50 protein-coding genes are annotated in these 57,251 nt (G+C 63.4%); 21 read left to right on the forward strand and 29 right to left on the reverse strand.

The features are described 5' to 3' along the window. Positions 1–152: 152 nt before the first annotated feature. Together NKI41_RS14415 and NKI41_RS14420 are read right to left on the reverse strand one after the other, a co-directional pair. On the reverse strand, positions 153–728 hold the full coding sequence (locus tag NKI41_RS14415; RefSeq protein ID WP_352683644.1) for a DUF308 domain-containing protein: 576 nt from the start codon (positions 726–728) through the stop codon (positions 153–155). 78 nt (positions 729–806) lie between these two features. Beyond that, positions 807–1,403 (reverse strand): TetR/AcrR family transcriptional regulator, encoded by a 597-nt coding sequence (locus NKI41_RS14420; RefSeq protein ID WP_352683646.1) that lies wholly within the window; start codon positions 1,401–1,403, stop codon positions 807–809. Between the two features lie 552 nt (positions 1,404–1,955). On the opposite strand from NKI41_RS14420, the gene NKI41_RS14425 reads away from it, so the two are divergent. Continuing rightward, on the forward strand, positions 1,956–2,174 hold the full coding sequence (locus NKI41_RS14425; RefSeq protein ID WP_352450887.1) for a hypothetical protein: 219 nt from the start codon (positions 1,956–1,958) through the stop codon (positions 2,172–2,174). Positions 2,175–2,196: 22 nt separating this feature from the next. Here NKI41_RS14425 and recQ read toward each other — a convergent pair whose 3' ends face one another. From recQ to uxaC, 9 genes are all read right to left on the reverse strand, one after another. Next, positions 2,197–4,032: a DNA helicase RecQ gene (gene recQ / locus NKI41_RS14430; protein WP_352540933.1), complete on the reverse strand. Its 1,836-nt coding sequence runs from the start codon at positions 4,030–4,032 to the stop codon at positions 2,197–2,199. 363 nt (positions 4,033–4,395) lie between these two features. After that, the gene (locus NKI41_RS14435) at positions 4,396–4,734 is read right to left on the reverse strand and encodes a cupin domain-containing protein (RefSeq protein WP_352540932.1); all 339 of its coding nucleotides are present in this window, start codon (positions 4,732–4,734) and stop codon (positions 4,396–4,398) included. A gap of 24 nt (positions 4,735–4,758) precedes the next feature. Beyond that, the gene (gene kduD / locus NKI41_RS14440) at positions 4,759–5,526 is read right to left on the reverse strand and encodes a 2-dehydro-3-deoxy-D-gluconate 5-dehydrogenase KduD (protein WP_352540931.1); all 768 of its coding nucleotides are present in this window, start codon (positions 5,524–5,526) and stop codon (positions 4,759–4,761) included. Then, positions 5,523–6,380: a 5-dehydro-4-deoxy-D-glucuronate isomerase gene (gene kduI, locus NKI41_RS14445; RefSeq protein WP_352540930.1), complete on the reverse strand. Its 858-nt coding sequence runs from the start codon at positions 6,378–6,380 to the stop codon at positions 5,523–5,525. The genes kduD and kduI overlap by 4 nt, the downstream gene beginning before the upstream one ends. A gap of 28 nt (positions 6,381–6,408) precedes the next feature. Next, positions 6,409–7,185, reverse strand: a complete 777-nt coding sequence (locus tag NKI41_RS14450) for a FadR/GntR family transcriptional regulator (RefSeq protein ID WP_352540929.1) — start codon at positions 7,183–7,185, stop codon at positions 6,409–6,411. A gap of 12 nt (positions 7,186–7,197) precedes the next feature. Continuing rightward, entirely contained in the window at positions 7,198–8,478 is a 1,281-nt protein-coding gene (locus NKI41_RS14455) for a TRAP transporter large permease (protein ID WP_292656436.1), read from the reverse strand. A gap of 4 nt (positions 8,479–8,482) precedes the next feature. After that, positions 8,483–9,010: a TRAP transporter small permease gene (locus NKI41_RS14460; protein ID WP_023719697.1), complete on the reverse strand. Its 528-nt coding sequence runs from the start codon at positions 9,008–9,010 to the stop codon at positions 8,483–8,485. Positions 9,011–9,113: 103 nt separating this feature from the next. Further along, on the reverse strand, positions 9,114–10,091 hold the full coding sequence (locus NKI41_RS14465) for a TRAP transporter substrate-binding protein (RefSeq protein WP_352540928.1): 978 nt from the start codon (positions 10,089–10,091) through the stop codon (positions 9,114–9,116). A 38-nt stretch (positions 10,092–10,129) separates the two neighbouring features. Continuing rightward, the gene (uxaC, locus tag NKI41_RS14470; RefSeq protein ID WP_352683650.1) at positions 10,130–11,539 is read right to left on the reverse strand and encodes a glucuronate isomerase; all 1,410 of its coding nucleotides are present in this window, start codon (positions 11,537–11,539) and stop codon (positions 10,130–10,132) included. 175 nt (positions 11,540–11,714) lie between these two features. Between uxaC and NKI41_RS14475 the strand changes: the two genes are divergently transcribed. Beyond that, positions 11,715–13,265, forward strand: a complete 1,551-nt coding sequence (locus NKI41_RS14475) for a mannitol dehydrogenase family protein (RefSeq protein ID WP_352683652.1) — start codon at positions 11,715–11,717, stop codon at positions 13,263–13,265. Further along, the gene (uxuA, locus tag NKI41_RS14480; protein WP_352683654.1) at positions 13,262–14,440 is read left to right on the forward strand and encodes a mannonate dehydratase; all 1,179 of its coding nucleotides are present in this window, start codon (positions 13,262–13,264) and stop codon (positions 14,438–14,440) included. The genes NKI41_RS14475 and uxuA overlap by 4 nt, the downstream gene beginning before the upstream one ends. A gap of 168 nt (positions 14,441–14,608) precedes the next feature. Here the strand turns inward: uxuA and NKI41_RS14485 are convergent, their stop codons facing one another. The 6 genes from NKI41_RS14485 to NKI41_RS14510 all read right to left on the reverse strand — a co-directional run bounded on the left by NKI41_RS14485 (position 14,609) and on the right by NKI41_RS14510 (position 20,413). Continuing rightward, positions 14,609–15,016 carry a F0F1 ATP synthase subunit epsilon gene (locus tag NKI41_RS14485; protein WP_023678096.1) on the reverse strand — a complete coding sequence of 136 codons (408 nt, stop codon included), beginning with the start codon at positions 15,014–15,016 and terminating at the stop codon, positions 14,609–14,611. A 119-nt stretch (positions 15,017–15,135) separates the two neighbouring features. Next, a complete protein-coding gene (gene atpD, locus NKI41_RS14490) occupies positions 15,136–16,701 on the reverse strand; it encodes a F0F1 ATP synthase subunit beta (RefSeq protein WP_352683656.1) in 1,566 nt (521 codons plus the stop codon). Positions 16,702–16,768: 67 nt separating this feature from the next. Next, complete coding sequence (locus NKI41_RS14495) at positions 16,769–17,653, reverse strand: F0F1 ATP synthase subunit gamma (RefSeq protein ID WP_352471280.1); 885 nt, start codon at positions 17,651–17,653, stop codon at positions 16,769–16,771. Between the two features lie 28 nt (positions 17,654–17,681). Next, positions 17,682–19,211, reverse strand: coding sequence for a F0F1 ATP synthase subunit alpha (gene atpA / locus NKI41_RS14500; protein ID WP_352489181.1), 1,530 nt, complete (start codon positions 19,209–19,211; stop codon positions 17,682–17,684). Then, positions 19,211–19,771 carry a F0F1 ATP synthase subunit delta gene (locus tag NKI41_RS14505; protein WP_352540923.1) on the reverse strand — a complete coding sequence of 187 codons (561 nt, stop codon included), beginning with the start codon at positions 19,769–19,771 and terminating at the stop codon, positions 19,211–19,213. Before NKI41_RS14505 ends, atpA begins: the two co-directional genes overlap by 1 nt. 246 nt (positions 19,772–20,017) lie before the next feature. Beyond that, positions 20,018–20,413, reverse strand: a complete 396-nt coding sequence (locus NKI41_RS14510) for an AGROH133_08824 family phage infection protein (RefSeq protein ID WP_352500793.1) — start codon at positions 20,411–20,413, stop codon at positions 20,018–20,020. Positions 20,414–20,623: 210 nt separating this feature from the next. Here NKI41_RS14510 and NKI41_RS14515 point away from each other — a divergent pair, with 210 nt between their 5' ends. Next, complete coding sequence (locus NKI41_RS14515; RefSeq protein WP_254018681.1) at positions 20,624–20,869, forward strand: type II toxin-antitoxin system Phd/YefM family antitoxin; 246 nt, start codon at positions 20,624–20,626, stop codon at positions 20,867–20,869. Then, positions 20,866–21,321 (forward strand): type II toxin-antitoxin system VapC family toxin, encoded by a 456-nt coding sequence (locus NKI41_RS14520; RefSeq protein ID WP_352471284.1) that lies wholly within the window; start codon positions 20,866–20,868, stop codon positions 21,319–21,321. Before NKI41_RS14515 ends, NKI41_RS14520 begins: the two co-directional genes overlap by 4 nt. A 9-nt stretch (positions 21,322–21,330) precedes the next feature. On the opposite strand, the gene NKI41_RS14525 is transcribed toward NKI41_RS14520, so the two are convergent. Continuing rightward, entirely contained in the window at positions 21,331–23,514 is a 2,184-nt protein-coding gene (locus NKI41_RS14525) for a primosomal protein N' (RefSeq protein WP_352683658.1), read from the reverse strand. Positions 23,515–23,604: 90 nt separating this feature from the next. Between NKI41_RS14525 and fsa the strand changes: the two genes are divergently transcribed. Continuing rightward, on the forward strand, positions 23,605–24,258 hold the full coding sequence (gene fsa, locus NKI41_RS14530; RefSeq protein WP_023678103.1) for a fructose-6-phosphate aldolase: 654 nt from the start codon (positions 23,605–23,607) through the stop codon (positions 24,256–24,258). A gap of 72 nt (positions 24,259–24,330) precedes the next feature. On the opposite strand, the gene NKI41_RS14535 is transcribed toward fsa, so the two are convergent. Further along, positions 24,331–24,912, reverse strand: coding sequence for an LPS assembly lipoprotein LptE (locus tag NKI41_RS14535; protein WP_352471286.1), 582 nt, complete (start codon positions 24,910–24,912; stop codon positions 24,331–24,333). After that, positions 24,899–27,523 (reverse strand): leucine--tRNA ligase, encoded by a 2,625-nt coding sequence (gene leuS, locus NKI41_RS14540; protein ID WP_352471287.1) that lies wholly within the window; start codon positions 27,521–27,523, stop codon positions 24,899–24,901. Before leuS ends, NKI41_RS14535 begins: the two co-directional genes overlap by 14 nt. A 146-nt stretch (positions 27,524–27,669) precedes the next feature. On the opposite strand from leuS, the gene NKI41_RS14545 reads away from it, so the two are divergent. Continuing rightward, positions 27,670–28,332: a YggS family pyridoxal phosphate-dependent enzyme gene (locus tag NKI41_RS14545; protein ID WP_352471288.1), complete on the forward strand. Its 663-nt coding sequence runs from the start codon at positions 27,670–27,672 to the stop codon at positions 28,330–28,332. Between the two features lie 109 nt (positions 28,333–28,441). Continuing rightward, positions 28,442–29,491, forward strand: a complete 1,050-nt coding sequence (locus NKI41_RS14550) for an aldo/keto reductase (RefSeq protein ID WP_352471289.1) — start codon at positions 28,442–28,444, stop codon at positions 29,489–29,491. A gap of 60 nt (positions 29,492–29,551) precedes the next feature. Here NKI41_RS14550 and NKI41_RS14555 read toward each other — a convergent pair whose 3' ends face one another. Continuing rightward, positions 29,552–30,460 (reverse strand): LysR family transcriptional regulator, encoded by a 909-nt coding sequence (locus NKI41_RS14555; protein WP_352500794.1) that lies wholly within the window; start codon positions 30,458–30,460, stop codon positions 29,552–29,554. Between the two features lie 137 nt (positions 30,461–30,597). On the opposite strand from NKI41_RS14555, the gene NKI41_RS14560 reads away from it, so the two are divergent. Further along, positions 30,598–31,779, forward strand: a complete 1,182-nt coding sequence (locus NKI41_RS14560; RefSeq protein WP_352683661.1) for an MFS transporter — start codon at positions 30,598–30,600, stop codon at positions 31,777–31,779. Positions 31,780–31,834: 55 nt separating this feature from the next. Continuing rightward, positions 31,835–32,869 (forward strand): aldo/keto reductase, encoded by a 1,035-nt coding sequence (locus NKI41_RS14565; RefSeq protein ID WP_352683663.1) that lies wholly within the window; start codon positions 31,835–31,837, stop codon positions 32,867–32,869. 45 nt (positions 32,870–32,914) lie between these two features. Here the strand turns inward: NKI41_RS14565 and NKI41_RS14570 are convergent, their stop codons facing one another. Then, positions 32,915–33,187, reverse strand: coding sequence for an usg protein (locus tag NKI41_RS14570; RefSeq protein ID WP_023678111.1), 273 nt, complete (start codon positions 33,185–33,187; stop codon positions 32,915–32,917). A 306-nt stretch (positions 33,188–33,493) separates the two neighbouring features. Here NKI41_RS14570 and acs point away from each other — a divergent pair, with 306 nt between their 5' ends. Then, entirely contained in the window at positions 33,494–35,449 is a 1,956-nt protein-coding gene (gene acs / locus NKI41_RS14575) for an acetate--CoA ligase (protein ID WP_352471293.1), read from the forward strand. Continuing rightward, positions 35,449–36,192: an MOSC domain-containing protein gene (locus NKI41_RS14580; RefSeq protein WP_352540914.1), complete on the forward strand. Its 744-nt coding sequence runs from the start codon at positions 35,449–35,451 to the stop codon at positions 36,190–36,192. Before acs ends, NKI41_RS14580 begins: the two co-directional genes overlap by 1 nt. Here the strand turns inward: NKI41_RS14580 and NKI41_RS14585 are convergent, their stop codons facing one another. From NKI41_RS14585 to NKI41_RS14595, 3 genes are all read right to left on the reverse strand, one after another. Continuing rightward, complete coding sequence (locus NKI41_RS14585) at positions 36,193–37,461, reverse strand: class I SAM-dependent methyltransferase (protein WP_352540913.1); 1,269 nt, start codon at positions 37,459–37,461, stop codon at positions 36,193–36,195. Positions 37,462–37,848: 387 nt separating this feature from the next. Next, entirely contained in the window at positions 37,849–39,210 is a 1,362-nt protein-coding gene (locus NKI41_RS14590) for a pilus assembly protein TadG-related protein (RefSeq protein WP_352683666.1), read from the reverse strand. A gap of 328 nt (positions 39,211–39,538) precedes the next feature. Beyond that, positions 39,539–40,408, reverse strand: coding sequence for a transglutaminase-like domain-containing protein (locus tag NKI41_RS14595; RefSeq protein WP_352451227.1), 870 nt, complete (start codon positions 40,406–40,408; stop codon positions 39,539–39,541). A 178-nt stretch (positions 40,409–40,586) separates the two neighbouring features. Between NKI41_RS14595 and NKI41_RS14600 the strand changes: the two genes are divergently transcribed. Further along, positions 40,587–41,258: an HAD-IA family hydrolase gene (locus NKI41_RS14600; protein WP_352451228.1), complete on the forward strand. Its 672-nt coding sequence runs from the start codon at positions 40,587–40,589 to the stop codon at positions 41,256–41,258. Positions 41,259–41,275: 17 nt separating this feature from the next. Here the strand turns inward: NKI41_RS14600 and NKI41_RS14605 are convergent, their stop codons facing one another. Beyond that, positions 41,276–41,488 carry a DUF1674 domain-containing protein gene (locus NKI41_RS14605; RefSeq protein ID WP_352451229.1) on the reverse strand — a complete coding sequence of 71 codons (213 nt, stop codon included), beginning with the start codon at positions 41,486–41,488 and terminating at the stop codon, positions 41,276–41,278. A 116-nt stretch (positions 41,489–41,604) separates the two neighbouring features. Between NKI41_RS14605 and htpX the strand changes: the two genes are divergently transcribed. The 5 genes from htpX (at position 41,605) to purH (ending at position 47,883) form a co-directional block, all read left to right on the forward strand. Then, positions 41,605–42,621: a zinc metalloprotease HtpX gene (htpX, locus tag NKI41_RS14610; protein ID WP_352683668.1), complete on the forward strand. Its 1,017-nt coding sequence runs from the start codon at positions 41,605–41,607 to the stop codon at positions 42,619–42,621. Beyond that, a complete protein-coding gene (locus NKI41_RS14615; RefSeq protein ID WP_352683671.1) occupies positions 42,618–42,944 on the forward strand; it encodes a hypothetical protein in 327 nt (108 codons plus the stop codon). The genes htpX and NKI41_RS14615 overlap by 4 nt, the downstream gene beginning before the upstream one ends. Further along, complete coding sequence (locus tag NKI41_RS14620; RefSeq protein ID WP_352683673.1) at positions 42,941–44,287, forward strand: RsmB/NOP family class I SAM-dependent RNA methyltransferase; 1,347 nt, start codon at positions 42,941–42,943, stop codon at positions 44,285–44,287. Before NKI41_RS14615 ends, NKI41_RS14620 begins: the two co-directional genes overlap by 4 nt. Before the next feature lie 146 nt (positions 44,288–44,433). Beyond that, a complete protein-coding gene (locus NKI41_RS14625; protein WP_352474667.1) occupies positions 44,434–46,182 on the forward strand; it encodes a heparinase II/III family protein in 1,749 nt (582 codons plus the stop codon). Positions 46,183–46,266: 84 nt separating this feature from the next. Then, positions 46,267–47,883 (forward strand): bifunctional phosphoribosylaminoimidazolecarboxamide formyltransferase/IMP cyclohydrolase, encoded by a 1,617-nt coding sequence (gene purH, locus NKI41_RS14630; RefSeq protein ID WP_352683675.1) that lies wholly within the window; start codon positions 46,267–46,269, stop codon positions 47,881–47,883. A gap of 37 nt (positions 47,884–47,920) precedes the next feature. Here purH and NKI41_RS14635 read toward each other — a convergent pair whose 3' ends face one another. Both NKI41_RS14635 and NKI41_RS14640 read right to left on the reverse strand, forming a co-directional pair. Continuing rightward, positions 47,921–49,297, reverse strand: a complete 1,377-nt coding sequence (locus tag NKI41_RS14635; RefSeq protein ID WP_352683677.1) for an MFS transporter — start codon at positions 49,295–49,297, stop codon at positions 47,921–47,923. A gap of 189 nt (positions 49,298–49,486) precedes the next feature. Next, positions 49,487–54,307: an NAD-glutamate dehydrogenase gene (locus NKI41_RS14640; protein ID WP_352683679.1), complete on the reverse strand. Its 4,821-nt coding sequence runs from the start codon at positions 54,305–54,307 to the stop codon at positions 49,487–49,489. Positions 54,308–54,437: 130 nt separating this feature from the next. Between NKI41_RS14640 and NKI41_RS14645 the strand changes: the two genes are divergently transcribed. Together NKI41_RS14645 and NKI41_RS14650 are read left to right on the forward strand one after the other, a co-directional pair. Further along, entirely contained in the window at positions 54,438–55,001 is a 564-nt protein-coding gene (locus NKI41_RS14645) for a peroxidase-related enzyme (RefSeq protein ID WP_352683681.1), read from the forward strand. Between the two features lie 137 nt (positions 55,002–55,138). Further along, on the forward strand, positions 55,139–55,462 hold the full coding sequence (locus tag NKI41_RS14650; protein ID WP_023678126.1) for a YciI family protein: 324 nt from the start codon (positions 55,139–55,141) through the stop codon (positions 55,460–55,462). A gap of 10 nt (positions 55,463–55,472) precedes the next feature. Here NKI41_RS14650 and NKI41_RS14655 read toward each other — a convergent pair whose 3' ends face one another. Beyond that, on the reverse strand, positions 55,473–56,087 hold the full coding sequence (locus tag NKI41_RS14655) for a LysE family translocator (RefSeq protein ID WP_352540903.1): 615 nt from the start codon (positions 56,085–56,087) through the stop codon (positions 55,473–55,475). Positions 56,088–56,480: 393 nt separating this feature from the next. Between NKI41_RS14655 and NKI41_RS14660 the strand changes: the two genes are divergently transcribed. Then, entirely contained in the window at positions 56,481–57,107 is a 627-nt protein-coding gene (locus tag NKI41_RS14660; protein WP_352540902.1) for a DUF1062 domain-containing protein, read from the forward strand. Positions 57,108–57,251 lie beyond the last annotated feature (144 nt).

A 57,251-nucleotide genomic window follows, 5' to 3' on the forward strand; every position in this document is an offset into this window, starting at 1 on the left:
CCACGGCATCAACACCTCCGGCCAAAAGCCAAAAGTGTTACCCATGTGTCCGGTACAAAACGTCACCTATGTCTCAGGCCGCGCAATGGTCCATTCCGGACCCATAGGTAACAGCATCTCTCATCGCGCCGGTAATGGCTTAAGATGGCACGCTATGCAGCTTTCCGCCGCAATTGGCTCACGCTCAGCCACACCGCCGAAACCAGGAAATACAGGGCGCCTACTGCGGCATAGCCGGCCACGTTGGTGATCGATGGCGGCATCGGCATCCGCGTCTGCGCGATGAAAGACGTGCCTGCCAGTGCCGATTGCCCTCCGCTCAGGATCATCGCCCACTGCGCACCAGAGCTCTTCCAACGGCGGACAGCGGTGCCGAGTTGAAGCAGGCCGGACAGGATCGCCCATAGGCCGAACACGCCGAGCACCCAATTCATGCTCATCGTCAGCGCAACAATGACCGCGAGCGTTGTCGCCACACTGACCACGACGTTGATGGCCTGGGTGCGATTCTGTCCCAATCCTCCGCTGCGCGATGCGTCGACAAAATTGGCCAGGGCATCCCATGCAGGATAAGCCACGAGCAAAACCGCCGCGACCACCCCGGAATGCTGCCCCACCGTAAAGGCAGCCGCCACCCAGACAGCCGAGAACGCCGTCCGAGCGAAGTAATAGAGCTTGAGCCATTGTTCCTGGCTGGCGCGGAAAAGATTGTTACTGTAAGCCGTCATTGGATAAACCTTTCGACTAGTAGGTAGGGACTCTCGACGAACGTCGCGGAGTGATTGCTAATTATGGTTAGTTGAGATCTAGGCTGGTATCCGGGGGGAAGCGCGGAGCCGCTCCAGGAGCGGGCCCGTCACGACGGCGAATATCTTCGGATCGCCATAGGCCCGGGCTGAGAGCATCGCGCCGTGAACGGTCGCCATGAACGCTTCAGCCTCGGCACGAGGGGTACTCATCAGTCGAAATTGGCCGTGCCGCGCACCGCGCTCCATCACGGATGTCAGCCAAGTCGACAACGAGCGGAAATGCGCCCGGACCTCAAGGCTAACTTCCTCGGGCAGCACGGGGAGCTCGCTTGCCAACAGCGCGCAGATACAAAACGGGGCGCTGGCGTTCGCGATGCAGGCTTCCCAATACCCGGCATAGGTCCGCAACTGTTCGAGCGGATCGGATTCGTGAAGTTCGACATTTGCCATCCCCGCTTCAGTTTCTTCGCGATACCGCGCAACCAGCGTCCGAACCAGATCGACCTTGCTTGGGAAATGGTGATGGATGCTCGCCTTACGGATCCCGACCACTTCAGCAATGTCGGCATAACTGAAACCGTTGTAGCCGCCAGCGACGATCAGTGAACGTGCACAAGCCAGGATGTCGTCAGAGGTGGTAGACAAGTTGCTCATGGTTTTACCTACCTTCTGGTAGGATGGCAGTCAAGCCTTATTGCAACGCGAGCGACAAACAGAGAGCAGTAGCGTGGAATTAGGTAGCTATGGCGTAGACGTAGGTCCCATCTTCGTCGTTCACGGCCCTCCAATTCAGAAAGCTCCGGGTGTTTGTCGATCGAGGTAGCCATCCCACTTCGAGGACGAGGCAACACCCTCCGGCCGACCGGACCACCCCAATCGCCGTGCGGCACTGTCCAAGGCGGGCACTTTTTCCCGGAAGAGCACCCCGACAAGACGGCAGCGGCTCTCTCGGAATTCTTTGACGACAAACAGGTCGGTCAGCACAGAGTATTGTAGAGGTCACATGCTTCAGTTACGCGGAACCTCGGGAGCGCTTCGCGGCCTGAGATCGAGAACCCTCCGAAAATCCGCCCGTCCGGCATCAACGTGCTTGATAAGGGAATGAAGGCGATCTCCACGGCCACGCCTCTGATATGCAGCCTCATGTTTGTCGGAAGTTGCGCATCGCCTTTGCCGGCATCCTTTGATGCTGCGAAATACGACAAGATGAGTTGCGTCGAGCTCAACGTGGCGATAGGCGCGGTCGCCGACGAAATGTCGGCGACAGCCATCGCTCGTGGCAAAGTCGTCCACACCAACATTCCGGGCTGGCTGTTGGGAGGGCAGCGTGTCGCCTCGACCGTGGCTGCCCGCCAGAGTGCGAAGATCGAGCGCTTGCGGCAGCAGGAGGCTGCGATTGCCGCGGCGAGACGAAGCCGGTGCTGATTGCGTCACTGAAGTGGGTCTTTCAGCCCGCCACCCCGGATTGATGCGCAGCGATCGCGCCGAGGAATATCTCGCCGAAATCCTTGAGCTTGGCGGCGCCGACGCCGTTGACCGCGGCGAAGGCGTCCAGATCACGCGGGCAGCGTTCGGCCATATCGATCAGTGTACGATCCGAAAAGATCACGAAGGCCGGCACCTGGCGTTCCCGGGCAAGACGCAGCCGTACAGCCTTGAGCGCCGCCAGCAGCGCCGAATCCAGACCTTCCGTGCCTGCTGCGGTATCCTCAGGACGTATCTTGCCTCGCGATGACTGGCGCGCGTCCAAGCGATACCGGAATGAAGCCTCGCCCCGAGCCAGCGCACGGCCCTTCTCGGCAATGGCGAGGCCGCCATGGCCGGCTGAGTCCAATGTCAGGAACCCTCCCGCGACGAGTTGGCGGAGCAGCGACAGCAAGAGATTCTTCTTATGCGCCACACCGGTGCCGAAGCTGGCAAGCCTGTGGTGGTTCCTGTCCAGGACCTTCTCGGTCTCATGGCCGAGCAGGACATCGACGACATGGGCGGCGCCGAAGCGCTCGCCGGTCTGTGCGATCGCCGCCAGGATGAGCCGTGCCTCCGCCTCACCATCCGCATGCGGCGCCTGGTCGAGGCAGTTGTCGCAATTGCCGCAAGGCGAAGCACTTTCGCCGAAATAGCCAAGCAGGATCTGACGGCGGCACTGCGTCGTCTCGCAATAACCGATCAGCGTTTCGAGCCGGCCATGCGCGCGCCTTTTGTGCTCAGCCGGTGCGTCCTCGTCTTCGATGAAAAGCCGGCGCATGCGGATATCGCCGAGACCGAACAGCATATGTGCCTCGGCCGCCCGCCCGTCGCGCCCCGCGCGCCCGATTTCCTGGTAATAAGCCTCCAAGCTGCCCGGCAGGTCGGTGTGGAAGACATAGGCGACGTCCGGCTTGTCGATCCCCATGCCGAAGGCGATGGTCGCCACCATCACCACGCCGGACAAGGTCATGAAAGCGTTTTGATTCGCTTCACGCGCGTCCTTGCTCATGCCGGCATGATAGGCGAGCGCGCGTACGCCGCTGCGCTCGAGGAACGCCGCCATCTCTTCGGTCTTTTTGCGCGACAGGCAATAGACGATCCCGCTGCGGCCCACATGGCGCTGCACGAAGTTTAGCAATTGGCGCTTGCTGTCCTGCTTGGGCTCAATGCTTAGCTTGATGTTCGGCCGGTCGAAGCCGAGCACCACGGTATCGACGCGCCCGTCGAACAGCTGCGCGGCAATGTCGGTGCGCGTCGTCTCGTCCGCCGTCGCCGTCAGCGCAATGATCGGCACTTTCGGGAAGATATCACGTAGTCTCGACAATTCTTCGTATTCGCGCCGGAACGCCGGTCCCCATTGCGAGATGCAATGCGCCTCGTCGATGGCGATCAGCCGGACATCGAGCTTGGTCAACGCCTCGAGCATTCGCACCGTCATTAGCCGCTCCGGTGCAAGATAGAGCAGGCGCGTCTGGCCTGCCGCGACACGGCGCCATGCAGCGACATTGGCATCGCGGTCGAGCGAGGAATTGATCGTATCGGCCGCCACGCCGGCAAGGCGCAATGCGGCGACCTGATCCTGCATCAGGGCCACCAGCGGCGAAACGACAATGGTGAGCCCGCCCAGCACCAGCGCCGGGACCTGGTAGCAGAGCGATTTGCCGGCGCCGGTCGGCATGACGGCCAGCACATGATGCCCGGCCAGCAGCGCCTCCATCACGGCCGCCTGGCCGAGACGAAAGTCATCGAAGCCGAATACATCCCTGAGGACGCGCCTCTTGGAATCCTCTGTCGGGATGCTCGCTGCAACCTGCATTACAGAACTTTCGGGGATACGACCTGCCGAAATTCCCCGGCGAATCGCCAGGTGATTGCCTGGACAGCAGATTCGAACATTTATCGACCCCTCTGGTCCTGTCCGCGGCACCGCCTGAGGCGAACTTCTCTCTCATTGGCCGATATCAGACCGTCGTTCCAGCCCCTATTCGCTTTGGCTGTGAATATCGCAACGCCTCGGAGCGGTTAATCCTATCTTCACCATCATTCGGCAGGTTCAGGTTCTGCGGTGATGTTTTGAGTACCGCGGCGCCACAAGCGCCCAGGCAACACGCCCGCGTCTCTCCGGAGGCGCGGGTTTTTTCGTTCCGAGAGCCGGCTGCCTGAACTTCGGGCCCGCAGCTCAGTCGAGGAAATCGGCGCGGTGCGGCGTGAAGCTGTCGACCAGTCGTCCCGCCTCCAGCGCCCTGACACCATGGACCAGATTGGACGGAACGATGAAACTGCTTCCCGTCTCCAGGATTTCGGTCCTGCCGTCGATGGTGACTTCGAAGCGGCCTTCGGCGACGTAGCTTGCCTGGACATGCGGGTGCGAGTGCAGCGCGCCGACGCCGCCCTTGTCGAAACCGAACTCGACCATCATCAGTTCGTCGGTGTGCAGGAGCACGCGCCGGCGGTTGCCGTCGGGCGTCGGCGTCCACGCACCCTCGCCGGCATGCGAGAAGATTTTGGTTCCGGTCATCGTCAGACTCTCACCTTTTGTTGTTCATCGCGCCAGCCAGCCGCCGTCCACCGGCACCACCGCGCCGTGCATGTAGTTGGACGCTGGCGCCAGCAGGAAGACGGCTGCGTCGCCGATGTCTTCCGGCGCGCCCCAGCGGCCGGCCGGAATCCGCGCCAGGATCGAGGCGCTGCGGTCGGGATCGGTGCGCAGCGCCTCGGTGTTGTTGGTCTCGATATAGCCCGGCGCAATGCCGTTGACGTTGATGCCCTTTGCCGCCCATTCACATGCCAGCAGGCGGGTGATGCCGAGCACGCCATGTTTGGAGGCGGTGTAGGAGGCGACGCGAATGCCGCCCTGAAAGCTCAGCACCGAAGCGATGTTGACGATCTTCCCACGCCGTCCAGATTCGGCAAGCACGCGCCTGGCAAAGCGCTGGCTGAGGAAGAACACCGTCTTCAAATTGACGCCCATGACGTCGTCCCAGTCGGCTTCGGTGAGGTCGACCGCGTCGGCACGCCGGATGATGCCGGCATTGTTGACCAGGCCATCGAGCGGTCCGGTGCCGTCCCAGACGCGGTCAAGCATCGCCTGGGCAGTTGCATCATCACCAAGATCGCAGAGGACCGCCTCGAAGCGGCCGCCGGCCGCCGCAATCTTCTCCGCCGTCTCGTCCATCGCCGACCGGCCGACGCCGACGACCGCGCCGCCGGCGCGCGCGATCGACACGGCGATGCCCTGGCCGATGCCGGTATTGGCGCCGGTAACGAGGATGCGCTTGCCGGCAAGGCTGAAGGCCGAGAGATCGCTCACTTGAGCTCCTCCATCGCCACCAGGTCGACATCGGTATAGTCGACATTGTCGCCGGCCATCGCCCAGATGAAGGCGTAGTTCGAGGTGCCGGCGCCCGAATGGATCGACCATCCCGGCGACAGCACCGCCTCCTCGTTGCGCATGACGAGATGGCGCGTTTCGTCCGGTTCGCCCATGAAGTGAAACACTCGCGCCGCCTCCGGCAGGTCGAAATAGAGATAGGCCTCCATGCGCCGGTCATGCACATGGCATGGCATGGTGTTCCAGACCGAACCGGGGGCAAGCTGCGTCATGCCGACGACAAGCTGACAGGTCTTTACGCCATCGGCATGGATGAACTGGAAGATCGAGCGCTCGTTGGAAGTCGCTTGGCTGCCGAGATCGAGCCGCTTGGCATCGCCGATGCGGATCAGCCGGTTGGGGTGGCTCTGATGCGCCGGCGCGCTCAGCAGGTAGAACTTAGCCGGCGCTGCCGGATTGGTCGCGGCAAACGATACCTCATCGGTGCCCATGCCGAGATAAAGCATGTCGCGCGCCTGCAGCTCGAAGGATTGACCGCCGGCTTTCACGACGCCCGCGCTGCCGATGTTGACGATGATCATCTCACGGCGGTCGAGAAAATTCTTGGTCCCGGTCGGCTTGATCGCCTGCAGCGGCAGGGGTGCGCCGGCGGGCATGGCGCCGCCGACGATCATGCGGTCGTAATGGGTGTAGGTCAGGCTGATGCTGCCGGGCCGGAACAGGCCTTCGATGAGAAAATTGTGACGCAGCTCGTCCGTCCCCATCGCCGCGGCAGAAACAGGGTCGACGGCGAAGCGGGAGGTGAAATCGGTATGATTGTCGGTGTGATTCATTGCTGTCCCATGGGGCTGCCTCAATTGCTTATTCAGTTCCCGCGGCCTTGACCGAGTCGGCATAAAAAACCTGGCGCGCGTGCAGGCGCTCGCGATAGCGCTGCTGGCTGGCACCGAGATGCGCGCGCATCGCCTCCCGGGCCGCCTCGGCATCGCCTGACGAGATCGCATTGAGGATCACCAGATGCTCACGCTGCAGGCCGCGCTGATAGGCGTCCGATTGGGCGATCTCGGTCGACCAGGGCGAGGTCACGTCGCAAGGGATGGCGCGGCGGCCGAGCACGTCGAGCATTTCGACATAGAATGGATTGTTGGTGGCGCTGGCGATTGCGCGGTGGAAGGCAAGGTCGGCCGGTCCTGTCGGCTCGCTGTTGAGGAGCAGCCGTTCGAATTCGAAGAAGGCTTCCTGGATCGCCGCTTCCTGCGCAGCGTTGCGGCGGATGGCGGCAAGCCCTGCGGATTCGATCTCGATTGCCAACCGGACTTCGAGCACGTTGAGGGCGATCGAATCCTTGCTGCCCATCTCCGCTGCCAGGGCACCGAACGCTGTCGAGATATGCTCGGTGACGAAGACGCCGGCGCCTTGGCGCGGCTCGACCAGGCCGTCCGCGGCAAGCTTGGCCAGCGCCTCGCGTATCACGGTGCGGCTGACCCCGAAGGTTTCAGTCAGCTGACCCTCGGTCGGCAGCTTTTGCCCGGGCTGGATCTCGCCCGCCTGCAGCTGTTTGCGGATCGCAGCGACAACGGTTTCCGAAAGCTTCGGTCTTCGTTCGACGCGGAGCCCGACTGCGGTGTCCGAGGCCATGTCGCGCACCCCCTATTTGAAGACGCTCGGCAGCCATAGCGAAATGGCCGGAATGTAAGTGACGAGCGCCAGCACCACGAGGCCTGCCGCATAGAACGGCCAGATCGAGCGCATCGATTCCCAGACGGATATCTTGCCCACTGCACACGCCACGAACTGCACCGCGCCTACCGGCGGCGTGTTCAGTCCGATGCCGAAATTGAGGATCATGATGACGCCGAAATGCACCGGATCGACGCCGTAGGCCTGCGCAACGGGCAGGAAGATCGGCGTGCAAATGATGATCGTCGGCCCCATGTCCATGAACGTGCCGAGGAACAGCATCAGGAGGTTGAGCAGGAGAAGCACAACCAGCGGATCGTCCGAGATCGCGTTCATGGAGGCTATCAACGCTGCCGGCACTTTCAGGAAGGCCATCAGCCACGAGAACGCCGCCGCCATGCCGATGATGAGCAGCACCATGGCCGTGGTGCGCACGGCGCCATGGGTAGCATGAACGAACCCTTCCCAGGTCATCTGCCGGTAGACGAAGACGGTCACGAGCAGCGCATAGATGACGGCGATACAGGAACTCTCGGTGGCGGTGAAGACGCCCGATCGCACGCCGCCGAAGATGATCGCGATCAACAGCAGGCCGGGCACGGCGACGGCGAAAAGATGCGCGACCGCGGTGAAGCCCGGAAACGCCTCGGTCGGATAGCCGCGGGAGCGCGCCACGATATAGGCGGTGACCATCAGCGACAGGGCCAGCAGCAGGCCCGGGATGATGCCGGCCGTGAACAAATCGGCGATGGAGATCTTTCCGCCTGCCGAGATCGAGTAGATGATCATGTTGTGCGACGGCGGCAGCAGCAGCGCGATCAGTGCCGCCATCGACGTGACGTTGACGGCGTAGTCCGCTCCATATCCACGCGCCTTCATCTGCGGGATCATCAGGCCGCCTACCGCCGCTGCCTCCGCCACCGCTGAGCCGGAAATGCCGCCGAACAGTGTAGCGGTTGCAATGTTGACCTGCCCGAGACCGCCGCGCAAATGGCCGACGAGCGAGCCGGCGAAGGCAACGATCTTGCTGGCGATGCCGCCGCGTACCATCAAGTCGCCGGCGTAGATGAAAAACGGAATGGCCAGCAGTGAAAAGACGCTCATGCCGGAATTCAGGCGCTGGAACACGATCAGCGGCGGCAGGCCCATATAGAGGACAGTGGCGAGGCTTGCGACGCCGAGGCAGAAAGCGATCGGCGTGCCGATAAGCATCAGCAGGGTGAAGACGCCGAAGAGAATCCACAGTTCCATGGCGTCAGACCTTCACGTTGGCGGTGTCGAGTTCGGCCGCGACTTCGGCCGGCGGCAGTTCATCGAGGGCATCGTCGATCGGCGCGCCGGAGAGGCGAAGCACAATGCGCTCCAGCGTGAAGAGCACGATGAGCGCGCCTCCCGCGACAAGCGGGACGTAGTCCCAGCCCCCCGATATGCCGAGCGACGGCAAGACAGAGCCCCAGGTCAATGCGACCAGCTGACTGCCGTACCAGATCATGCCGATGCCGAAGGCGAGCGCGACGAGGTCCGAAATCATCCGCAGCCAGCGCTTGCCGCCTTTCGGCAGCACGTAGAGCAGGACGTCAAAGCCGAGGTGATAGTTCTCGCGCACGCCGACGGCAGCGCCGAGGAAAATGAACCAGCTCATCAGCATCACCGAGCCCGGCTCGGTCCAGCTCGGCGAACGGTTCAGAACATAACGGCCGAATACCTGCCAGGCGACGAAGGCGGTCATCAGCACCAGCCCGATGCCGGCGATCGACAGCGCCGCCGTGCTGACGCGCGACATCACTTGCGCGACGCCGGACAGGAGCGGTGTTGGTTTTGGGCTGGAAGTCACCGGTTTTCTCCCCAGGAGGATGGCGGCACCGAATGTCCGCGCCGCCGCTTTATCACTGCACGGCCTTGATGGCTTCGACCATGGCCTTCAGCTTGTCGTCCTTGACGTGCTTCTCGTAGACCGGCCCCATCGCGTCGATGAAGGGCTGCTTGTCCGGCGTCGTGATCTGCGAACCGGCCGCCTCGACCTTGGCGCGCGATTCCTTGACCTTGGCGGTCCACAGCTCGCGCTGCTTGGCGACGCTCTCCTTCGCGGCCGCCTTGAAGATCGCCTGGTCTTCCGGCGTCAGCTTGTCCCAGCTCGACTTCGCCATGACGAAGGCTTCCGGCACCATCGTATGCTCGTCGAGCGAATAATACTTGGCGACTTCCGCATGCTTGGCGGTGTCGTAGCTCGGAAAATTGTTCTCCGCGCCGTCGATCACCCCGGTCTCGATCGCCGAATACACTTCGCCATACGGCATCGGCGTCGCGTTGGCGCCGAGTGCCGCCACCATGTCGACGAAGATGTCGGACTGGATGACGCGGAACTTCATCCCGGCCATGTCGGCTACGGTGTTGATCGGCTTCTTCGAATTGTAGAAGGAGCGCGACCCGCCGTCATAAAAGGCGAGCAGCACCAGCCCGACCTTGTCGAACGCCGCCGCGATCTGGTCGCCGATCGCCCCGTCCATGACCTTGTGCATATGCTCTTCCGAACGGAAGATGTAGGGCAGCGAGGGCACGGTGGTCTCGGGGATGAGCCCGTTGAACGGCGCCATCGAGACGCGGTTGAGATCGATCACGCCGGTGCGCACCTGCTCGATCGTGTCCTTTTCCTCGCCAAGTTGCGCGGAAGGATAGATCTCGACCACATAGCGGCCGGCCGTGCGCTCCTTCACCAGTTCGCCGAAATATTTGACCGCCTCGACCGTCGGATAGCCATCCGGGTGGGTGTCGGACGAGCGCAGGACCGTCTGGGCGCTTGCCGATCCGGCCAGCAGTGCGGCGGCAACTAGCGTAGCTCCCGCCAGTCTCGAAAAATGCAGCATTGGTTTCCTCCCTTTTTGAATGATGGCGGCAAGCGCCGTTAGAGCCGGTACGCCTTTTTCGCGAGCGCATAGGCAAGTTCCTGCGCCAGCTCGTGCGCCTCGTCTTCGCCGAGCCGATGCTCGGCGACGAGACGCGCCAGAAAAGCGCAATCGACCCGGCGCGCCACATCATGGCGGGCCGGTATGGATGGAAAGGCGCGGGTGTCGTCGTTGAAACCGACGGTGTTATAGAAACCGGCGGTTTCGGTGGTCATCTCACGGAACCTGCGCATGCCTTCGGGGCTGTCGTGGAACCACCAGGCCGGCCCGAGCTTCAATGCCGGGTAGACGCCGGCGAGCGGCGCCAGCTCGCGCGCATAGCTGGTCTCGTCGAGCGTGAAGAGGATGATGGTGAGGTCGCGCTCCAGCCCGACGCAGTCGAGCAGCGGCTTCAGCGCCGTCACATAGTCGGTTCGGGTCGGAATATCGAAGCCTTTGTCCCTGCCGAACTTGTGAAAGATAGAAGGCGAATGATTGCGCCAGGAGCCGGGATGGATCTGCAGGACCAGCCCGTCGTCGCGGCTCATCTTGGCCATCTCGGTCAGCATCTGGGCGCGGAACAGCTTTCGCTCGCGCTCGTCGTCCGAGCCCCGGCGGATGCGGTTGAACAGCTCCTGCGCGGCAGCATCCGAGAGATTGGCTGTTTCGGCCGTCGGATGGCCGTGATCGGAGGAAGTCGCGCCAAAGCTCTTGAAGAAGGCGCGCCGCTGGCGATGCGCATCGAGATAGCCGGCCCAATTGCCGGTGTTGCAGCCGGTGATCTCGCCAAGCCGGTCGAGATTGGCCGAGAACCCTTCGAAGTCGGGATCGACGATCGCATCCGGCCGATAGGCGGTGACGACGCGGCCGTCCCAGCCGCTGTCGCGGATCATCTGGTGCCATCTGAGATCGTCGAGCGCGCCTTCGGTCGTTGCGATGACTTCAATATTGAAGCGCTCGAACAGCGCTCGCGGGCGAAAATTCTCCCACTGCAGCAAGGTCGAGATCATGTCGTAATGGCGGTCGGCGGTTGCGGCCGTCAACGGCTCGTCGATGCCGAACAGATGGGCAAGCACATGGTCGAACCACAGCCGGGTCGGCGTACCCCGAAACAGGTAATAATGCTCGGCGAAGCACCGCCAGATCGTTCTGCCGTCGGTTTCAACCGGCGAGCCGTCAAGCGTCGGCACACCAAGCTCCTCAAGCCGAACGCCCTGGCTGAACAGCATGCGGAAAATGTAGTGGTCCGGCACGATCAGCAACTGCGCCGGATCGGGAAACGCCTCGTTGAGCGCATACCAGCGCGGATCGGTGTGGCCGTGCGGGCTGACGATCGGCAGGTCTTTGACCGCGGCATAGAGATCGCGGGCCAGCGAACGCGGGCGCGCCTCGGCGGCAAACAGCAAGTCCGGATCCGTCAATGCGGCCACGTGAATCCTCCCAATCCGGACATCGGTAGGGTCGCAAAGAAATAATGTCAACATACAAAAACTGGGTTGTTGTATGATGACTTTTCGTCGGCCATTGCCCATTGTGCGTGACGGCATCGGGTGTTACGCCGCCTGCCAGCAGTGACCCAACAATCTCGATCAGACACGTGGCGCAATGATCAGTAGACGCCTTTCCAACAGCACGCTGAAGGCACTGCCGGCTTCGGTCGCGGTCCCGCGCTACGCCCGCGGCGGCGTCGCACCTGGCATCGTCCATCTCGGCGTCGGTGCCTTCCATCGCGCCCACCAGGCGGCCTATGTCGACGACTGCCTGGCGGCGGGCGAGGCGGACTGGGGCATTGTCGGCGTGTCCTTGCGCAGTCCTGACACGCGCGACGCACTGGCGCCGCAGGATGGCCTCTATACGCTGGCGATCAGGAGCAGCATCGGCGAAGAGCTGCGCGTCATCGGTTCGATCCTGTCGCTGCTGGTGGCGCCGGAAGATCCGGCTGCGGTGCTCGCCGCCCTGACCGATCCGCGCACCCGCATCGTCACGCTGACGATCACCGAAAAGGCCTATTTGAGGGCAGCCGGCGGCGGCCTCGACAATACCCACCCCGAGATCGTCCATGATCTGGCCAACCCGCAAATGCCACGGACGGCGCATGGTTTCCTGACCGAGGCGCTGTCGCGCCGCCGTGCCGCAGGCATCCAGCCTTTCACCGTGCTCTGCTGCGACAACCTTCCGGCCAATGGCGCCACGCTGCACCGCCTGCTGGTCGAATTCGCCGCACTGCGCGATGCCAGGCTCGCCACTTCAGGCGATGCCAGGCTCGCCACTTCAGGCGATGCCAGGCTCGCCACTTCAGGCGATGCCAGGCTCGCCGCACACATCGCCGACGGCGTCGCCTTCCCGTCGAGCATGGTCGACCGCATCGTGCCGGCGACCACCGATGCCGACCGGGCGCGTATCGCCGTCGAGCTCGGCGTCGAGGATGCCTGGCCGGTGATGACCGAGCCGTTCTGCCAATGGGTGGTCGAGGATGATTTCCCGGCAGGCAGGCCGGCCTGGGAAAAGTTCGGCGTCACCATGGTCGGCGACGTCGGGCCCTTCGAGGACATGAAGCTGCGGCTGCTTAACGGTTCGCATTCGGCAATCGCCTATCTCGGCCTGCTCAGCGGCTACGACACGGTCGACCGCGCCTTTGCCGATCCGGCGATCCGGCAATTCGTCGACGGACTATGGGCCGAGGCCATCCCGACGCTGCCGCAGGACGCCGGGCTCGATACGGCCGGCTACACGGCCCAGCTCGCCGAACGCTATTCGAATACCGCGCTCGCCCATCGCACGGCGCAGATCGCCAATGACGGCAGCCAGAAGCTGCCGCAGCGCATCGTCGCCTCGGCCCTCGATCGACTGGGCGCCGGTGACCCGCCCGCGCATCTCATGCTGGTGGTGGCGGCCTGGATCGCCGCTTGCGAGGCGCGCGGCAAAACCTTGCCGGAAGCCCATTTTGCCGACCCGATCGACGCTCGGCTTACGGCGCTCGGCAGCCGGCCGGCTGATGAAACGGTGACAGCGATATTCGATCTCGCCGGCTTCGCCAAGGACCATGCCCACCGCATGACACTGATCGATCTGACGGCAGCCCATCTCGAGCGCCTGCGGCGGGGCGGCACTGCCGCAGCTTTGGCGGCGCTTGGCATAGGGAGTGAGAAGCCATGAGACAGACCTGGCGCTGGTTCGGGCCGGACGATCCGGTGACGCTTGCCCATGTCCGTCAGGCCGGCGCCGTCGGCATCGTCAGCGCGCTGCACCACCTCAACGACGGCCGCGCCTGGCCGGCAGACGAGATCGCCAGGCGCAAGGCCGAGATCGAGGCAGCAGGGCTGACCTGGGACGTGGTCGAGAGCATCGTCGTGCACGAGGACATCAAGACCCGCAGCGGCGACTGGCGCAGCCTGATCGACAATTACAAGGCCTCGATCCGCGCCGTCGCCGCCGCCGGTATCAACACCGTCTGCTATAATTTCATGGCGATCACCGACTGGACGCGGACGGACCTCGATTACCCGATGCCGCATGGCGGCACGGCGCTGCGCTTCGATGTCGTCGAGCTCTGCGCCTATGACGTCTTCATCCTTGAGCGAGAAGGGGCGGAGGCCGATCACCCACCGGCCCGTATCGAGGCCGCGCGTGCGCGGCTGCAAGGGATGAGCGACAGCGACAAGGCAAGGCTGGAGCGCAACCTGATCGGCTGGGTCCCGGCGCGCGAATTCATCTTCGATCGGGCAAGCTTCCGCCGCGCCCTCGACCTCTACAAGGACGTCTCCACCGAAGGCCTGCGCGAAAACCTGTTTGCCTTCCTGCGCGAGATCGTGCCGATCGCCGAAGAGGCCGGAGTCAGAATGGCGATCCACCCCGACGATCCGCCTTTTTCGTTGTTTGGCCTGCCGCGCATCGTTTCCAAGGCAGCCGATGCCCGCGCGCTGCTCGACGCGGTCGCTTCGCCGGCCAACGGGCTGACGCTGTGCACCGGCTCCTACGGTGCGGGCGCGCAGAACGATCTGCCGGCAATGGCAAAGGCCTTCGCCGAAAACTTCCATTTCGCCCATCTGCGCAACGTCACCAAGGAGCTCGACGGCTCCTTCCACGAAGCCGAGCACCTCGACGGCGACACCGACATGGTGGCGGTCGTGTTGGCGCTGCTTGGCGAAGAGCGGCGGCGCAAGGCGGCAGGCAGGGCGGACTGGCAGGTGCCGATGCGTCCCGACCATGGCCACGCCATCGTCGACGACATCGGCAAGAAGGTGAACCCCGGCTATTCCTGCATCGGACGGCTGAAGGGCCTCGCCGAACTGCGCGGCGTGATGCGCGCGGTGGAGACGCTGACGGTGTGACCAGCCCCCCTTCTCCCCTTGTGGGAGAAGGTGGCCGAGCGGAGCTCGGTCGGATGAGGGGTGCTCCAGGGATCGCCGCCGTCTCAGTTCTTCCAACACCCCTCAACCGTCTCGGCGCTGCGCGCCGATCCACCTTCCCCCACAAGGGGAGAAGGCAAGGGGCGCCTGTTAAGCCGGCAACAGCGCACCTTCAAGCGTCGTAAGCTGGTTGAGGAACTGCTCGGCCTTGCTGCGGGTCTGGTCGTCCTTGGCGTCGGCGGCGTCTTCCCTGGCCTCCTGGATGCGGCGGGCAAGGTCGGCGCGGTCGATGTCGCCGACGGCCACAGCCGATTCCGCCAGCAGCGTGCAGCCGGCCGGAACGATGTCGGCAAAGCCGCCGAACACCACGTAGCGCTCTTCCTTGCCTTGCGCGGTCTTTAGCGTGACGACGCCCGGCTTGATCGTCGTCATGACCGGCGCGTGATGCGCCATGACAGTCATTTCGCCCTCGGCGCCCGGAATGACGACGGATTCGACCTGCTCGGAAACCAAGAGGCGCTCCGGCGAGACCAGTTCGAATTTGAAAGCTTCAGGCATGATCAATTTAGCGACTGGTGAATGGTGAATGGTGAATAGTCAGAAAGAATGACCTTCACTCAGCCCCCGATTTCCTATCCGCTACTCCCCATTCACAATTCACTATCGACCATTCACCATCAGGCCGCTTCAGCGGCCAGGCGCTGTGCCTTCTCGACCGCTTCCTCGATGCCGCCGACCATGTAGAAGGCGGCCTCCGGCAGATGGTCGTAATCGCCGTTGCAAAGGCCCTTGAAGCCCTTGATGGTGTCGGCGAGGTCGACCAGCTTGCCCGGTGCGCCGGTGAACACTTCGGCGACGAAGAAGGGCTGCGACAGGAAGCGCTCGATCTTGCGGGCGCGGGCCACGGTCTGCTTATCCTCTTCCGACAGCTCGTCCATGCCCAGGATGGCGATGATGTCCTGCAGCGACTTGTAGCGCTGAAGGATCGACTGCACCTGGCGGGCGACCTGGTAATGCTCTTCGCCGACAACCATCGGGTCGAGCATGCGCGAGGTCGAATCGAGCGGATCGACCGCCGGATAGATGCCCTTTTCCGAAATCGCGCGGTTGAGCACGGTCGTCGCGTCGAGGTGGGCGAACGAGGTCGCCGGTGCAGGGTCGGTCAGGTCGTCGGCCGGCACATAGATCGCCTGCACCGAGGTGATCGAACCCTTGGTCGTCGTGGTGATACGCTCCTGCAGCGCACCCATGTCGGTGGCCAGCGTCGGCTGGTAGCCCACGGCCGAAGGAATGCGGCCGAGCAGCGCCGACACTTCCGAGCCCGCCTGCGTGAAACGGAAGATGTTGTCTACGAAGAACAGCACGTCCTGGCCCTGATCGCGGAAATATTCGGCAACCGTCAGCCCGGTCAGGCCGACGCGGGCGCGGGCGCCCGGCGGCTCGTTCATCTGGCCATAGACGAGCGCGGCCTTGGAGCCTTCGCCGCCGCCCTTCTTGTTGACGCCGGACTCGATGAACTCGTGATAGAGGTCGTTACCTTCGCGGGTGCGCTCGCCGACGCCGGCGAACACCGAGAAGCCGCCATGCGCCTTGGCGACGTTGTTGATCAGTTCCTGGATCAGCACCGTCTTGCCGACGCCGGCGCCGCCGAACAGGCCGATCTTGCCGCCGCGGGCATAGGGGGCCAGCAGGTCGAGCACCTTGATGCCGGTGACCAGGATCTGCGCTTCCGTCGACTGCTCGACATAGGTCGGCGCCGGCTGGTGAATCGAGCGCATCTCGATGCCGTCGACCGGGCCTGCCTCGTCGACCGGCTCGCCGATGACGTTGATGATGCGGCCGAGCATGCCCGGGCCGACCGGCACGGTGATCGGAGCGCCGGTATCATAGACGTCCTGGCCGCGGACCAGACCTTCGGTCGAGTCCATGGCGATGCAGCGCACGGTGTTTTCGCCCAGATGCTGGGCCACCTCTAGCACCAGGCGATTGCCGACGTTGATCGTCTCAAGCGCGTTCAGGATCGCCGGCAGATGTTCGCCGAACTGGACGTCGACAACGGCGCCGATGACCTGGCGAACCTTGCCTGCCAGGCCGGTTTTCTTGATGGTGGCGGCCGGCGCATTCACAGCGGCGGCCTTGGTTGCTGCCGCCTTCTTGGCCGGAGCGGCCTTTGCTGCCGCCGGAGCCTTCGCTGGTGCCGCGGCCTTCGGGGCTACCGTCTTCGGGGTCGCTGCTTTCGCCATCGTTCTTACCCTTTTCGTCTCTTTGTTTCTCACACGCTTGAGGTCGATGACCTCCTTGTGGGCGTGCCTAGAGCGCCTCGGCGCCCGAAATGATTTCGATCAATTCCTTGGTGATCTGCGCCTGCCGCTGGCGGTTGTAGGTGATCGACAATTTGTTGATCATGTCGCCGGCGTTGCGCGTCGCATTGTCCATGGCGCTCATCTTGGCGCCCATCTCGCCGGCAGCATTCTCGAGCAGCGCGCGAAAAACCTGCACGGAAATGTTGCGCGGGATGAGATCGGAGAGGATCTCGCCCGGCTCCGGCTCGTATTCGTAGACGGCGCTGCCGCCATCCCTCACTTCCGCGCCAGCCGCAGGCGCGCCCGCCGGGATAATTTGCTGCGCCGTCGGGATCTGGCTGATCACCGACTTGAACTGCGAATAGAACAGCGTGCAGATATCGAAGCCGCCTTCGTTGAACAGGTGGATCACCTTCTTGGCGATGGCATCGGCATTGACGAAGCCCAGCGTCTTGACCTCGCGCAGGTCGACACGCTCGATGATCAGCGCCCCGTAGTCGCGGCGCAATATGTCGAACCCCTTCTTGCCGACGCAGATGATCTTGACCTGCTTGCCGTCTGCCAGAAGCTTACGGATGTGGTCGCGGGCAAAGCGGGCGATCTGCGAATTGAAGCCGCCGCACAGACCGCGTTCGGCCGTGCAGACGACAAGCAGATGCACGTCGTCCTTGCCGGTGCCGGTCATCAGCGCCGGGGCATCGCCGCCGCCGCCGATCGCCTGGGTGATGTTGGCCAGCACCGCGCCCATGCGCTCCGAATAGGGACGCGCCGCTTCCGCCGCTTCCTGCGCGCGACGCAGCTTCGCCGCGGCGACCATCTGCATCGCCTTGGTGATCTTCTGCGTCGCCTTGACCGAGGCGATACGGTTACGAAGGTCTTTTAACGAAGGCATGCTTCAAACCTGATCCCGTCCGTCCTGCTCAAGCAAAGGTCTTGGCGAAGGCGTCGATTTCTGCCTTCAGCCTGGCGCGCAGATCGTCGGACAGCGCCTTCTCCTTGCGGATGCCGTCGAGCACGTCCTTGCCGGCCGAGCGCATATGCGACAACAGGCCATGCTCGAACTTGCCGACCTGGTTGATCGCCAGCTTGTCGAGATAGCCGTTGACGCCGGCGAAGATCACCGCGACCTGCTCCTCGACTTTGAGCGGCGAGAATTGCGGCTGCTTCAACAGCTCGGTCAGACGCGAGCCGCGGTTGAGCAGGCGTTGCGTGGCGGCATCGAGGTCGGAGCCGAACTGCGCGAAAGCAGCCATTTCGCGGTACTGCGCGAGCTCGCCCTTGATTGACCCGGCAACCTGCTTCATCGCCTTGATCTGCGCCGAGGAGCCGACGCGCGACACCGACAGGCCGACATTGACCGCCGGGCGCACGCCCTGGAAGAACAGATTGGTTTCCAGGAAGATCTGGCCGTCGGTGATCGAGATGACGTTGGTCGGGATATAGGCCGAAACGTCGTTGGCCTGCGTTTCGATGATCGGCAGCGCCGTCAGAGACCCGCCGCCGTTTTCGTCGTTGAGCTTGGCGGCGCGCTCGAGCAGGCGCGAGTGCAGGTAGAAGACGTCGCCGGGATAGGCCTCGCGGCCCGGAGGACGGCGCAGCAGCAGCGACATCTGGCGATAGGCGACGGCCTGCTTCGACAGATCGTCGTAGCTGATCAGCGCGTGCATGCCGTTGTCGCGGAAATATTCGCCCATGGTGCAGGCGGTGAACGGCGCCAGGAACTGCATCGGCGCCGGATCGGAGGCGGTCGCGGCGATGATGATCGAATAGTCGAGCGCGCCGCGCTCTTCCAGGACCTTGACGAACTGCGCCACGGTCGAGCGCTTCTGGCCGACGGCGACATAGACGCAGTACAGCTTTTCCTTCTCAGGGCCGTTGTCGTGCACCGATTTCTGGTTGAGCATGGTGTCGAGGATGATCGCGGTCTTGCCGGTCTGGCGGTCGCCGATGACCAGCTCGCGCTGGCCGCGGCCGACCGGGATCAGCGCGTCGATGGCCTTGAGGCCGGTCGACATTGGCTCGTTCACCGATTTGCGCGGGATGATGCCGGGCGCTTTGACGTCGACGCGCTTGCGTTCGGTGGCCTGGATCGGGCCTTTGCCGTCGATCGGGTTGCCGAGCGCGTCGACGACGCGGCCGAGCAGACCCATGCCGACGGGTGCATCGACGATGGCGCCGGTGCGCTTGACGGTGTCGCCTTCCTTGATGTCGCGGTCGGCGCCGAAGATGACAACGCCGACATTGTCGGCTTCGAGGTTGAGCGCCATGCCGCGGATGCCGCCGGGGAACTCGACCATCTCGCCGGCCTGGACATTGTCGAGGCCGTAGACGCGGGCGATACCGTCACCGACGGACAGCACCTGGCCGACTTCGGAGACCTCGGCCTCCTTGCCGAAATTCTTGATCTGGTCTTTCAGAATTGCGGAAATTTCCGCGGCGCGGATGTCCATCAGCCGACCTCTTTCAGTGCAAGCTTGAGCGAATTGAGTTTGGTTTTGAGCGACGTATCGATCTGGCGCGAGCCGATCTTGACCACCAGTCCGCCGAGCAGCGACGGATCGACGGTGACCGTGATCGCCACGTCTTTGCCGGCGACGCTTTTCAGCGCTGCTTTCAGCTCGGTTTCCTGGGCAGGCGTCAGCGCATGCGCCGAGGTGACCTCGGCAGCGGTCTCGCCGCGGTGTTCGGCGGCGATCCGGCGGAACGCCTTGATCATGCCGGGCACGGCGAACAGCCGGCGATTCTGGGCAACGACGCGCAGGAAATTGCCGGTGAGGCCGGTGATCCCTGCTCTGTCGGCGATCGCGGCGATCGCCTTGGCCTGGTCCTCGCTGGAGAAGACAGGGCTCCTGATCAGCCGCGAAAGGTCAGCGCTGCCTTCGAGCATCGTTTCGAACCTGTTGAGGTCGGCCTCGACGCTGGCGACCGAATTGGCCTGCAGCGCGAGTTCGAACAGCGAACCCGCATAGCGTTCTGCGACACCTGAGATTGGCGATGACGATTGGGCCACGGACCGTCTTTTCTCTTGTCTGACAGGCCGCAGATTGTTGGCGCGAGCAAAAACTCTGGCTAAATCTTTGACCTTACTGCATTTTTCCAAGCACGGAGGCGCGGCTTCCGCTATCCCCGGTCGAAAGTCGATTGCCGTCTAGCACAGGCATTTTCAGACCGCAATGCGTCGTCCGGCATGGTTTTCAGGCACTATTGTCGCATCCGCCGGGCGAGTTCAGCAACCAACCCCGGATTGATCCCTGATTCAGGGCAAAAAGCCGAAGGCGAAGGCAAGCGGCAGCGCCGCCAGCACCAGCTCGACGACGATGGAAGCCCAGTTGAACGGCGTGTTGGCGCCGTCCGACATCATCGATAGCAGCCGGCCGAAGGCGGTGAACAGCCAGGAGAAGCCGAGCGCCATATAGAGCAGCGGCTGCGCCAAGAGGATGCAGCACAGGCTGACACCGAGATAGAAGCCCGACATCCTGCCGCGACCTTCGGCGATCGCCGCCGCCTTCTCGGGCTTGACCTGCAGCCTGAGAATCCGGAAGGCCAGCCCTGGCGCCAGGAACAGCAGCAGCCCGAAAAGCAAGGTCACGACGGCGCTTGACCATGCCAGCCACTCGCCCTGGCTCATCGGCCATGGAAACGCAAATTCCATCCTTGTCCCCTCGTAAATGGATATTCAAAATTTTCGGGCATTCTAGCGAAGCAAGAGACATGCGCCAGATGGGCCGTCGCAATTTACGGGGCGTCAGCCCAACGCGAGCGCCGTTGTATCGACCGGGCTAACAGGACGTTACACAACGGGCTGTTTTTTTCTGCACAATTCCTATATTGTGACTACATGAGACCACAAGAGGTTCCGCGCATGAAGACGATGCAACTACGAGAGGCAAAGGCCAGCCTTTCCGCGCTCGTGGAGGCTGCTGAGAACGGTGAGCCCACGGTTATCACCAAGCACGGCAAGCCCGCAGTCATGGTGGTGCCAATCGGTGAGGGACGGAAACTTTATCCGCAGAACAGCCAAAAAGACTTCGTGGATTTCCTGCTTCAGTATCCAGGCGGCATCGAGCTTGAGCGAAACGAATCGCCGTCGCGGGAAGTGGAGTTTTGACCGGCTATCTGCTTGATACGTCTTTTCTCTCGGCATTTGCACCTGGTCGGCCTCTGCTTCCGGCACACGTGCAGAACTGGGTTGCCGAACAAGGAGAACGCGGCTCTTGGCAGCTCTCGTCGATCGTCATCTTGGAGGTGGAACGAGGAATCGCGAAACTGAAGCGGGCGGGCGGGCATATGAAGGCAGAGCGCATCAATGAGTGGTTCGAAAGGTTGCTTCTAGAGTTCAACCAGCGCATCCTTCCCATCGATTTAGCAATCGCGCGAGAAGCCGGAAAACTGGAAGACGCCACTATCGCCAGAGGCGCCAATCCGGGTCTGGCGGACGTTCTGATCGCAGCTACTGCCCGTTTGCACGGCCTGTCAGTTTTGACGGCCAACACCCGGCATTTTGCGATTCTCGACGTGCCTTACCTGAACCCATTCACCGAACGCGCCTCGAAAGGGTAATTCGACAGCTTACAAAAAGCTCTGCGGGTCGATGTCGACCTGGACGCGTACCGAACCCCGTATCTTCGGTCCCTCAGCCAGCATGGTGCGGATGAATCCTTGCATGTCGGCGCGCCGTTCGCCCTGGATCAGCAGGCGAAAGCGATGGCGCCCGCCGATCAATGATAGCGGCGCCTCGGCCGGGCCGAGCACGAACAGGTCGCTGGCCTGCGGCGCGGCTCGGCGCAGGCCGCGGGCGTGCCCTTCGGCTTCCGCCCGTGTCGCCGCGCTGACGATGACGCCGGCCAGCCGGCCGAAGGGCGGCAGCCCCGCCCGCTCGCGTTCGGCGATCTCACGTTCGTAGAAGGCCTCGGCATCGCCGGAGACGATCGCCCGCATTACGGGATGGTCGGGCTGGAAAGTCTGCAGCAGGCCAAGGCTCTTCTTGCCGGTGCGGCCGGCGCGGCCGGTCACCTGGCTGAGCAGTTGGAAGGTGCGCTCGGCGGCGCGCGGGTCGCCATTGGCAAGGCCGAGATCGGCATCGACCACACCGACCAGCGTCATGTTGGGGAAATTATGGCCCTTCGCGACGAGTTGCGTGCCGATGACGATGTCGGCCTCGCCATTGGCGATGGCTTCAAGCTCGAGCCGCAGCCGCCGCACGCCGCCCATCAGGTCGGACGACAAGACGATGGTGCGGGCATCGGGGAAATGCGCGACGACCTCCTCGGCGATGCGCTCGACGCCTGGCCCGCAGGCGACCAGATGATCGAGCGTGCCGCATTCCGGACAGGCTTCGGGCCGGCGTTCATTGTGCCCGCAGTGGTGGCAGACGAGCTGGCCGCGAAAGCGGTGCTCGACCAGCCAGGCCGAGCAGACCGGACAGCCGAAGCGGTGGCCGCAGACCCGGCAGAGCGTCAGCGGCGCATAACCGCGGCGGTTGAGGAACAGCAGCGACTGTTCCTGTTTTGCCAGTGTCTGCCGCATTTGTCCAAGCAACACCGGCGACAGGAAACCGCCGCGTGCCGGCGGCGCGCGGCGCATGTCGATCGTCTTGAGATCGGGAAGTGCCGCCTCGGCAAAGCGCGCCGAAAGCACCGCCCTGCTGTAGCGGCCCTGGCTGGCATTGACCCGGCTTTCGACCGACGGTGTCGCCGAAGCGAGCACGACCGGAAAGCCGCCGATATGGCCGCGCACCACGGCCATGTCGCGCGCGTTGTAAAAGACGCGATCCTCCTGCTTGTAGGCGGGATCGTGCTCTTCGTCGACGACGACCAGTCCAAGCTCCCTGAACGGCAGGAACAGCGCCGAGCGCGCGCCGGCGACGACCCGCGCGCCGCCTTCCGCTACCTGCCGCCAGACCTTTTCGCGCATCCTTGGCGGCAGGTCCGAGTGCCACTCCGCCGGCTTGGCGCCGAACCGCTCCTGGAAGCGTTCGAGGAAGGCATGGGTCAGCGCAATTTCCGGCAGCAGGATCAGCACCTGCTTGCCGCGATCGAGCGCGGCCGCGACCGCCTCGAAATAGACCTCCGTCTTGCCGGATCCGGTTACACCGTCGAGCAGGGTGACCCCGAATGTACCGGTCGCGACATTGGCGCGCAGCGTCTCGGCGGCATCGCTCTGGTCGGGCATCAGTGAAGGCACGGCGTAGCCGGGATCGGGTGCTGCGACCACCGGCCGCGGCGGGATCATCACCGTCTGGAATACGCCCTGCGCCCGCAGCCCGTCCACCACCGTCGACGACACGCCTGCCGCATGCGCCAGGCCGGATCGCGTCCAGGCAAGTCCGCCTTCGGCCGTCTCCAGCACGCGCGTCCTCGCCTCCGTCATCCGGTCGGGCTTGGCGAAGGTGCGCTGCAGCCCTTCGATCCACGGCTCCGGATCGAACGCCTCCGGCGCCCTGAGCAGCATGCGCGCCACCATGCCGGGCGGCGACAGCGTGTACTGCGCCACCCAATCGACAAAACGCCGCATCGCGCGGTCGATCGGCGGGCAGTCGAAAACCTGCTCGATCGGCCGCAATTTCTTCGCGTCGACCTTTTCGACGGCGCCGTCCCAGACGATGCCGGCGACCTGGCGGGGCCCAAGCGGAACGCGCACGATCGAGCCCGGCACCACGCGCATGCCAGCCGGCACGGCATAGGTGTAGGGGCGCTCGGCGGGCATCGGCACCAGCACCGGTGCGGCCGCGACAAAGGGCGAATCTTCGATCATGAGGCGTGACCTTGCCCCGACTTTGGTCTAGATCAAAGTCCGACCCCGAATGTGCATGACGTGCACATGAAAAATCTTCAGGAGACCGCCATGAAATTTTTTGTCGACACCGCCGATGTCAAGGAAATCCGCGAGCTGAACGATTTGGGGCTGCTCGACGGCGTAACCACCAATCCGTCGCTGATCCTGAAATCCGGCGGCAAGATCGCCGACGTCACAAGAGAGATCTGCGAGATCGTCAAGGGCCCAGTCTCGGCCGAAGTCGTCGCCACCGAATACAAGGACATGATGGCGGAGGCCAAGATCCTGGCCAGGATCGCCGACAATGTCTGCATCAAGGTGCCGCTGACGCTCGATGGCCTGAGAGCCTGCAAGGACATCCGGTCGGACGGCCGCATGGTCAACGTCACGCTGTGCTTCTCGGCCACCCAGGCGCTGCTCGCCGCCAAGGCCGGCGCCTCCTTCATCTCGCCCTTCGTCGGCCGCATCGACGACAGCGGCTGGGACGGCATGGAGCTGATTGCCGATATCCGCACCATCTACGACAATTATGACTTCCAGACCGAGATCCTGACCGCTTCTGTGCGCACCGTGAACCATGTCAAGCAGGCGGCGCTGATCGGTGCCGATGTCATCACCGCGCCGCCGGCGACGCTCAAGGCACTGGTCAAACACCCGCTGACCGACAAGGGCCTGGAACTGTTCCTCGCCGACTGGGCAAAGACCGGGCAGAAGATCGGCTGAAGCGACTATCCTACGAACAAAAAAAGGCCGAGCAATCGGCCTTTTTTTGCAGATTGCGCACTCCGGAAAGACCTAGCTTGCCGCCGGCTTGCCGTGCTTGATCAGATCCTGAGCGATCGACAGCCGCAGCACATCTGCCAGCTCGCGCGCCGCACGGTTCTCGGCGTCGATCTGGGCTCGGTATGACGCGAATTCCTGGCGCGGCCTGTCGTATGACGACGGAATCGAGCGCTTGCCCCTCGCTATGACCGTGCCCGTCTTGGCATCGCTGAGCACATAGTTGGCAGTCAGCGTCACAGTGCCGGCGGTCGGCTCGTCCTCGTCGGTCGTGACCTGCTCGATTGCCGCCGATTCGACGAGTTCGGAGACGCCGAGATCAAGCGAATAGACCGGCGAAGCCGGCTCGCCGGCGCCCTGGCCGAGCGCGAAGATCAAATTGTTGCGGACCTGCTGGGCGTAGCGGGTCTTGACCGGCTTGACCGAGATCGATGCCAGCTCGGCAGCGGCGCCGACCTGCGAGCCGGCGATCAGCGGCGCGCTCGAATAGAGCGGCCGCACCGTGCAGGCGGAAACCAGCGCCACCGAGGCGAGCAGCCCGTAAAGCACGACACGGCGCAGCGTCAGCTCCGCTTTTTTCGGATCAGGCAACGACATTGACGATCCTCTGCGGCACGATGATCACCTTGCGCGGCGCCTTACCTTCGAGCGCTTTCTGCACGAACTCGAGAGCCAGAACCGCTTTTTCGACCGCACCTTGGTCCGCGTCGCGGGCAATTGTCAAATCACCGCGCTTCTTGCCGTTGACCTGGACCGGCAGCACGATCTCGGCGTCGACGACAAGCGAGGCATCGTAGTCCGGCCAGGGCCGTTCGGCGACAAGGTCGGTGCCGCCGAGCGTCTGCCAGCACTCCTCGGCCAGATGCGGCATGACCGGCGCGATCAGGTGCACCAGGATCTCGACGGCCTCACGGCAGGCCGCTTGCAGGGCCGGACCGGCCTTGCCCTCTGCCGCCTCGTTGAGCGGTACGGTCAAGGCATTGGCGAGCTCATAGATGCGGGCGATGGCGCGGTTGAAGGCGAGCTTTTCGATATCCTCGCCGACCAACTTCAGGATCTTGTGCGCGGCCTTGGACACTGTCCCGGCCTCGCCGTCCTTCGCCGCCTCTGGCCGGACTCCGGCGAGCGATTCGGCAGCCGTCGACACCAGGCGCCAGATGCGCTGGATGAAGCGATGCGCGCCGGCCGCACCCTCGTCGGTCCATTCGACATCGCGCTCGGGCGGCGAGTCCGACAGCATGAACCAGCGCGCCGTATCGGCGCCGTAGCCGTCGGTGATCTCTTCCGGACTCACCGTATTCTTCTTCGACTTCGACATTTTTTCGAGCGGACCGATCACCGCCTCTTCGCCGGTGGCGATTTCGAAGGCGCGGCGCTTGCCGTCGGCGTCTTCCAGCCTGACCTCGCTTGGCGCAAGCCAGCGGCCGTTCGAGGCGCCGCCAACCCGATAGGTCTCGTGTACCACCATGCCTTGCGTGAACAGGCCCCTGAACGGCTCGGCGAGATCGACATGGCCGGTCTCGCGCATGGCGCGGGTGAAAAAGCGCGAATAGAGCAAATGCAGGATCGCATGCTCAATACCGCCAATATACTGGTCGACCGGCAGCCATTCAGTCGCGGCCTCGGGATCGGTCGGATCGTTTGCCCACGGCGCGGTGAAGCGCGCGAAATACCACGAAGAATCGACAAATGTGTCCATCGTGTCGGTTTCGCGCCGCGCATCCTTGCCGCAACGCGGGCATTTGACGTGCCGCCATGTCGGATGGCGATCGAGCGGATTGCCCGGCCGGTCGAACTCGATGTCGTCCGGCAGCTTGACCGGCAGGTCGGCTTTCGGCACCGGCACCACGCCGCAATCCTCGCAATGGATCATCGGGATCGGGCAGCCCCAATAGCGCTGGCGCGAAATGCCCCAGTCGCGCAGGCGGAAATTCACCTTGCGCTCGGCCATCGGCCGGTTGCCGATGGTCCTTTGTTCCAGCAGCTTCGCCACCTCGTCGAATGCCTGATCCGGCTTCATGCCGTCGAGGAAGCGCGAATTGATCATCGCGCCATCATCGACGTAAGCCTCGTCGATGACCTGGAAGCTTCCTTGATTCTCGCCTTCCGGCATCACCACCGGAATGACCGGAAGGCCGTATCTGTTGGCGAAGTCGAGGTCGCGCTGGTCATGTGCCGGGCAGCCGAAGATGGCGCCGGTGCCATAGTCCATCAGCACGAAATTGGCGACGTAGACGGGTAGCGTCCACCTCTCGTCGAACGGATGGACGACGCGAGTGCCGGTATCGAAACCCTTCTTCTCGGCCGTCTCCAAGGCCGCCGCCGAAGTGCCCATATGGCGGACTTCGTCGATGAACTTTGCCAGTGCCGGATTGTCTTCGGCGGCCTTTTTGGCCAGCGGATGGTCGGCCGCAATCGCCATGAAGGACGCGCCGAAGATCGTGTCGGGCCTTGTCGTATAGACTTCGAGCTCATGCTCGCCGGCGATTGGCTTGACCAGCGGCCAGCGGATCAGCAGCCCTTCTGAACGGCCGATCCAGTTCGCCTGCATCAGCTTCACTTTTTCCGGCCAGTCGTCGAGCTGATCGAGCGAATCCAGCAGATCCTGCGCATAATCGGTGATCTTGAAGAACCACTGCGTCAGCTCGCGCTGTTCCACCAGCGCGCCTGAGCGCCAGCCGCGTCCGTCGATGACCTGCTCGTTGGCAAGCACCGTCATGTCCTCCGGATCCCAGTTGACCTTGGAGGATTTGCGCGTCACCAGCCCCTTCTCGACGAAATCGAGGAACAGCATCTGCTGGCGGTGATAGTAGTCGACATCGCAGGTGGCGAACTCGCGCGCCCAATCGAGCGACAGGCCCATGACCTTGAGCTGCTCGCGCATGGCGGCGATGTTCTGATAGGTCCAGTCCTTGGGATGGACCTTGTTCTGCATCGCCGCGTTTTCGGCTGGCATGCCAAAGGCGTCCCAGCCCATCGGGTGCAGCACATTGAAACCCTTGGCCCGCTTGTAGCGCGCCACCACATCGCCCATCGTATAGTTGCGGGTATGGCCGATATGGATGCGCCCCGACGGATAGGGGAACATCTCCAGCACGTAGTATTTCGGGCGCGGGTCGTCATTGTCGGCTTCGAACAGCTTCTTGGCGTCCCAGGCCTTCTGCCATTTGGGCTCTGACGCGCGCGGATTGTATCGTTCGGTTGCCATCGGGTGTTTTTCACTTAAAAGCATGCGCGAGCCGCCGGACAATGCCCGGGCGGCTCAGGAAATGTCGTCGCGGTGTTCACCATGGATTGCCGGACCCGTCAACTGCGGCGATCCGGCGAAAAGCCAAACACAGGCAGGATATACGCATGGCGAGCGCCGCCGAACAGCTTTTCACGGTCAAGGCAAGGATCGCTGCCGCCGAGCGCGAGGCAGGCCGTGAGGCCGGAGCGGTGACGCTGGTCGCGGTCTCGAAAACCTTCGACGCCGCCGATATCCGCCCCGTCATCGAGGCCGGCCAGCGCGTCTTCGGCGAAAACCGCGTCCAGGAAGCACAAGCCAAATGGCCGGCACTGCGGACGGCGTTTCCCGACGTCGAGCTGCATCTGATCGGTCCGCTGCAATCGAACAAGGCCAAGGAAGCGGTGGCATTGTTCGACGTCATCGAAACCATCGACCGTGAAAAGATCGCCGCAGAGCTGGCCAAGGAAATCGCCAGGCAGGGCAGGACGCCAAGGCTCTATGTCCAGGTCAACACCGGCTCCGAGCCGCAAAAGGCCGGCATCGAGCCACGCGAGGCTGTCGCCTTCGTCGCCCGCTGCCGCTCGGTTCACGCCCTCGCCATCGAAGGGCTGATGTGCATTCCGCCGGCCGACGAGAACCCCGGTCCGCATTTCGCGCTGCTGGAAAAGCTTGGGCTCGAGGCCTGCGTCGACAAGCTCTCCATGGGCATGTCCGGCGACTACGAAACCGCGATCGCCTTCGGCGCGACCAGTGTCAGGGTTGGATCGGCGATTTTCGGCGCCAGATGAGGCGCAGCCGACCTTAGGCCACAGGCTGACATTGACTAAGCCAGCGTATAGAAACGGAACGTTTCGTTCCTATATGGGTCGAGTTATTCTCAACCCGTCTGGAGCCACCATGCGTTACAATCAACTTGGAAATACGGGGATGTTCGTCTCCGAACTTTGCCTCGGCACGATGACGTTCGGCGCGGCCGGCGAGAATGCCCAATGGGGCCTGATCGCCAGCCTCGACCAGAAGGGCGTCGACGAGATCGTTGCCCGCTCCCTCGCCGCCGGCGTCAATTTCTTCGACACGGCGGATGTCTATTCCTTCGGCGCCTCGGAACGGCTTCTCGGCCAGTCGCTCAGGAACCTTGGCGTCAACCGTCAGGACGTGATCATCGCCACCAAGGTTCATGGCGCCATGGGCGGCGGCCCGAACCAGCGCGGTTCCTCGCGCGGCCACATCATGGATTCGGTCGAGAGCAGCCTCGAGCGGCTACAGCTCGATCACATCGATCTCTACCAGCTGCACGGCACCGACACGGTGACGCCGATCGACGAAACGCTGCGGGCGCTCGACGACCTGGTTGCCGCCGGCAAGGTCCGCTATGTCGGCGTCTCGAACTGGCAGGCCTGGCGCATCGCCAAGGCGCTGGGTATTGCGGAGCGCAAAGGCTTTGCCCGCTTCGAGACCGTGCAGTCGTATTATTCGATCGCCGGCCGCGATCTCGAGCGCGAAATCGTGCCGCTGCTCAACGAGGAGAAACTCGGGCTGATGGTCTGGTCGCCGATGGCTGGCGGCCTGCTCTCCGGCAAATACGGACCGGGCGCCCCCGGCAATGGCGAGGGCCGTCGCGCCAGCTTCAATTTCCCGCCGGTCAATGAGGACCGTGCCTGGGCAGCGGTCGCTGTCATGCGCGAGATCGCCGTCAAGCACGGCGTCAGCGTCGCCACGGTGGCGCTCGGCTATGTCCTGGCCAAGCCATTCGTGATGAGCGTCATCATCGGCGCCAGCCGCATGGAGCAGCTGGAACAGAACCTTGCAGCCACCGAGTTGCAGCTCGATGCCGATGATCTTGTTCGCCTCGACGAAGTCAGTGCCCTGCCCGCCGAATACCCGGGCTGGATGCTGGAGCGTCAGGCGGCCGGCCGGCGGCCGGCGCCCTTTGTGCCGAAAAAGTAGTTCAATTTACCTTCGATTTGATGCTTCGGGAGCCGGCAGGCTCCCTATCTTTTTTTGGGCTCAAGTCAGCCGAACAGTCTCGACCAAAAAGTCCAAAAACGCCCGCACCCGCGCCGGCAGATACTTGCCTTGGCCGACATAGACGGCGTGGGTGAGTTCCTCGTCGCCGGGATTGAAATCTTCCAGCAGCGGCAGAAGCCGGCCGGCGGCAATGTCGGCCTCCACATGCCAGCGTGCCAGCCGGGCGATGCCCGCCCCCGAGAGCGCCATCAGCCGCATCGCCTCGCCGTCGCTGACCAGCGTATTTCCGATGATCGACAGGGTGATCGGTTTGCCGGCCGCGTCGATAAAAGGCCAGCCCTCGAGGTGACGAACGAAACGGAATCCCATCCGGTTGTGACGATCGAGGTCGGCGGGCGTCTTGGGCGTGCCACGCGCTTCGAGATACGATGGCGCCGCAACGACGACCACCCGGCTCTGCCCGAGCTTGCGCGCCACCAGCCGTGATTCGCCAAGCGGCCCGGCGCGGATGGCGACGTCAGCGCGCTCCTCCATCAGGTCGATGACATCGTCGGTCAACACCAGATCGACCGAGATTTCGGGGTAGCGCTCTAGGAAACGCGGCAAAAGCGGGATCAGCCGATGCTGCCCGAAAGGCACGTAGCTGTTGATCCGCAGCCGGCCACGCGGCGCGGCACCCGCCGCTGCCTCGCGCTCGGCCGCCGCCATGTCGGCAAGGACGCGCACGCCGCTGTCGAAGAACGCCGCACCCTCCGGCGTCAGTTGCAGCTTGCGCGTCGAACGGCTGACCAGCCGCGCACCAAGCCGCGCCTCCAGCCGCGCGATCAGCTTGCTCACCGCCGACGGCGTCATCCGCAACGCGCGGGCAGCGGCTGAAAAGCTGCCCGCCTCGACGACGCGGACGAACACTTCGATCTCGCCGGAGCGATTGATGTCGGGCCTGGCCATTGGTGAATCTATTTCACAGACGATGTGCCCGATGCAAGGCTGGTTCACAGCACATCGCGGCACGATCTTCCGGATCGGGGCGTGGGAGGACACGGCGCCCGTCGTCAAAACTGGTCGTCATCGAAGTGGGAACCGCCATGCCCCTTGCTCTTTACGCTCTTGCCGCCGGTGCCTTTGGCATCGGCGTCACCGAATTCGTCATCATGGGCCTGCTGCTCGACGTCAGCACCGATCTCGGCGTCTCGATCTCAGCTTCCGGCCAGCTGATTTCTGGCTATGCGCTGGGCGTCGTCATCGGCGCGCCGCTGCTGACGATCGCGACCGGCCGTTGGCCGCGCAAGACCGTGCTTCTGGCGCTGATGGCGATCTTCACGCTGGGCAACCTCGCTTGTGCGCTTGCCCCAGACTACTGGACGCTGATGGGTGCGCGCGTACTGGCCGCCTTCGCCCACGGTACCTTCTTCGGCGTCGGCTCGGTCGTGGCGACCGGACTGGTGGCGCCCAACAAGAAAGCCTCGGCGATCGCCCTGATGTTCACCGGCCTGACCATCGCCAACATCCTCGGCGTGCCCTTCGGCACATGGCTCGGCCAAGCCTTCGGCTGGCGCGCGACCTTCTGGGCGGTGACCCTGGTCGGCATCGCCGCCTTTACCATCATTCTGCTGCTGGTGCCGCGCAGCCGAACAGAGCCTGAGAAGAGCAATTTGCGCGCCGATCTCGCCTTGCTCGGCCGCGCGCCGGTCCTGCTTGGCTTTGCCACCACCGTGCTTGGCTATGCCGGCGTCTTCGCCGTCTTCACCTACATCGCCCCGTTGCTGACCGAGATCACCGGTTTTGACGAGACAGCGGTGTCGCCGATCCTGCTGGTCTTCGGCGGCGGCCTCATCGCCGGCAACCTCGCCGGCGGCAAGTTCGCCGATCGCTGGCTGGTACCGTCCGTTCTCGGCAGTCTCGTCGTGCTGGCGCTGGTGCTCGGCACCATGACCTTCGCCCTGCACAGCCAGGTCATGGCCGTTATCTATGTCGGCCTGCTCGGCGCCGCCGCCTTCGCCACCGTCGCGCCGCTACAGTTATGGGTGTTGCAGAAGGCGCAAGGCGCCGGCCAGAGCCTAGCTTCATCCTTCAACATCGCCGCCTTCAACCTCGGCAATGCGGCCGGCGCCTGGCTCGGCGGCGTGGTCATCGCCCATGGTCCCGGCCTCGGTGCCGTCACCTGGGTCGCGGCGCTGTTGCCACTTTCAGCGCTTGCCGTAGCGGCGTTTGCGCTGCGTCTCGACCGAGATCCTGTCCTCGCTACACCGGAAATCGCGCGGTCATAGAACGCAAACCTCAGCCAATCTTTGAAACAGCCATCCTTCCACAAGGAGCAAACCCATGGATTATCGAAATCTTGGCGCATCAGGCCTGAAGGTCCCGGTGCTCTCGTTCGGCGCTGGAACCTTCGGCGGTTCAGGCCCGCTGTTCGGTGCCTGGGGCAACAGCGATGCGGCGGAAGCACGGCGGCTGGTCGACATCTGCCTTGAGGCCGGCGTCAACCTGTTCGACACCGCCGATGTCTATTCGAATGGCGCTTCCGAACAAGTGCTCGGCGCTGCCATCAAGGGCCGCCGCGACGCCGTGCTGATCTCGACCAAGACCTCGCTGCCGATGGGCGACGGTCCCAACGATGCCGGCTCGTCACGTTCACGCCTGATCAAGGCCGTCGAAGACGCGCTGAAGCGTCTTGGCACCGATTACATCGACCTGCTGCAACTGCACGCCTTCGACGCCGCAACACCGATCGAGGAGGTGCTGTCGACGCTGGACAGTCTCGTGCGCGCCGGCAAGCTGCGTTATGTCGGCGTCTCCAATTTTTCCGGCTGGCAAGTGATGAAGTCGCTCGGCCTGGCGGATAGACATGGCTATCCCCGATACGTCGCCCATCAGGTCTATTACTCGCTGGTCGGACGCGATTATGAATGGGAGTTGATGCCGCTCGGCCTCGACCAGGGCGTCGGTGCGCTGGTGTGGAGCCCACTCGGCTGGGGCCGCCTGACCGGCAAGATCCGCCGTGGCCAGAAGCTGCCTGAGAAAAGCCGGCTGCACGACACGGCAAGCTTCGGACCGCCCGTCGAGGATGAGCATCTCTATCGGGTCGTCGACGCGCTTGATGTTGTCGCCGAGGAAACCGGCAAGACCATACCGCAGATCGCCATCAATTGGCTGCTGCAGCGGCCGACCGTCGCCTCCGTCATCATTGGCGCGCGCAACGAGGAGCAGTTGCGCCAGAATCTCGGCGCCGTCGGCTGGTCCTTGACAGCCGAGCAGATGAAGAAGCTCGACACGGCAAGTGAGGTCACCGCACCCTATCCGTATTTTCCCTATCGCCGGCAGGAGGGTTTTGCCCGGCTGAACCCGCCCGCAGTCTGACGCTCCAAAAGCTGGGCGGCGGCTCCCAGACTGCCGCCCGCCCGGCTAATGCAGAACGAACTCGCCGTCGACCTTGCGCCATTCGTTCGGCGCGATCAGCTTCTGGTGCGTGTAGCTGACCGAATGCAGCGGGCCTTCGAGCTTGGCCTTCCAGAACTCGATGAAGCGGATCAGCACGGGAAATTTCGGGGCGATGTCGTAATCCTGCCAGATGAAGCTCTGCAGCAGATGCGGATGATCTGGGAAGTGATAAAGAATCTTGGCCGTGGTCAAGCCATAGCCCTTGAGCATCAGGTCCATTTCTGAATGGTCGCGCATTGCCGGTCCCCTGGTTGATTCTCCTTCCTCCCAGCCTGAAATTGTGCACCCCATTTGCTTATTCGTCTATTGATATTTCTGCGATCAAACCAGATTCCTCCCGCAAAAACATGCGCTTAGCAGCCGCCTCACGAGAGTGCTGACACCGCCCGGCAAGGCACCTGCGGCATCCCGCCGCGCGAATCCAACGTCTAATGTTGCCGTCACCGCCGAACTGTTAATAATGCGCGCGAATTCGCGGCCGCATCGCCGCGATCCTGCCGGCGGTCAAGCCGGCGGTTTGGTTTTGGGGAGGAAGGCGAAGAAATGTCCGATGTTCATGTCCATCGCGTCCAGCCGGCGTGGAAGAAGAACGCGCTGATTGACAATGACACCTACCTGAAATGGTACGCCGACAGCGTCAAGAACCCGGACAAGTTCTGGGGCAAGCACGGCAAGCGCATCGACTGGTTCAAGCCCTACAGCAAGGTCAAGAACACGTCCTTCGACGGCAAGGTTTCGATCAAATGGTTCGAGGATGGCCAGACAAACGTTTCGTGGAACTGCATCGACCGGCATCTGAAGAAGCGCGGCGAACAGACCGCCATCATCTGGGAAGGCGACAATCCCTACGACGACAGGAAGATCACCTATAACGAACTTCACGCACGTGTCTGCCGCCTCGCCAATGTGATGAAGAAGCACGGCGTCAAGAAGGGCGACCGCGTCACCATCTACATGCCGATGATCCCGGAGGCCGCTTATGCGATGCTCGCCTGCACGCGCATCGGCGCCATTCATTCGGTTGTCTTCGGCGGCTTTTCGCCGGATGCGCTGGCCGGACGCATCGACGACTGCAAGTCGACCTTCGTCATCACCGCCGACGAAGGCCTGCGCGGCGGCAAGACTATCCCGCTGAAGGAGAACACCGACAAGGCGATCGAGATCGCCGCCAAGGCCGGAACGAAAGTCGAAAAGGTCTTGGTCGTGCGCCGCACCGGCGGCAAGACCGGCTGGGCCGCCGGGCGCGACGTCTGGTACCATGACGAGGTCGCCACGGTTAAGGCCGAATGCAAGCCCGAGAAGATGAACGCCGAGGACCCGCTGTTCATCCTCTACACATCCGGCTCGACCGGCAAGCCGAAGGGCGTGCTGCACACCACCGCCGGCTATCTCGTCTATGTCTCGATGACCCACCAATATGTCTTCGACTATCATGACGGCGATATCTACTGGTGCACCGCCGATGTCGGCTGGGTCACCGGCCACAGCTATATCGTCTACGGGCCGCTCGCCAACGGCGCCACCACGCTGATGTTTGAAGGCGTGCCGAACTACCCGTCGCAGTCGCGTTTCTGGGACGTGATCGACAAGCACAAGGTCAACATCTTCTACACGGCGCCGACGGCGCTGCGCGCGCTGATGGGCGCCGGCGATGCCCATGTCACCAAAACGTCGCGCAAGTCGCTGCGCGTGCTCGGCACCGTCGGCGAGCCGATCAATCCGGAAGCCTGGGAGTGGTATTTCAACGTCGTCGGCAACGGCAAGGTGCCGATCGTCGACACCTGGTGGCAGACCGAGACCGGCGGCATCATGATCACGCCGGTTCCGGGCGCCACCCACCTCAAGGCGGGTTCGGCGACGCGGCCCTTCTTTGGCGTCAAGCCGCAGCTGGTCGACGCCGACGGCAAGGTACTGGAAGGCGAAGCCAGCGGCAATCTTTGCATTGCCGACTCATGGCCGGGCCAGATGCGCACCGTCTATGGCGATCACGACCGCTTCGTGCAGACCTATTTCTCGACCTACAAGGGCAGGTACTTCACCGGCGACGGCTGCCGCCGCGATGCTGACGGCTACTACTGGATCACCGGCCGCGTCGATGACGTCATCAACGTCTCCGGCCACCGCATGGGCACCGCCGAGGTCGAATCGGCGCTGGTTTCGCATGAGAAGGTCTCGGAGGCCGCCGTCGTCGGCTACCCGCACGATATCAAGGGCCAGGGCATCTACTGCTATGTCACGCTGATGGCCGGCGAGACGCCAAGCGAGGAATTGCGCCAGGAGCTCGTCGCCCATGTCCGCAAGGAGATCGGCGCCATCGCTTCGCCCGACAAGATCCAGTTCGCGCCCGGCCTGCCGAAGACCCGTTCCGGCAAGATCATGCGGCGCATCCTGCGCAAGATCGCCGAGGATGATTTTGCCGCGCTCGGCGACACCTCGACGCTCGCCGACCCGGCAGTCGTCGACGACCTGATCGCCAACCGGCAAAACAAGAAGGGCTGATGCAACCCGCATTGGGCGCCGTCACCGAGCTTTGGCGCTATCCCGCGAGCTCGCTCGCCGGCGAGTTTCAGGAGGCGATCTCCGTCGACTGGTATACCGTCGAAGGCGACCGCCTGTTTGGTCTTGTCGATACCTCGACCGATGAAATCGCGCGGCCCGACCGCGAAGCGAAATGGCACAAGGTGCCCCGCATCCGCACCCGGCTGTCGCAGGCCGGCAGGCTGGAGGTCGCCATCCCCGACGGACGCTGGCTTTCGGCACCTGGCGCGCAAAGTGATCGCGCGGTTTCCGCGTATCTCGGCTTTGCGGCTTCCATCCGGCCGTTCCGCCGGGAAAATGCGGCTCCGGATTACCTCGGCCCCCTGCTGACGGAACGCTACGTCAAAACCCCTATTCATCTGCTGACCACCGCCTCACTGGCGCGTTTGAAAGTGCTGCATCCAGAGGGCGCCGCCGACGCGCGCCGCTTCCGCTCCAACATCGTCGTCGATATGCCAGAGGTCGAGGGGTCGTTTCCCGAGACGGAATGGATCGGGTGCAAGCTGGCAATCGGCGACCTGCTCCTGACCATCTCCGAGCCGTGCCGTCGCTGCGGCTTCACCATCATTGGCCAGAACGGGTTCGACCACAACCCGGCAATCCTGCGCAGCCTGGTCCGCCACAACGCCCATAACCTCGGCGTCTACTGCACCGTCGATCGACCGGCCCGCGTCGAGATCGGCGCCACGATGCGCCTCCTGTAGCTATCGGTACAAATCCGCCCGCGTCGGCGGCAGGCCGCTCGGCCCACGCGCGCGCCTAGTGACAACGGTCTGGAAAACCTGCGCCGAGGCGCGTTCGAAGGTAATCGAGCAGCCGGTGAGATAAAGCAGCCAGAGCCGCGCCTTGGCTTCGCCGACCTCGGCGATAGCTTCATCGAAGCGTGCGTGGAGGCGCTCGGCCCATAGCCTGCAGGTGCGCGCATAGTGCTCGCGCAAATTTTCGACGTCGTAGACGAGGAAGCCGTGCGCCTCGAGATTGCCGAGCGTCATGCCGATCGTGTCGAGTTCGCCGCCCGGAAAAATGTATTTGATCAGCGCCTTGAATTCCGGCCCCTTGCGCAGCGTCTTCTTCAAGCTGCCCTTGTCGCGCCGGGTGATGGCGTGGTGCAGATAGATGCCGCCCGGCTTGAGCAGGCGATGGATCCTCGAGAAATAGGCCGCATGGTTGGCAAGCCCCAGATGCTCGAACATGCCGATCGACGAGATCTTGTCGAAGGAGCCGGACAGCTCGGCATAGGACTTTATCTCGATGGTGATGCGGTCCTCCAGCCCCTCGGCGCGGATGCGTTCACGGGCGAGCTCGGTCTGTGCTTCCGATAGCGAGACGCCGTGGCCGACGACGCCATAATTCTTCACCGCATGGATGAGCATCGCTCCCCAGCCGCAGCCGATGTCGAGCAATCTATCGCCGGGCTTCAGCCGAAGCTTGCGGCAGATATGGTCGAGCTTGTCTCTCTGGGCCTGATCGATATCGTTGGCGAAATCCTTGAAGTAGCCGCAGCTATAGACCATGCGCTCGTCGAGGAAGAGCCGGTAGAATGCGTTGGAAATGTCGTAATGATGCTGGATCGCCTCCTTGCTCGAACCGCTGACGAAAGGATTGCGGCCGGAAAGATCGGTTCGCGTCGTCATCTGTTTTCGCGAAAACAGCACCGCCGGCAGGTCGCGCAGGATCGCCAGCTTCGGCAATGTCTTGAGCTTCGTCCTGAGCTTGCCGTGCGTGGGCAAGGCGTAGAAATCGAACAGCGATCCGTCTTCGACGTCGACCGCCTTGGCAATCCACATCTCGATCAGCGTCGATAAAGAGGGCCGACGTACGATCTGCCAGACGATGTCCTGGTCGTTGATGGTGAGCACCGGGCCGGCAGCCGGGCCGATCCGCTCGCCTGTCCACAGCCTCACCGCAAAACCCGGCTTCAGCGTCTCGATGACCGTCCGAACAATCCGGGCCGCTCTCTCGGCTGCCTCCATCCCCGTCCTCCCTTACCCGGCAAAATAGTGGCCCGGAACAATAGCGGCTCGATCTTGCCTGCCCGATCGGCCGGCCGCAAGCCGCCCGAGTGCACAAGCAGGCTTGTTCAGGATTTTCGGGTGCCGCGCCTTGCCATTTGCCGGATGACACCCCATCATGGGGGAGTGTTCAACAAATCGAAAGGAGGTGATCCGATGTCGAGTGATTTCGTTTTCCAGAACGTGGCCTCAGCGGATCGCACTTTCGGGAAGCAGTCTTCCCGCTAAGGCGCGAGATGCGCGGCTGGCGACCAGGGTCGCCGCCAGGAGCCGCGCCATGGACGGAAACACGGAAGGTCGCCGGCTTCGCGAGAAGCGGCGGCCTTTTCCTTTTTGGGCTGTTGTCCCCTATTTGGTTACGGTTAACATCTCGACATTGCGCGCTATATCCTGGAAAGCCTGGTTGAGTTCGGTTCCATTGGCAGCTTGGTAGAAGTGCTTGATCTTGGCGGTGTCCGGGCTCGCGCAATCCTGGAGCGTCGCCTTGGCATTCGTTTCGTTTAGGTCAAACCCAATAGTGAAGATCTCGATGCCGTTGTCGCGCATGGCAGCGCAAAGTTTTTTGGCGGCCGTGCGGGTCGGCTCCTTGCCGGCGTCATTGTAGACGTCGCTCACCGTGCTCGCATCGAAGTAGGACAGGTTGAATTCGCCGTCGGTCATCAGGATCGCAATCTTGGCAACCTTCTTTGGATCCATCTTGGCCGGCCGCTGCGAAGTCCTCATGATGCCCCCCCAGTTCTCCGAGAGCATGTACCAGGTCCACTGCACGCCGATATGGCCGGCGGTGCCGCCGGAGGCGACGAAATTCTTGATGACCGTCTTGAGCGCCGTCGCATCCGCTGTCAGCGGCATCAGCGCGGCGCTCGGGCAGGCGGCGGTGCCGGTTTGCCACGCGAAGGACGACAGCAGGTAGTCGCGGTTGACCATGCTGGCGTCGGGGCCCGCGTCCGAATATTGATAAATCCCCTTGCGCTCGGTGGCGCAATTATCGGGACGGATAAAGCCCGAGACATACTGCACGGCGTCATTGGCCGGCGCCTGTTTGCGTTGACTGGCGGTGGTTTCCACATAGACGCTGGTGGCGGCAAGTGTACCGGCATTCACCGAATTGGCATAAGGCACGATGGCAACCCGCACACGTGGCTTGGCAGGGTCCTGGCCGCCCAGGAAACTGTCGACGGCATTCGCCGCGGCCGCCCGTAGATCGATGATTTTCTGGCCGGCCATCGACCCGGTCACATCGAGCATCATCGCGACTTCGATCTGCTTGTCCGAATAGAGAGCCGTCGTCGATGCGGGAACGCGCTGCATGCTACCCGTGCTGAAAAGCGGGAAATAATAGCTGACATTGACATGAACGTCCGCCTGAACGGTCCTGGCGGTCTGGTCGACGGTCAGTTTGTCGAGAACGATCTGATTGTCCTGCAGGATACCCGCCGTGCTGTTGGCATCGAGAAAGGCCTGCACCGATTTGCTGGCTTCGGCCTCGCTGATAACGCCGGTCGTCAGGTCGCGGGCCGTCGAGGTGACCGCCGCATCGACGACGCCTTGCAGGCTCGATTTCACATTGTAGAGTTGGGATACGTTGACGGCAAAGCCGACACTCAGCGCCAGTACTGAGCCGATTATACCAAACAGGACCGCGAAATTTCCGCTGCGATCCCCGGCAAAGCCGCCGATCGCCTGAACAAGACCCCCGAAACGCCGCATCCCTTCCGCCTCCATTCGCTACAGCCTGCAGCTGTCCGAACGCGCATTGCAGGAATCCGGCCGGATCGCGCCGCCGGGCGCGGGAAAGCGAGCGGCCCCCGCTCAGGCCATTGTTTCCAAACGGTTTCGAGCGGCGACAAGGTAAACAGCGGGTAAACGAAAGCCGCGTCGGCACGGCTTTGTTCAAAAAGCGCTTACCAAGATTCGGGCTCGCAATTCGAGACGGCTGGACTGCGTCCCAATCCGGTACAGACGAGATGTATCGAACAGGATCAGTGCTGCCGCAGTGGCGGCAGGTGGAAATCCGGACTGCGAATGTGTCCGAAGATCAGGCCAGCATCCGTGCGCTGACGGTCTTGTCGACGCCGCGATAGGGCGGCTTGAACAGATTGCCTTCCTGCTCGTGGGTCCAGACCTTGAACAGGCTGAGCCGATGCGGGCCGAAACTGTGCAGCAGCGGCACGTCGGTGGCGTCGCGGCCGCGGGCTATGACGACGCGGCCGATCCTCGGCACATTGTGGCGAGGATCGAAGGTGTACCATCTGCCGTCGAGGAACACTTCCACCCAGGCCGAGAAATCCATCGGCGCCGGATCGGCGGGCACGCCGATATCGCCGAGATAGCCGTTCACGTAGCGGGCCGGGATGTTCATGCAGCGGCAGAGCGTGATCGCCAGATGGGCAAAGTCGCGGCAGACGCCGACGCGCTCCTCATGCGCCTGCGCCGCCGTGCGGGTCGAGCGCGCATAGCCGTAGCCGAAGGACAGGCGGTTGTGGACATAGTCGACGATCGCCTGCACCCGCGCCCAGCCCGGCGGAAGCTGGCCGAAAAGTTGCCAGGCCAGGTCGCCGAGATGGTCGGTCTCGCAGTAACGGCTGCCGAGCAGATAGCCGAGCACCTCGTCCGGCAATTCGGCAACCGGGACTTCCCCGGCCAGCGTGTTGACTTCGTCCATCTCGCCGCTGTCCTCGACCACCGCGTCATAAAGGATGCGAAAGCTTCCGGCCGGCGCCGTGAAGCGGCGGCAGCTATTGCCGAAAAGATCGTGGTAGACCCTGGTCGGAACCGACGGCGACGTCAGCACGCGCGTCTGCCGCTTGATGTCGGCCTGGCGATCCCGATGGATCTCGAGCAGCGAAACAATCGGCGTGGCTGCAGCGCATTCAATGGCAATTTCATAGCCGAGCCTGATCAGCATCGCCGTCCCCCTACGATCGTCATGGAAGATAGTGCTGGTCAACGCAGGAGAGTGTGCGGCGGTTCCTTGTGGTCGTCAAAAACGACGCCTCGCGACTTCCCATACGGACGCGGCAACGTTACGGTCGATCGACACGCGTCTTTCGAAATAATTCCTCCAAGATGACCCCGGGAAACCGATGTTCGCAGGCAGAAAATTCGCGGCCTTCCTGTTCGATATGGACGGCACGATTCTCAATTCGATCGCCGCGGCGGAAAGGGTCTGGGCAGCGTGGGCGCATCGGCAAGGTCTTGACGTCGCCGCATTCCTGCCGACCATCCACGGCGTGCGGGCGATCGAGACCATCGGCCGGCTGGCGCTCCCAGGCGTCGATCCTGCCCGCGAAGCCGAATCGCTTTTGCAGGCCGAGGCGGCCGATGTCGAGGGCATTCGCCCGATTGCCGGCGCCGCGGCCTTCTTGGCGTCGCTGCCGCCTGGAAGCTGGGCGATCGCCACTTCGGCACCGCGCGAACTTGCCTTGCTGCGCCTGCAGGCCGCCGGCATTCCGGCTCCCGCCGTGATCGTCGCGGCGGAGGACGTGGCTCGCGGCAAGCCGGCACCCGACTGCTTCCGGCTGGCGGCCGCACGGCTCGGCGTCGATGTGCGCGACTGCCTCGTCTTCGAGGACGCGCCGGCCGGCATAGCGGCAGCCGAAGCCGCGGGCGCTGCAATCGTGGTGATCAGCGCCACGCACCGGCATCCGTTGCAGACGCCGCATGCCGCCATCACCGGCTATGGCGCGATCGGCATCGCTGTCGATGACAACGGCTGGATTGCCATCGAAGCGGAACGGACCGCACAGCCTGCTTAACTAGCATCCTGCTTGCGCTAAAAGTCGCTGGTCAGGCCCTTGACCTCCCAGTCGCCATAGCGGCCAGGCTCCTTGCCGCCGCGCCCGCCGATCTCCCTCGGCAGCGTGGCTTCCTGCTCGCGATATTTCTCCCGCCGGGCCTCGGCCTCGACCAAGGCGCGCCTGGCTGCCGGGGTCAGCGGCTTTTGCGGCGAGCCGTTAGCATGCGTTTGGCTGGTTTTGTCGATCATGCGATCTTCCGCTAGATTGAAACAGGCCCCGATTGAAACGGGAACCGCTGTTTCCCATCATATAGCGATGGGCCCACAAGGATCGACCCCTTTGTTGGGCCCAAATGGAGCAGACGATGAACACCCTTCGCACCGCCATGCTTTTGGCCGCAATGACGGCCCTGTTCATGGGCGTCGGCTATCTGGTCGGCGGATCCGGCGGCATGATGATCGCCTTGCTGATCGCCGCCGGCACCAATTTGTTCAGCTATTGGAACGCCGACAAGATGGTGCTGTCGATGCACCGTGCGATCGAAGTCGACGAACGCAACGCGCCTGAATATTACGCCATCGTGCAGGGTCTCGCCCAACGTGCCGGCCTGCCGATGCCGAGAACCTATCTCATCGACAATCCGCAGCCCAATGCCTTCGCCACCGGCCGCAATCCGCAAAATGCCGCTGTCGCCGCCAGCACCGGCCTGCTCGAGCGGCTATCGCATGAAGAAGTCGCGGCGGTGATGGCGCACGAGCTCGCCCATGTGCAGCACCGCGATACGCTGACCATGACGATCGTCGCCACCTTTGCCGGCGCAATTTCGATGCTCGGCAATTTCGCCTTCTTTTTCGGCGGCAACCGCGACAACAACAATTCCTTCGGCATCGTCGGCGTGCTGGTGGCAATGATCGTCGCGCCTTTGGCCGCCATGATCGTGCAGATGGCGGTGAGCCGCACCCGCGAATATGAGGCCGACCGGCGCGGTGCCGAAATCTGTGGACACCCGCTGTGGCTCGCCTCGGCGCTTGACAAGATCGCGCGGGGCGCCGAACGCATCCGCAACCCGGATGCCGAGCGCAATCCGGCAACCGCCCATCTCTTCATCATCAATCCTCTTTCCGGCGAGCGTATGGACAGTTTGTTTTCCACTCACCCGAGCACAGAAAACCGCATCGCCGCGTTGCAGAGGATGGCGAGCGAAATGGCCGGCGCACCCGAAGCGGCCGCGACGCCAAGGCCGGCGCCGGAAGGGACCGGGCAGCAGCCGTCTGGTCCGTGGGACAGGGCCGCGCGGCCCGAAAGGCCGCCTGAGCCGGCCAAGCCGAGACCCAATCCCTGGGGACGCAATCCGACCGGACCCAAAGGTCCGTGGTCGTGACGAGCGCGACAGACAAAAAAGGCGGGATCTCGCTGGCGGAAATGCGCGATCTTTGTGCAAGGCACTGGAACCCTGTCGGCATACCGATGGCGAGCATAGCAACATCAAGTGATCTGGGCTTTCGCCCACTTCCTGAAGATGAATATGACACCTATCTCCGCCACATCGTCCGACTTGTCGGGGATGGTGCATCTCCAAAGCAAGTCGCGGACTATGTCGGCACGGTTGAAAAAGACTACATTCAGGTGACCTCCCCCCTAGGAAGCAAAGAAGATTTTGTCAGCGCTATATTTAAACTAGTCAACCGATCGCCGACACAATGAGGCCAACTCACAGTGAGGCTTCAGAAGCTCGCGGTCTCGCCGCGCGCAAGGCAGCCGCGCGCCTGCTTGCCGCCGTCATTGACGCGAAAACGCCGCTCGACGGGCTGACCGACCATGAAAACGGCCATCCACAATACAAGGCGCTCGACCTGCGCGACCGCGCTTTGGTGCGCGCCATTCTGGTCACCGCCCTGCGCTACCGCATGACCATATCAGGCCTTTTGGCCCGTCGCCTGGAAAAGCCGCTGCCGCCCAACGCCACGGCGCTTTCGCACATTTTGCATGTGGCGGCAGCGCAGATCCTGTTCCTCGATGTTCCCGACAGCGCCGCCGTCGACCTCGCCGTGACACACGCCAAGTCCGATCCGCGCACGGCGCGCTTTTCCGGCCTCGTCAACGGCGTGCTGCGCACGCTGGCGCGGGCCAAGCAGGACGAGCTCGCCGCAGCATTTGCCGCTACCGACGAGGCGCCAAAATGGTTTTCCGACCGTTTGAAAACAGTCTACGGCCTCGACAAGGCCCGGCAGATACTGCTCGCCCATCGCCATGAGGCACCGGTCGATTTCTCGGTCAAGTCGGACCCGGCGCTGTGGGCCGAACGGCTCGGCGGCTTTGTCTTGCCGACCGGCACGGTGCGGGTGGAAAAGCTCAGCGCTTCCGTGACCGAACTGCCCGGCTTTGGGGAAGGCGCCTGGTGGGTTCAGGATGCAGCGGCCAGCCTGCCGGCCCGGCTGTTCGGCGACATCAATGGTTTGCGAATCGCCGACCTCTGCGCCGCGCCGGGCGGCAAGACCGCCCAGCTGATCCTCGCCGGCGCCCACGTCACCGCGCTAGACATGTCCAAAACGCGGCTGGCACGGCTGACGCAGAACCTCGAACGGCTCGGTCTGGCCGCCGAGATCGTCCAGGCCGATCTGCTCAAATACGAGCCGAAGGACCTCTTCGACGCCGTCCTCCTCGACGCACCTTGCTCTTCGACCGGCACGGTGCGGCGGCATCCCGACGTCCCCTGGACGAAGACGGTGGCCGACGTCGAAAAACTGGCCGACCTGCAACGCCGGCTGCTTGCCCGCGCCGTCACCCTGGTCAAGCCTGGTGGACGCATCGTCTTTTCCAACTGTTCGCTCGATCCGCTGGAAGGCGAAGAGCTCTATCGCGACTTTCTCGCCGGCAATGCGGAGATTGTCGACGACCCGCTTCGGCCGGGTGAGATCGCCGGCATCGACCCGTTTCTGACGCCGCAAGGCACGTTGCGCACCACGCCTGCCGATCTGGAGCTAGGCTCGCCGGGCCGCTCCGGGCTGGACGGCTTCTTCGCCGCCCGCATGCGCAGAGCCGGCTAAGGGCCGATCTTGAAGCGCCGTCCGGCTTCTTGGGGCGAGGAGGCATGGAAAACAGGCTGAACGGCCCCACTGCCGCGGAATTCGCCTTCGCACAAGTTCTTGAATCATATAAACTTGTGCCTGGGTGAGGACGATCAGGAGGGGTTTTGGCAATCGCTGCCGGTAACACGACGCGTCTGTGGACGCTTGTCGCGAGGGAGTTCTGGCGCAAGACGCGCCGGCGCTTGCGCGCCGGGCCACTCTATCGCTGGCGCTACTCAGGCCGCACGCCGGAGCGCGTCCTGATCGCCCCACCGGACCTGCGGCTCGCCGATCCTCAGATCGCGCTCGAGATCTATTACGGCCGCTATCCGCTTTCGGGGCATCTGGTCGAGACCGGCGGCAAATCGCCCTTCCAGATCGACGTGCCCAATCCCGGCTGGCAAAAAACGCTGCATGGCTTTCGCTGGCTGCGCCATATGCGTGCCGCCGGCACCGAGCTAGCCGCCGCCAACGCGCGGGCGTTGGTTTCCGACTGGATTGCAATCCATGGCAGCCATATTTCCGGCGTCGCCTGGGAGCCCGGCACGACGGCCAAGCGTGTCATTGCCTGGCTGCAGCATTCCTCGATCGTGTTGCAGGGCGCCGAATTTCCGTTCTACCGCGCGTTCTTGAAATCGCTCGCCGTCCAGATCCGCTATCTGCGCGCCATGGTGCGCGAGATGCCGGACGGCAAGGACCGGCTGCGCGCCCGCATTGCGCTGGCCTTTGCCGCTTTGTCGCTGCCGGCGCCGGCCTCGGCGCTACGCGGTGCTACCCGCAATCTCGCCGAGGAGCTCGACCGCCAGATCCTGCCTGACGGCGGCCATATCTCGCGCAATCCGATGGCCGTGCTTGAAATCCTCGCCGACCTTCTGCCGTTGCGCCAGACATACGCCAATCAGGCCGAGACACCGCCTGCCGCCCTGATCGGCGCCATCGACCGGATGCTGCCGGCATTGCGCTTCTTTCGCCATCAGGACGGCAGCCTCGCCCGCTTCAACGGCATGGGCGCCACCATTCACGATCGTATCGCCAGCATCCTGCATCACGACGACACCGCCGGCGCACCGTTGCTGCACGCGCCGCATTCGGGTTATGAGCGCCTGTCGATGGGCGGTGTCACTGTGATCGCCGATACCGGCCCGCCGCCCCCTGTCGACGTATCCAATGCCGCTCACGCCGGATGCCTCGCCTTCGAATTGTCGTCGGGCCGCCAGCACTATATCGTCAACGCCGGAATAGACACTTATGGCGCCGCCGAGTTCCGGCCGCTTGCCCGCGCCACCGCCGCCCACTCGACCGCCACCATCAACGACACGTCGTCGGCGCGCTTCAATCACTCCTTGCGCGTCAACGACCTGCTCGGCACGCCTTTGATCGGCGGGCCGCAGCATGTGCCTTGCAAGCGCACCGACCAGAAGGGCAGCCAGGGCTTCATCGCCCGCCATGACGGCTATGCAGCGCGCTTCGGCTTCCTGCATGAGCGCGAGCTGAAATTATCGACCGAAGGCAATGTGTTTGCCGGCAGGGACCGTTTTCTGCGCCCGGGCGGCGCTTCTATCCGCAACAATGGCCGTGACTTCGTCACGGTGCGTTTCCATGTCCATCCCGATATTAGCCTGCTCCAGGATGAGCATGACCGTCTGGTGCTGGCCGCCGACCATGCCGACACCTGGGTGTTTACCTCTACCGAAGTGGTGCCCGAGGTCGAGGAATCGATCTATTTCGCAGGGCTTGGCGGCCCGCGCCGCAGCCGCCAGATCGTGCTTGCGTTCAAGGCCTCGGAAACTTCGGAGGTCCACTGGCAATTGACGCGCACCATCATCGCCGGCCGTCCGGAAAAAGCTGAAGCCGGTGGCAACGGCAGACACTGATCAAGTCTTGCGGCTTGATTTCCGGGCCTCATATGCTACGGCCCGCGGACGCTCTCCAACCAGAACTGGAAAGGCCGCCAGCCCATGGCCGTTGCCGCCAAGAACATTCCCGCGCCCGACCTTGTACCCATCCGTCGCGCGCTCCTTTCCGTCTTTGATAAGACCGGCCTGATCGATTTCGCCAGGGCGCTGGCTTCGGCCGGCGTCGAGCTAGTCTCGACCGGCGGCACCGCAAGGGCGCTTGCCGAGGCAGGCATGGCGGTGCGCGACGTGTCCGAGCTCACCGGCTTTCCCGAGATCATGGACGGCCGCGTCAAAACGCTGCACCCGTCGGTGCATGGCGCACTGCTTGGCGTGCGCGACGATCCCGAGCACGCCGCAGCGATGCGCGACCACGGCATCGAGCCGATCGATCTCGTCGTCTCCAATCTCTATCCGTTCGAAGAGGTGCGTCGCTCCGGCGCCGACTACGCGGCGATCGTCGAGAACATCGACATCGGCGGCCCGGCGATGATCCGTGCCTCGGCCAAGAACCACGCCTATGTCGGCATCGTCACCGATCCCGATGACTATGCCTCGGTGCTCAACGCGCTGGAGATGAATTTCGGCTCGTTGTCGCTGGATTTCCGCAAGAAGCTGGCAGCCAAGGCCTTTGCCCGCACCGCCACCTACGATGCGGCGATCTCGGGATGGTTCGCCGAGGCGCTTGAGATCGAGCATCCGACATGGCGCGCCTTCGGCGGCAAGCTGCAGTCGGTGATGCGCTATGGCGAAAACCCGCATCAGGGCGCCGGCTTCTATGTCAACGGCGACAGGCGGCCGGGCGTCGCCACGGCGCGCCAGCTTCAGGGCAAGCAGCTTTCATACAACAACATCAACGACACCGACGCTGCCTTCGAGCTGGTCGGCGAGTTCGACCCGTCGCGCTCCGCAGCAATTGCCATCATCAAGCACGCCAACCCGTGCGGTGTCGCTGAGGACGCTTCGCTGCAGGCGGCCTATGCCAAGGCGCTGGCCTGCGACCCGGTCTCGGCCTTCGGCGGCATCGTCGCCATGAACCGCATCCTCGATGCCGGAACCGCCGAAGAGATCGTCAAGACCTTTACCGAAGTGATCATCGCACCGGAGGCGTCCGAAGAAGCAGTCCGCATCATTGCCGCCAAGAAGAACCTACGCCTGCTGGTCACCGGCGGCCTGCCCGACCCGCGCGCGGCGGGCCTTGGCTTGAAATCGGTGGCTGGCGGTTTGCTGGTTCAGGGCCGCGACAACGCGGTGGTGGATGACCTCGAGCTGAAAATGGTGACCAGGCGCGCTCCGACTCCGGCCGAATTGGCCGATCTGAAATTCGCTTTTCGCGTGGCAAAGCACGTCAAGTCGAACGCCATCGTCTATGCCAGGGATGGCGCTACAGTCGGCATCGGCGCTGGCCAGATGAGCCGGGTCGATTCCTCGCGCATCGCGGCGCGCAAGGCGCTCGACGCCGCCGAGGCTGCCGGCCTGACGGAGCCCTTGACCGGGGGCTCGGTCGTCGCCTCGGATGCCTTTTTCCCGTTCGCGGATGGGCTTTTGTCGGCAATCGAAGCCGGCGCCACAGCCGTTATCCAGCCCGGCGGCTCGATGCGCGACGACGATGTCATCGCCGCCGCGGACGCTCACGGCATTGCCATGGTCTTCACCGGAGTGAGGCATTTCCGGCATTGAACGCGCTACCCCCGCTGTGAGAGAAGGCAAGAGCAGCTCACTCCGCCGGCCGATCCGCCGGATAGGGCGTGCCGATCAGGATCGCCATGCCGGCGCCAAGGAACAGCACGATCGCCGCCATGCCAAGCCGCGCCGAGCCGCTGGCCAGGGTGATCGTGGCCACCATGAAGGGTGCGGCAAAACTGGTTGCCCGGCCGGCCAGCGCATAGATGCCGAAATAGCGGCCCGATTCGGCAGCGGAGACGCTGCGCGCCATGTAGGAGCGCGACGATGCCTGCACCGGCCCGAAAGCAAGCCCGATCAGCAGGCCGTAGAAAATGTAGGCTTTTTCCGCCGCCGTGCCGAACAATCCGCCGGCGTCCAGTCCGGGCATCACCCAGGCGCCGAACAGCGTATAGCCCGGGCCGGTCGAGACGATGCCGAGCGTAGCGATGCTTAGCATGACCAGCGAAATCATCACTATGGTCTTGGAACCCAGTGCTGTGTCGAGGCGTGCGGCAACCAGGCAGCCGACGATGGCAACGACGTTGAGGATGATGCCGAACAGGCCGATCTCGGTAATCGACCAATGGAACATTGCCGCCGCAAACGTTCCGCCCAGCGCCAGCAGTGCATTGACGCCGTCCTGATAGATCATGCGGGCGACGAGAAAGCGAAAAATGCCGCTGCGCTTGCGCACTTCGGCCAGCGTCGACTTCAGTTCCGACAGGCCTTCGCGCACCGCCGGCCCGATTGGAATGCCTTTGATCGCATCAGGCGTGAAGAAGAACATCGGCAGGATGAACAGGAAATACCAGGCCGCCGACAACGGCCCGGTAGCGCGCGCGTCCTCGCCGAGCCTGGGGTCGAGGCCGAAGATCGGGTCGAGCCCAACGACGGTCTTGCCGGTTTCAGGCGAGCCGGCCATGACGGTAACGACGAAGATCAGTGCGATCATGCCGCCGAGATAGCCGAGTCCCCAGGCCATGTTCGAGATCCTGCCGATGTCGCTCTTCGGCACCAGGCGGGGCATCATCGAATCATTGAACACAGTCGAGAATTCCGCCGCGACCGACGCCAGCGAGAACAACGCCACGACCAGAAAAAGATTAGAGCCGGGCGCGGCGAACCACAGCAGGGTGAGGCAGGTGATTTTAACCGCGGCGAAGAAGGCTATCCACGGTTTGCGTGGTCCGGTCTGATCGGCGATCGAGCCGAGGACCGGCGACAAAACGGCAATGACGAGGCCGGCGGCGGCAATGCCGTAGCCCCAGGCCGCTTGCCCGGTCTCTGGATTGCTGGCCATGCGCGAGACGAAATAAGGACCGAAGATGAAGGTGGTAACGACCGTGAAAAACGGCTGTGCCGCCCAGTCGAACAGCATCCATCCCCAGATGCCGCGTCCCGATGCCCGCTGCACTGCCATCTCAGCCATGTCCCCTCCGCTGGAGCTTGCTTCATGCCGATCGAATCGGAATGATGCTCCGTCTTGTTGTTGAGCACGATCTTGTCCAAAAGCCGATCGTCACTTTTTGGGATCATGCTCCGGCGCCCCCCAACGCAGGGCGCTGTTCGCTCTATGGCGTAGTTCTTCCCGGCAATCCCGCGCGATGTGGAAGACGTCTCACAGCCCTGTCAGATCGCTCATCAGGCCGGACGCCACCGACAGCCGCGACACGGTGATGTCGCCGCCCTCGGTCAGAGCCTGCAGCCGCTCGCGGATGCGTCCGACCCGTTCGCCGCCCGCCTCCAACCATGCTGTCACCGGATCCGCCGCCTCGGCATGACTGGTGAGTGCCGCCACCGCGATGCCGCGCCTGGCGGCGCCGATCGTGTCGGTGGCGCGCGAAAGCGCCAGTTGATCGTAATAATCCGAGGGCGTGATCGAGCGCGCCGCATCTTCGACGCGCGGTATGCGGAAGACATCGCTGACTGCAAAAAACGCCTTGGCGGCAGCGACGATGCCGGCATTTGCCGTCCGCGCCGTCAGCGCAATGTCGGGGATGAGTTCCGCCACATCGGTCAACGCCAGTTGCTCGGCCAGGCTCTCGGGCGCGCCGCCCTTCGACAGGCTGTGCCGCCGCTCCTCGATCCGCTCGCGCGAGAAGGCCGGCAACAGCGCAACGAGCTTCGGCTCCAGCGCCTTGCGCGCATCCTGCAACTCGGTGATCCGCTGCCCGAGCGGTGCGGTGCCGGCATCGTTCTTCAGGTACCAGCCGCTGGTCACATAGATCAGCCGGCTGACCGCCTGATAGAGGTCGAGCTGGATCTGTCCGTCGATCCGGTTGTCGAGCGCGTCGATCTGGCGATACAGCGCCGGCAGCGCAAAGCCATCCCGCACCACGGCGAAGGTGCGCACGACATCGGCGGCACTGCGCCCGGTCGCTTCCTGCAGCCTGTTGACGAAGGACGGGCCGCCGCGATTGACCAGGTCATTGGCGACGGCACGGGCGATGATCTCGCGGCGCAGGCGATGGCCGTGGATTTCCGCCGCATATTTCTTTGCCATGCGGTCGGGAAAATAACCCATCAGGTCGTGGTCGAAATGCGGATCGTCCGGCACCTCGCTGGCGACGATATCGGAAAACAGCACGATCTTGGCATAGGCAAGCAGCACGCCGAGCTCGGCCCGTGTGAGCGGCTCGCCGCGCGCTTCGCGCTCGGCAAGAGCCGCCGGCGACGGCAGCGTCTCGACGGCACGGTCGAGCAGCCCGCGCGCCTCGAGCGCCTCCATGAAGCGGCTCTGATGGGCAATGTCGGCAAGGCCGCGCTTGCGAGCAAGGGACAGCGCCAGCGTCTGCTGGTAATTGTTGGACAGCACCAGGGCGCTGACCTCGTCGGTCATCTCGGCCAGCAATTTGTTGCGCGACGGCCGCGTCAGCGATCCCTTCCGCATGGCGGAAGCCAGCGCGATCTTGATGTTGACCTCGACGTCTGAGCAGTTCACGCCGCCCGAATTGTCGATCGCATCTGAGTTGCAGCGGCCGCCATTCAATCCGAATTCGATGCGCGCCCGCTGTGTGACGCCGAGATTGGCGCCTTCACCGATGACCTTGGCACGCAGGTCGAGCGCGGTGATGCGGATCGCGTCATTGGCACGGTCGCCGACGTCCTGGTTGGTCTCGCCCGATGCCCTGACATAGGTGCCGATGCCGCCGAACCACAAAAGATCTGCCGGCGCCTTGAGGATGGCACTCATGATCTCGACCGGCGTGGCCGTTGTCTTGCCGAGGCCGATAGCTGCAGCCGCGGCGGCCGGCAAGGTGATCGACTTCTGGCTGCGCGAGACGATGATGCCGCCTTCGGACAGCTTCGTCTTGTCGTAATCCTGCCAGCTTGAGCGAGCGAGAGCGAACATACGCCGGCGCTCGGCCATCGAAGCGGCCATGTCGGGATCGGGATCGATGAAGATGTCGCGATGATCGAAGGCGGCGATCAGCCGGGTCTGCTCCGACAGCAGCATGCCGTTGCCGAACACGTCGCCCGACATGTCGCCAACGCCGACGACGGTGAACGGCGTGGTTTGGATGTCGCGGTTCATCTCGCGGAAATGCCGCTTGACCGCTTCCCAGGCGCCCTTGGCGGTGATGCCCATCTTCTTGTGGTCGTAGCCGGCCGAACCGCCGCTGGCGAAAGCGTCGTCGAGCCAGAAGCCGTGCCTTTCGCTGATGGCGTTGGCGATGTCCGAGAAGGTCGCCGTGCCCTTGTCCGCGGCGACGACGAAATACGGATCATCCTGATCGCGCCGCACGACGCCGGCTGGCGGGATGACGCCATCCAGCCCGATATTGTCGGTGATCGACAACAGGCTGGAAACGTAATTCTTGTAGGCGGCCGTGCCGGCCTCGAAAATTGCGTCGCGCCCGGCGCTCATCGGCAGCTTTTTCGGGTAGAAGCCGCCCTTGGCGCCAACCGGCACGATCACCGCATTCTTGACCTGCTGTGCCTTGACCAGGCCGAGCACCTCGGTGCGATAGTCCTGCGCACGGTCCGACCAGCGCAGGCCGCCGCGCGCGACCGGGCCGAAGCGCAGATGCACACCCTCGACCTCGGAGCCGTAGACGAAGATCTCCCGCCATGGCCGCGGCGCCGGCAGCCCGTCGACCGATTGCGAATCGAGCTTGATCGCCAGCGATTGGCCTTTCTGTTTCGTATCGGCAACGAAATGATTGGTGCGCAGCGAGGCTTCGATCAGGTTCAGATAACGGCGGATGATGGTGTCGTCGTCAATGTTGGGAACGTCTTCCAGCGCATCCGTGATCTTGGCTTTCAGATGTTTGGCCTGAACGACGCCTTCCGTCTCGGCCGTCGCGCCGAGGCGGGCGACAAACAGCGCATGCAGGTCGCGGGCGATCTCGGGATAACGGTTGAGCGCGGCGGCGATGAAATCCTGGCTCTGCGGGATGCCGGCCTGCTGCAGATAGCGGCCATAGGCGCGCAGGACGGTGATCTCGCCCGACCACAGGCCGGCGGTCTGGGCAAGGCCGTTATAGCCGTCATTGTCGACATCACCGCGCCAGACGGAAAGGAACGCATCCTCGAACAGCGCGCCGCCATTGCCGAGGTCGATCGGCCTGCCGTAGCTGTTCTCGAGTTCCATGTCGTGGATGAAGACCATGCCGGGCTGATCACTATTGATCATGCCGGATTGATTGTCGCCGACCTCGAAAGTGCGCTCGCTGATGACGCGGAAACCAATGTTTTCCAGCACGGGCACGCGCCGCGACAGCGCCACCGGGCTGCCATGGTGATAGATCTTCAGTGCCGCCTGATGCGGCTTCTGGTCGGCGTGACGGTAATAGTCGATGGCGATCGGATTTGACGCATCGAGCTTGGCGATGCGCCCGGCATCGGCCAGCGCCACGCCCGGCCGAAAACTGTCGCGATAGCTTTCCGAAAAACGCGAGGCGATGGCCGTGAGTCTCGCATCGGCGCCGGTCTCGGTCGCGGTCTCGCGCAGGGCATCGTCCCAAGTCCGTACGATGTCGCGGATCGCCGCCTCGATCGTTGCCTGCTCGACCTTCGGCGTCTTGCCGCCGGAGCGGCCGATGATGAAATGGACGCGCGCCAGCCCGCCTTCCGGGAAGGCCGGGTAATAGGCGGACAGCCGGCCTTCGAAGACGGTCTTCAGATAGGTGCCGATCTTCTCGCGCACGACGCTGTCGTAGCGGTCGCGCGGCACGAAGACGAGCACGGAGACGAAGCGGTCGAACTGGTCGACACGCACCAATGCCCTGACGCGCGGCCGCTCGATCAAGCCCAGTATGGCTTCGGCATGCTTGCGCAGGATCGGCACCGGAACCTGGAACAGCTCGTCGCGTGGATAGCTCTCCAGCACGTTGATCAATGCCTTGCCGGAATGGTCGCTTGGATTGAAGCCGGATTTGGCGATGACGGTTTCCGCCTTCGAGCGCAGATAGGGGATTTTCATCACCGAGCGCGTATAGGCAGTCGAGGTGAACAGGCCGACGATACGGAGCTCGCCTGAAAGCACGCCTTTGCCGGTGTAGGTCTTGACGCCGATGTAGTCGAGGTAGATGCGGCGGTGCACCGACGACTTGGCGTTGGCCTTGGTGACGATCAGCGGTTCCGGCCCATGCAGGAAGGCGCGGATTTCCGGCGTCGTGCTCACCGCTTCGGTGCCGCGTCTGAGCACCAGCACGTCGGGATCGGAAAGGATGCCGAGGCCGGGCTTTTCGGCGCGCTCGAGCATGCCGCTCGTCTCGCCGCCGGTATAGTTGAATTCGCGCATGCCGAGAAAGGTGAAGTTGTCGTCGCGCAGCCATTCGAGGAAGGCGATCGCCTCGGTGACATGGGCCTTGTCGAGCGGCACTGGCGAGTAGCGGAATTCCGAGATCGCCTGGTCGAGGCGGGCAAGCATCGGCTTCCAGTCGGTGACGGCGGCTCGCACCTGGCCGAGCAGTTTCGTCAGGCGTGCGGCCAGGCCTTCGGCCTGCTCGGCCGAAAGGCGGCCGATATGGACATGGATGACGCTCAGTCGGTCATGGCTGTGGTCGCCCTTGGCATAACCGCCATCGCCGAGGATTTCCTCGACGCCGTTCTTGCCGTGCCTGACGACTATGACTGGATGGGTAACCAGCAGCGGCTCGCCGGCGCTTTCTGTAATCTCGCCGAGGACGGAATCGAACAGGAACGGCATGTTGTCGTTGACGACAGTGATCACCGTCATCGGCCGGCCCTGGCGGACGACACCGGAATCGACGTCTATGGCAACGACGCAGTCGTCCTTCTTGTGCCTGGCCACTGCGCGGCCGGCGAGTTCGGCAGCGCGTTCGAGATCGATGACGTCGTAGGCGGCGACATCTTCGGCCGGAGCTCGGGCCAGCAGGTAGTCGGCAAGCCTGCCGGGCTTTTCACCACCCGCGGCTTCACCCCTCGTCAGTCCGGCTTTTTTCAACCGGCTCGCTGACTTTACGCTGGCCATGAGTCCCTCCCGTCACATGTTTTTGCGGCTATGCTAACAGATGACGGGTATTTGGCGACAAAGGTTTGACGGCTTGCGACGAAATGTCGGAATTCACCGGCAGCCTGGCGAAAAAGAGGAGAGATCCGCCATGACGGACAAAATCACCGCGCTTGACCTGGCACCGGCGGAGCTGAGCGACGCGACCAAGGCCTATTTCACCAAGTGCCGGGAGAAGCTCGGCCTCGTTCCCAACGTGCTGCTCGCCTATGCCTTCGACGAGAAGAAGCTGCGCGCTTTCACCGACATGTACAATGATTTGATGCTGGGTGAATCCGGCCTGTCGAAACTCGAGCGCGAGATGATCGCGGTGGCCGTCTCATCGGTCAACCATTGCTACTATTGCCTGGCCGCGCATGGCGCGGCGGTGCGCCAGCTTTCCGGCGACCCAGCCTTCGGCGAGATGATGGTGATGAATTTTCGCGCCGCCAAGCTGTCGGACAGGCAACGCGCCATGCTCGAATTCGCGGTGAAGCTGACCGGGCAGCCGGCAAAGATCGTCGAAGCGGACCGGGCGGCGTTGCGGCAAGTCGGCTTTTCCGACCGCGACATCTGGGACGTCGCCTCGACCGCGGCGTTCTTCAACATGTCGAACCGGCTGGCATCGGCAATCGATATGCGGCCGAACGATGAATACCATGCGATGGCGCGATAGGGCACCGCCGTTGCGAGTCAACGGCATATTATATTAGCTACTTCGCATTATCGTTGCTTGTTTGCCGGTTTGGTCCGATGATCGGAATGCGGCATGACCGCATGCCGGTTCGATGCCGCCGATCAGAGGAGGAGAACATGGCGAAATTTCTCTACGTCTATCACGGCTCGGGCAAGATGCCGACCGAGGAGGCCGAACGGAAGGCAGCGATGGATGCCTGGAACGGCTGGTACGGCAAGCTTGGCTCAGCGGTGGTCGACGGCGGCAATCCAGTCGGCATGTCGAAGACCCTGCTGCCTGGCGGCAAGGTCGAGAACAATGGCGGCAGCAATCCGACCGCCGGTTACACCATCATCGAAGCAAAGGACATCGACGATGCCGTCGGCAAAGCCAAGGATTGTCCTATCTTGACGGACCCGGGTTTCAGCGTCGAGATCGCGCCAATAATCGAAATGGGTTGACGCGCCCGGCTCAAGACCGCGCGGCGATCGCCGCCGCAGCGCCGGCCATGGTACCGGCGCTGATGCGGTTGGCGATTTTCATCGCCCGCTTGCTCCTCAAGAGCTTGCGCGCCTGCGATGCGGCGAGCACCCATGTCAAATCGATGGCGACCAGGACCACTGCCATGGTCGCCGTCAATTCGATCCAGCCGACCATGCTGACCGAACCGAGGTCGATGATGGTCGGCAGCAGCGCCAGATAGAACATCATGATCTTGGGGTTGCCGAGCGTCACGGCCATGCCGGCAAAGAACAGTCTGACGGGCGAATCTTCGCGCGGCAGCGCGCCTTCCTTGGCCTCGACCGGTGCCGTCCACATCTTCCAGGCAAGCCAGCCGAGATAGGCGACGCCGACCCACTTCACGACGACAAAGGCAAAGTGGAACGTCTGCGCCACCACGGCGAGGCCAAACACCGCCAGCGACAGCCAGATCGCTTCGCCGATCCACATCGCAAGCAGGAACGGGAACACGTCGCGAAACCCTTTTACGATGACCCGCGCCACAAGAGCGGCGATCGATGGGCCGGGCGAGCCGGCGGCAACAAGCAGGGCGCCGGCAAAAATCAGCAGCGATGTGAAATGCATGACGCGGATCCCGTTTGAAATGTTTGGGTCGTTCAAGATAACCCAACTGGTCCGACGACAGTAGCGTCCACCGAAAGAAGGCTTGTCGGCCAGGCACCTCGCGGCTAGAAATGTCGTCCCGACATCATTTCGAGCTTCACTTTGCCTTCGTAACCGCCGGTCTCGTCAACTCCCCCAACACAGAGCAGGGCGTCGCAGTCGCGATGCCTATTTTCACATCATGTGTTCCTCGGGTGGCGGTTCGAGACCGGTTTGGCACTGCTGAACCGCTGTCGCGCATAACCACCCGCGACACCTGATTTCCAACTGCCGCAGTCTCTCGCCACGCCGTCCCCGCATGGGTTCTCGATATCGCCGATCTGACGAACTTCCCGACGGGAAGGGCTTTTCGGCATGCCTTCGATACTGCGTATCCGCTGGACGATCACACCCAAGACCGCACCTCGACCTCACCTCAACTGCAATCGCTGCGGCGGCCTGAAAGCCTATCGCTGCAGCGGCAAATTCCGGGTCAATGCCAACGGCAAGCGCATTGACGCCTGGTTGATCTACCGCTGCATCGACTGCGACAATTCCTGGAATTTCGGCATTCTGGAGCGCTGCAGCCGCCGCGATATCGAACCGACAATATTGCAGGCGCTCGAAAGCAACGATCCGGTCCTGGCGCGGCGCCATGCCTTCGATGTTGCCGCATTGCGAAGCAGTATCGGGCGCGTCGAGGAGTTTCCCGAAGCCGTCGTTCATAAGCAGGCGCTCGGGGATAGACCGGAAAATACCAGCGCGCTCGAACTTCAGCTCTGGCTCGAAATGCCGACAGCGCTGCGGCTCGACCGGTTGCTCGCCAACGAACTCGGTGTCTCGCGATCGCGGCTTCAGGTTTGGGAAGAGAAACGATTGCTGGTGGTTGGTCCGGACGGAGCCAAAGCCTTGCGCAAGCCAGCGCGGGCGGGAACGGCGATCCAGATCCACCTGTCTGGCGAACCAGACCGGGACAAAATCATTTCGGCTGCAGGTGAATGAGGCAACGGCAGGAATCCGTACGGCCAGGGGTCAGTCGCCCTCTTTGGAGGCCGAGCCAATCAAACCCTTGGCCGCATCGAGATCGAGTCGGCGACTTGCACATGGATCAAGCCAAGCCTGCCCGTGTCGAGAAGATAATTCGCG

This window comes from Mesorhizobium sp. M0601 (assembly GCF_040320845.1).
GTDB lineage: Bacteria > Pseudomonadota > Alphaproteobacteria > Rhizobiales > Rhizobiaceae > Mesorhizobium.

Excerpts from the sequence above, each read along its gene's own strand:
- NKI41_RS14565 (WP_352683663.1), top strand. The coding sequence starts at position 31,835 with ATGGATTATCGAAATCTTGGCGCATCAGGCCTGAAGGTCCCGGTGCTC.
- NKI41_RS14460 (WP_023719697.1), bottom strand. The coding sequence starts at position 9,010 with ATGTCGCGCGTCAGCACGGCGGCGCTGTCGATCGCCGGCATCGGGCTG.
- htpX (WP_352683668.1), top strand. The coding sequence starts at position 41,605 with ATGAACACCCTTCGCACCGCCATGCTTTTGGCCGCAATGACGGCCCTG.
- NKI41_RS14570 (WP_023678111.1), bottom strand. The coding sequence starts at position 33,187 with ATGCGCGACCATTCAGAAATGGACCTGATGCTCAAGGGCTATGGCTTG.
- NKI41_RS14650 (WP_023678126.1), top strand. The coding sequence starts at position 55,139 with ATGGCGAAATTTCTCTACGTCTATCACGGCTCGGGCAAGATGCCGACC.
- uxuA (WP_352683654.1), top strand. The coding sequence starts at position 13,262 with ATGAGACAGACCTGGCGCTGGTTCGGGCCGGACGATCCGGTGACGCTT.
- leuS (WP_352471287.1), bottom strand. The coding sequence starts at position 27,523 with ATGGCAACCGAACGATACAATCCGCGCGCGTCAGAGCCCAAATGGCAG.
- NKI41_RS14640 (WP_352683679.1), bottom strand. The coding sequence starts at position 54,307 with ATGGCCAGCGTAAAGTCAGCGAGCCGGTTGAAAAAAGCCGGACTGACG.
- NKI41_RS14415 (WP_352683644.1), bottom strand. The coding sequence starts at position 728 with ATGACGGCTTACAGTAACAATCTTTTCCGCGCCAGCCAGGAACAATGG.
- NKI41_RS14645 (WP_352683681.1), top strand. The coding sequence starts at position 54,438 with ATGACGGACAAAATCACCGCGCTTGACCTGGCACCGGCGGAGCTGAGC.
- acs (WP_352471293.1), top strand. The coding sequence starts at position 33,494 with ATGTCCGATGTTCATGTCCATCGCGTCCAGCCGGCGTGGAAGAAGAAC.
- NKI41_RS14595 (WP_352451227.1), bottom strand. The coding sequence starts at position 40,408 with ATGCTGATCAGGCTCGGCTATGAAATTGCCATTGAATGCGCTGCAGCC.
- atpD (WP_352683656.1), bottom strand. The coding sequence starts at position 16,701 with ATGGCGAAAGCAGCGACCCCGAAGACGGTAGCCCCGAAGGCCGCGGCA.
- NKI41_RS14465 (WP_352540928.1), bottom strand. The coding sequence starts at position 10,091 with ATGCTGCATTTTTCGAGACTGGCGGGAGCTACGCTAGTTGCCGCCGCA.
- kduI (WP_352540930.1), bottom strand. The coding sequence starts at position 6,380 with ATGAATCACACCGACAATCATACCGATTTCACCTCCCGCTTCGCCGTC.
- NKI41_RS14635 (WP_352683677.1), bottom strand. The coding sequence starts at position 49,297 with ATGGCTGAGATGGCAGTGCAGCGGGCATCGGGACGCGGCATCTGGGGA.
- NKI41_RS14475 (WP_352683652.1), top strand. The coding sequence starts at position 11,715 with ATGATCAGTAGACGCCTTTCCAACAGCACGCTGAAGGCACTGCCGGCT.
- NKI41_RS14585 (WP_352540913.1), bottom strand. The coding sequence starts at position 37,461 with ATGGAGGCAGCCGAGAGAGCGGCCCGGATTGTTCGGACGGTCATCGAG.
- NKI41_RS14435 (WP_352540932.1), bottom strand. The coding sequence starts at position 4,734 with ATGACCGGAACCAAAATCTTCTCGCATGCCGGCGAGGGTGCGTGGACG.
- NKI41_RS14550 (WP_352471289.1), top strand. The coding sequence starts at position 28,442 with ATGCGTTACAATCAACTTGGAAATACGGGGATGTTCGTCTCCGAACTT.
- NKI41_RS14580 (WP_352540914.1), top strand. The coding sequence starts at position 35,449 with ATGCAACCCGCATTGGGCGCCGTCACCGAGCTTTGGCGCTATCCCGCG.
- NKI41_RS14535 (WP_352471286.1), bottom strand. The coding sequence starts at position 24,912 with ATGTCGTTGCCTGATCCGAAAAAAGCGGAGCTGACGCTGCGCCGTGTC.
- purH (WP_352683675.1), top strand. The coding sequence starts at position 46,267 with ATGGCCGTTGCCGCCAAGAACATTCCCGCGCCCGACCTTGTACCCATC.
- NKI41_RS14590 (WP_352683666.1), bottom strand. The coding sequence starts at position 39,210 with ATGCGGCGTTTCGGGGGTCTTGTTCAGGCGATCGGCGGCTTTGCCGGG.
- NKI41_RS14425 (WP_352450887.1), top strand. The coding sequence starts at position 1,956 with ATGAGTTGCGTCGAGCTCAACGTGGCGATAGGCGCGGTCGCCGACGAA.
- NKI41_RS14510 (WP_352500793.1), bottom strand. The coding sequence starts at position 20,413 with ATGGAATTTGCGTTTCCATGGCCGATGAGCCAGGGCGAGTGGCTGGCA.
- atpA (WP_352489181.1), bottom strand. The coding sequence starts at position 19,211 with ATGGACATCCGCGCCGCGGAAATTTCCGCAATTCTGAAAGACCAGATC.
- NKI41_RS14655 (WP_352540903.1), bottom strand. The coding sequence starts at position 56,087 with ATGCATTTCACATCGCTGCTGATTTTTGCCGGCGCCCTGCTTGTTGCC.
- fsa (WP_023678103.1), top strand. The coding sequence starts at position 23,605 with ATGAAATTTTTTGTCGACACCGCCGATGTCAAGGAAATCCGCGAGCTG.
- NKI41_RS14620 (WP_352683673.1), top strand. The coding sequence starts at position 42,941 with ATGAGGCCAACTCACAGTGAGGCTTCAGAAGCTCGCGGTCTCGCCGCG.
- NKI41_RS14515 (WP_254018681.1), top strand. The coding sequence starts at position 20,624 with ATGAAGACGATGCAACTACGAGAGGCAAAGGCCAGCCTTTCCGCGCTC.
- recQ (WP_352540933.1), bottom strand. The coding sequence starts at position 4,032 with ATGCAGGTTGCAGCGAGCATCCCGACAGAGGATTCCAAGAGGCGCGTC.
- NKI41_RS14485 (WP_023678096.1), bottom strand. The coding sequence starts at position 15,016 with ATGCCTGAAGCTTTCAAATTCGAACTGGTCTCGCCGGAGCGCCTCTTG.
- NKI41_RS14495 (WP_352471280.1), bottom strand. The coding sequence starts at position 17,653 with ATGCCTTCGTTAAAAGACCTTCGTAACCGTATCGCCTCGGTCAAGGCG.
- NKI41_RS14600 (WP_352451228.1), top strand. The coding sequence starts at position 40,587 with ATGTTCGCAGGCAGAAAATTCGCGGCCTTCCTGTTCGATATGGACGGC.
- NKI41_RS14660 (WP_352540902.1), top strand. The coding sequence starts at position 56,481 with ATGCCTTCGATACTGCGTATCCGCTGGACGATCACACCCAAGACCGCA.
- NKI41_RS14605 (WP_352451229.1), bottom strand. The coding sequence starts at position 41,488 with ATGATCGACAAAACCAGCCAAACGCATGCTAACGGCTCGCCGCAAAAG.
- NKI41_RS14420 (WP_352683646.1), bottom strand. The coding sequence starts at position 1,403 with ATGAGCAACTTGTCTACCACCTCTGACGACATCCTGGCTTGTGCACGT.
- NKI41_RS14450 (WP_352540929.1), bottom strand. The coding sequence starts at position 7,185 with ATGGCCTCGGACACCGCAGTCGGGCTCCGCGTCGAACGAAGACCGAAG.
- NKI41_RS14525 (WP_352683658.1), bottom strand. The coding sequence starts at position 23,514 with ATGATCGAAGATTCGCCCTTTGTCGCGGCCGCACCGGTGCTGGTGCCG.
- NKI41_RS14555 (WP_352500794.1), bottom strand. The coding sequence starts at position 30,460 with ATGGCCAGGCCCGACATCAATCGCTCCGGCGAGATCGAAGTGTTCGTC.
- NKI41_RS14545 (WP_352471288.1), top strand. The coding sequence starts at position 27,670 with ATGGCGAGCGCCGCCGAACAGCTTTTCACGGTCAAGGCAAGGATCGCT.
- NKI41_RS14560 (WP_352683661.1), top strand. The coding sequence starts at position 30,598 with ATGCCCCTTGCTCTTTACGCTCTTGCCGCCGGTGCCTTTGGCATCGGC.
- NKI41_RS14455 (WP_292656436.1), bottom strand. The coding sequence starts at position 8,478 with ATGGAACTGTGGATTCTCTTCGGCGTCTTCACCCTGCTGATGCTTATC.